This is a genomic window from Streptomyces sp. NPDC059010 (assembly GCF_042740355.1).
Classification (GTDB): Bacteria; Actinomycetota; Actinomycetes; order Streptomycetales; family Streptomycetaceae; genus Streptomyces.
On sequence record NZ_JBHYJA010000018.1, the window covers coordinates 1 to 56,973 of the forward strand.

The 56,973-nt window shown below is 71.6% G+C and carries 51 protein-coding genes and 2 pseudogenes (1 of these 53 only partly in view); 38 read left to right on the forward strand and 15 right to left on the reverse strand.

The features are described 5' to 3' along the window. The coding region (locus ACFWYS_RS20705) for a hypothetical protein (protein WP_384771221.1) at positions 1–1,287 on the forward strand (1,287 nt) is incomplete at its 5' end. Beyond that, positions 1,179–1,928, forward strand: coding sequence for a hypothetical protein (locus ACFWYS_RS20710; RefSeq protein ID WP_384771193.1), 750 nt, complete (start codon positions 1,179–1,181; stop codon positions 1,926–1,928). The genes ACFWYS_RS20705 and ACFWYS_RS20710, both read left to right, overlap by 109 nt. A gap of 83 nt (positions 1,929–2,011) precedes the next feature. Here ACFWYS_RS20710 and ACFWYS_RS20715 read toward each other — a convergent pair whose 3' ends face one another. Then, entirely contained in the window at positions 2,012–3,304 is a 1,293-nt protein-coding gene (locus ACFWYS_RS20715) for a DUF1015 domain-containing protein (protein ID WP_384770728.1), read from the reverse strand. 72 nt (positions 3,305–3,376) lie between these two features. On the opposite strand from ACFWYS_RS20715, the gene ACFWYS_RS20720 reads away from it, so the two are divergent. From ACFWYS_RS20720 to ACFWYS_RS20735, 4 genes are all read left to right on the forward strand, one after another. Next, positions 3,377–4,405, forward strand: coding sequence for an HAD hydrolase-like protein (locus ACFWYS_RS20720; RefSeq protein WP_384770731.1), 1,029 nt, complete (start codon positions 3,377–3,379; stop codon positions 4,403–4,405). Between the two features lie 101 nt (positions 4,406–4,506). Beyond that, a complete protein-coding gene (locus ACFWYS_RS20725) occupies positions 4,507–5,550 on the forward strand; it encodes a FecCD family ABC transporter permease (RefSeq protein ID WP_384770734.1) in 1,044 nt (347 codons plus the stop codon). Positions 5,551–5,582: 32 nt separating this feature from the next. Beyond that, positions 5,583–6,650: a FecCD family ABC transporter permease gene (locus ACFWYS_RS20730; protein ID WP_384771195.1), complete on the forward strand. Its 1,068-nt coding sequence runs from the start codon at positions 5,583–5,585 to the stop codon at positions 6,648–6,650. Beyond that, positions 6,647–7,612, forward strand: coding sequence for an ABC transporter ATP-binding protein (locus ACFWYS_RS20735; RefSeq protein ID WP_384770737.1), 966 nt, complete (start codon positions 6,647–6,649; stop codon positions 7,610–7,612). Before ACFWYS_RS20730 ends, ACFWYS_RS20735 begins: the two co-directional genes overlap by 4 nt. On the opposite strand, the gene ACFWYS_RS20740 is transcribed toward ACFWYS_RS20735, so the two are convergent. Further along, on the reverse strand, positions 7,596–7,943 hold the full coding sequence (locus ACFWYS_RS20740) for an SCP2 sterol-binding domain-containing protein (RefSeq protein WP_384770740.1): 348 nt from the start codon (positions 7,941–7,943) through the stop codon (positions 7,596–7,598). The genes ACFWYS_RS20735 and ACFWYS_RS20740 overlap by 17 nt on opposite strands. Positions 7,944–8,057: 114 nt before the next feature. Here ACFWYS_RS20740 and ACFWYS_RS20745 point away from each other — a divergent pair, with 114 nt between their 5' ends. The 6 genes from ACFWYS_RS20745 (at position 8,058) to ACFWYS_RS20770 (ending at position 14,644) form a co-directional block, all read left to right on the forward strand. Next, entirely contained in the window at positions 8,058–8,387 is a 330-nt protein-coding gene (locus tag ACFWYS_RS20745) for a hypothetical protein (protein ID WP_384771198.1), read from the forward strand. Positions 8,388–8,394: 7 nt separating this feature from the next. After that, positions 8,395–9,210, forward strand: a complete 816-nt coding sequence (locus ACFWYS_RS20750; RefSeq protein WP_384770744.1) for a TlyA family RNA methyltransferase — start codon at positions 8,395–8,397, stop codon at positions 9,208–9,210. After that, a complete protein-coding gene (locus ACFWYS_RS20755) occupies positions 9,207–10,112 on the forward strand; it encodes an NAD kinase (protein ID WP_384770747.1) in 906 nt (301 codons plus the stop codon). The genes ACFWYS_RS20750 and ACFWYS_RS20755 overlap by 4 nt, the downstream gene beginning before the upstream one ends. A 236-nt stretch (positions 10,113–10,348) precedes the next feature. After that, positions 10,349–12,067, forward strand: coding sequence for a DNA repair protein RecN (gene recN / locus ACFWYS_RS20760; protein ID WP_384771201.1), 1,719 nt, complete (start codon positions 10,349–10,351; stop codon positions 12,065–12,067). A 270-nt stretch (positions 12,068–12,337) separates the two neighbouring features. Further along, a complete protein-coding gene (locus ACFWYS_RS20765; RefSeq protein WP_384770749.1) occupies positions 12,338–13,111 on the forward strand; it encodes a hypothetical protein in 774 nt (257 codons plus the stop codon). A 396-nt stretch (positions 13,112–13,507) separates the two neighbouring features. After that, positions 13,508–14,644: a glycosyltransferase family 4 protein gene (locus ACFWYS_RS20770; protein WP_384770752.1), complete on the forward strand. Its 1,137-nt coding sequence runs from the start codon at positions 13,508–13,510 to the stop codon at positions 14,642–14,644. A 15-nt stretch (positions 14,645–14,659) separates the two neighbouring features. Here ACFWYS_RS20770 and ACFWYS_RS20775 read toward each other — a convergent pair whose 3' ends face one another. After that, positions 14,660–16,354 (reverse strand): PucR family transcriptional regulator, encoded by a 1,695-nt coding sequence (locus tag ACFWYS_RS20775; protein WP_384770754.1) that lies wholly within the window; start codon positions 16,352–16,354, stop codon positions 14,660–14,662. A 221-nt stretch (positions 16,355–16,575) separates the two neighbouring features. Between ACFWYS_RS20775 and ACFWYS_RS20780 the strand changes: the two genes are divergently transcribed. Both ACFWYS_RS20780 and ACFWYS_RS20785 read left to right on the forward strand, forming a co-directional pair. After that, entirely contained in the window at positions 16,576–18,081 is a 1,506-nt protein-coding gene (locus tag ACFWYS_RS20780) for an APC family permease (protein WP_384770757.1), read from the forward strand. 10 nt (positions 18,082–18,091) lie between these two features. Next, positions 18,092–19,051, forward strand: a complete 960-nt coding sequence (locus ACFWYS_RS20785; protein ID WP_384770759.1) for an LLM class F420-dependent oxidoreductase — start codon at positions 18,092–18,094, stop codon at positions 19,049–19,051. A 78-nt stretch (positions 19,052–19,129) separates the two neighbouring features. Here the strand turns inward: ACFWYS_RS20785 and ACFWYS_RS20790 are convergent, their stop codons facing one another. Both ACFWYS_RS20790 and ACFWYS_RS20795 read right to left on the reverse strand, forming a co-directional pair. Then, the gene (locus ACFWYS_RS20790) at positions 19,130–20,512 is read right to left on the reverse strand and encodes an FAD-binding protein (RefSeq protein WP_384770762.1); all 1,383 of its coding nucleotides are present in this window, start codon (positions 20,510–20,512) and stop codon (positions 19,130–19,132) included. Positions 20,513–20,579: 67 nt separating this feature from the next. Next, positions 20,580–22,382: a glycoside hydrolase family 15 protein gene (locus ACFWYS_RS20795; RefSeq protein WP_384771204.1), complete on the reverse strand. Its 1,803-nt coding sequence runs from the start codon at positions 22,380–22,382 to the stop codon at positions 20,580–20,582. 496 nt (positions 22,383–22,878) lie between these two features. Here ACFWYS_RS20795 and ACFWYS_RS20800 point away from each other — a divergent pair, with 496 nt between their 5' ends. From ACFWYS_RS20800 to ACFWYS_RS20860, 13 genes are all read left to right on the forward strand, one after another. Then, positions 22,879–24,546 (forward strand): CTP synthase, encoded by a 1,668-nt coding sequence (locus ACFWYS_RS20800; RefSeq protein WP_384771207.1) that lies wholly within the window; start codon positions 22,879–22,881, stop codon positions 24,544–24,546. A 95-nt stretch (positions 24,547–24,641) separates the two neighbouring features. Then, positions 24,642–25,268, forward strand: coding sequence for an NUDIX domain-containing protein (locus ACFWYS_RS20805; RefSeq protein ID WP_384770765.1), 627 nt, complete (start codon positions 24,642–24,644; stop codon positions 25,266–25,268). Between the two features lie 170 nt (positions 25,269–25,438). After that, complete coding sequence (locus ACFWYS_RS20810; protein WP_384770768.1) at positions 25,439–27,526, forward strand: tetratricopeptide repeat protein; 2,088 nt, start codon at positions 25,439–25,441, stop codon at positions 27,524–27,526. Positions 27,527–27,661: 135 nt separating this feature from the next. Next, positions 27,662–28,786: an alanine dehydrogenase gene (ald, locus tag ACFWYS_RS20815; RefSeq protein WP_272116438.1), complete on the forward strand. Its 1,125-nt coding sequence runs from the start codon at positions 27,662–27,664 to the stop codon at positions 28,784–28,786. Between the two features lie 399 nt (positions 28,787–29,185). Continuing rightward, positions 29,186–30,322, forward strand: coding sequence for a ParA family protein (locus tag ACFWYS_RS20820; protein WP_384770772.1), 1,137 nt, complete (start codon positions 29,186–29,188; stop codon positions 30,320–30,322). After that, positions 30,307–30,954: a hypothetical protein gene (locus ACFWYS_RS20825; RefSeq protein WP_384770775.1), complete on the forward strand. Its 648-nt coding sequence runs from the start codon at positions 30,307–30,309 to the stop codon at positions 30,952–30,954. Before ACFWYS_RS20820 ends, ACFWYS_RS20825 begins: the two co-directional genes overlap by 16 nt. Before the next feature lie 18 nt (positions 30,955–30,972). Further along, positions 30,973–32,085 (forward strand): segregation and condensation protein A, encoded by a 1,113-nt coding sequence (locus ACFWYS_RS20830; protein ID WP_384770778.1) that lies wholly within the window; start codon positions 30,973–30,975, stop codon positions 32,083–32,085. Further along, positions 32,082–32,735, forward strand: coding sequence for an SMC-Scp complex subunit ScpB (gene scpB / locus ACFWYS_RS20835; RefSeq protein WP_384770781.1), 654 nt, complete (start codon positions 32,082–32,084; stop codon positions 32,733–32,735). Before ACFWYS_RS20830 ends, scpB begins: the two co-directional genes overlap by 4 nt. Further along, positions 32,735–33,856 carry a pseudouridine synthase gene (locus ACFWYS_RS20840; RefSeq protein ID WP_384770784.1) on the forward strand — a complete coding sequence of 374 codons (1,122 nt, stop codon included), beginning with the start codon at positions 32,735–32,737 and terminating at the stop codon, positions 33,854–33,856. The genes scpB and ACFWYS_RS20840 overlap by 1 nt, the downstream gene beginning before the upstream one ends. A gap of 253 nt (positions 33,857–34,109) precedes the next feature. Next, a complete protein-coding gene (locus ACFWYS_RS20845) occupies positions 34,110–34,658 on the forward strand; it encodes a TIGR03086 family metal-binding protein (RefSeq protein ID WP_384770786.1) in 549 nt (182 codons plus the stop codon). Between the two features lie 118 nt (positions 34,659–34,776). Next, positions 34,777–35,514 carry an NUDIX domain-containing protein gene (locus ACFWYS_RS20850; RefSeq protein WP_384770789.1) on the forward strand — a complete coding sequence of 246 codons (738 nt, stop codon included), beginning with the start codon at positions 34,777–34,779 and terminating at the stop codon, positions 35,512–35,514. Then, entirely contained in the window at positions 35,511–36,533 is a 1,023-nt protein-coding gene (locus ACFWYS_RS20855) for an ADP-ribosylglycohydrolase family protein (RefSeq protein WP_384770793.1), read from the forward strand. Before ACFWYS_RS20850 ends, ACFWYS_RS20855 begins: the two co-directional genes overlap by 4 nt. A 3-nt stretch (positions 36,534–36,536) precedes the next feature. Further along, on the forward strand, positions 36,537–37,286 hold the full coding sequence (locus ACFWYS_RS20860) for a DNA polymerase beta superfamily protein (protein ID WP_384770796.1): 750 nt from the start codon (positions 36,537–36,539) through the stop codon (positions 37,284–37,286). Here ACFWYS_RS20860 and ACFWYS_RS20865 read toward each other — a convergent pair. Genes ACFWYS_RS20865 through ACFWYS_RS20880 form a run of 4 tightly spaced genes read right to left on the reverse strand, consistent with a single transcriptional unit; the run spans position 37,212 to position 39,705 of the window. After that, positions 37,212–37,955, reverse strand: a complete 744-nt coding sequence (locus ACFWYS_RS20865; protein ID WP_384770799.1) for a DNA polymerase beta superfamily protein — start codon at positions 37,953–37,955, stop codon at positions 37,212–37,214. The genes ACFWYS_RS20860 and ACFWYS_RS20865 overlap by 75 nt on opposite strands. A 22-nt stretch (positions 37,956–37,977) precedes the next feature. Next, positions 37,978–38,394, reverse strand: a complete 417-nt coding sequence (locus tag ACFWYS_RS20870; protein ID WP_384770802.1) for a Rieske (2Fe-2S) protein — start codon at positions 38,392–38,394, stop codon at positions 37,978–37,980. Further along, complete coding sequence (locus ACFWYS_RS20875; RefSeq protein ID WP_384770805.1) at positions 38,391–38,975, reverse strand: DUF6529 family protein; 585 nt, start codon at positions 38,973–38,975, stop codon at positions 38,391–38,393. Before ACFWYS_RS20875 ends, ACFWYS_RS20870 begins: the two co-directional genes overlap by 4 nt. Before the next feature lie 55 nt (positions 38,976–39,030). Continuing rightward, complete coding sequence (locus ACFWYS_RS20880; RefSeq protein ID WP_384770807.1) at positions 39,031–39,705, reverse strand: hypothetical protein; 675 nt, start codon at positions 39,703–39,705, stop codon at positions 39,031–39,033. Between the two features lie 241 nt (positions 39,706–39,946). Here ACFWYS_RS20880 and aroH point away from each other — a divergent pair, with 241 nt between their 5' ends. From aroH to der, 5 genes are all read left to right on the forward strand, one after another. Then, entirely contained in the window at positions 39,947–40,315 is a 369-nt protein-coding gene (gene aroH, locus ACFWYS_RS20885) for a chorismate mutase (protein ID WP_272116468.1), read from the forward strand. Beyond that, positions 40,312–41,397: a prephenate dehydrogenase gene (locus ACFWYS_RS20890; protein WP_384770811.1), complete on the forward strand. Its 1,086-nt coding sequence runs from the start codon at positions 40,312–40,314 to the stop codon at positions 41,395–41,397. The genes aroH and ACFWYS_RS20890 overlap by 4 nt, the downstream gene beginning before the upstream one ends. 109 nt (positions 41,398–41,506) lie before the next feature. Continuing rightward, the gene (gene cmk, locus ACFWYS_RS20895) at positions 41,507–42,193 is read left to right on the forward strand and encodes a (d)CMP kinase (RefSeq protein ID WP_384770813.1); all 687 of its coding nucleotides are present in this window, start codon (positions 41,507–41,509) and stop codon (positions 42,191–42,193) included. A 53-nt stretch (positions 42,194–42,246) separates the two neighbouring features. Then, entirely contained in the window at positions 42,247–42,834 is a 588-nt protein-coding gene (locus ACFWYS_RS20900; RefSeq protein WP_384771210.1) for a lysophospholipid acyltransferase family protein, read from the forward strand. Positions 42,835–42,914: 80 nt separating this feature from the next. Continuing rightward, positions 42,915–44,393: a ribosome biogenesis GTPase Der gene (gene der, locus ACFWYS_RS20905; protein WP_384770816.1), complete on the forward strand. Its 1,479-nt coding sequence runs from the start codon at positions 42,915–42,917 to the stop codon at positions 44,391–44,393. 50 nt (positions 44,394–44,443) lie between these two features. Here der and ACFWYS_RS20910 read toward each other — a convergent pair whose 3' ends face one another. Beyond that, positions 44,444–44,794: a hypothetical protein gene (locus ACFWYS_RS20910; protein ID WP_384770819.1), complete on the reverse strand. Its 351-nt coding sequence runs from the start codon at positions 44,792–44,794 to the stop codon at positions 44,444–44,446. 158 nt (positions 44,795–44,952) lie between these two features. After that, entirely contained in the window at positions 44,953–45,735 is a 783-nt protein-coding gene (locus ACFWYS_RS20915) for a hypothetical protein (protein WP_384770821.1), read from the reverse strand. Between the two features lie 538 nt (positions 45,736–46,273). Between ACFWYS_RS20915 and ACFWYS_RS20920 the strand changes: the two genes are divergently transcribed. Both ACFWYS_RS20920 and ACFWYS_RS20925 read left to right on the forward strand, forming a co-directional pair. Then, entirely contained in the window at positions 46,274–46,963 is a 690-nt protein-coding gene (locus tag ACFWYS_RS20920) for a transglycosylase family protein (protein ID WP_384770822.1), read from the forward strand. A 114-nt stretch (positions 46,964–47,077) separates the two neighbouring features. Next, positions 47,078–47,500 (forward strand): annotated as a pseudogene (locus ACFWYS_RS20925) (transglycosylase family protein); the annotation flags it as partial. Between the two features lie 70 nt (positions 47,501–47,570). On the opposite strand, the gene ACFWYS_RS20930 reads toward ACFWYS_RS20925, so the two are convergent. The 3 genes from ACFWYS_RS20930 to ACFWYS_RS20940 are packed head-to-tail and all read right to left on the reverse strand — an operon-like array spanning position 47,571 to position 51,844. Continuing rightward, a complete protein-coding gene (locus tag ACFWYS_RS20930) occupies positions 47,571–48,248 on the reverse strand; it encodes an ATP-binding cassette domain-containing protein (protein WP_384770825.1) in 678 nt (225 codons plus the stop codon). Further along, positions 48,245–51,355 carry an ATP-binding cassette domain-containing protein gene (locus ACFWYS_RS20935; protein ID WP_384770828.1) on the reverse strand — a complete coding sequence of 1,037 codons (3,111 nt, stop codon included), beginning with the start codon at positions 51,353–51,355 and terminating at the stop codon, positions 48,245–48,247. The genes ACFWYS_RS20930 and ACFWYS_RS20935 overlap by 4 nt, the downstream gene beginning before the upstream one ends. 12 nt (positions 51,356–51,367) lie before the next feature. Beyond that, positions 51,368–51,844, reverse strand: coding sequence for a hypothetical protein (locus tag ACFWYS_RS20940; protein WP_384770830.1), 477 nt, complete (start codon positions 51,842–51,844; stop codon positions 51,368–51,370). Positions 51,845–52,000: 156 nt separating this feature from the next. Between ACFWYS_RS20940 and ACFWYS_RS20945 the strand changes: the two genes are divergently transcribed. The 4 genes from ACFWYS_RS20945 (at position 52,001) to ACFWYS_RS20960 (ending at position 55,414) form a co-directional block, all read left to right on the forward strand. Continuing rightward, positions 52,001–52,567: a hypothetical protein gene (locus tag ACFWYS_RS20945; protein WP_384770833.1), complete on the forward strand. Its 567-nt coding sequence runs from the start codon at positions 52,001–52,003 to the stop codon at positions 52,565–52,567. Further along, positions 52,542–53,834 (forward strand): ABC transporter substrate-binding protein, encoded by a 1,293-nt coding sequence (locus ACFWYS_RS20950; protein ID WP_384770835.1) that lies wholly within the window; start codon positions 52,542–52,544, stop codon positions 53,832–53,834. Before ACFWYS_RS20945 ends, ACFWYS_RS20950 begins: the two co-directional genes overlap by 26 nt. Before the next feature lie 69 nt (positions 53,835–53,903). Further along, positions 53,904–54,353 carry a hypothetical protein gene (locus tag ACFWYS_RS20955; protein WP_384770838.1) on the forward strand — a complete coding sequence of 150 codons (450 nt, stop codon included), beginning with the start codon at positions 53,904–53,906 and terminating at the stop codon, positions 54,351–54,353. 20 nt (positions 54,354–54,373) lie between these two features. Further along, entirely contained in the window at positions 54,374–55,414 is a 1,041-nt protein-coding gene (locus ACFWYS_RS20960; protein WP_384770841.1) for a helix-turn-helix transcriptional regulator, read from the forward strand. Positions 55,415–55,457: 43 nt separating this feature from the next. Here ACFWYS_RS20960 and ctaD read toward each other — a convergent pair. After that, positions 55,458–56,973: pseudogene (ctaD, locus tag ACFWYS_RS20965) on the reverse strand (cytochrome c oxidase subunit I) (its annotated part continues 152 nt past the right edge of the window); the annotation flags it as partial.

Sequence of the window (56,973 nt, forward strand, 5' to 3'; positions counted from 1 at the left end):
GCGCCGATGGTACTGCAGGGGGGACCCTGTGGGAGAGTAGGACACCGCCGAACAATCTTTGGAGGACCCCTGGTCCCAGCGTTCAGCTGGGACCAGGGGTCCTTTTGTTTTTACAATGCTTGCGGTACCGAAGACAGGAGTCACCGATGTCCACCAACTCTCCCGACGACCGACCGGAGCGCGACCAGCGGCGACGGGACAGTGGTGACCGCAATGACCGGGGCGATCGAGGCGGATACCGCGGCGGGGACCGTGGTGGAGATCGCGGTGGGGATCGCGGTGGCTTCCGTCGTGACAACGACCGCCGCGACAACGATCGTCGTGACAACGACCGTGGTGACCGCGGTCGTTACCGTCGCGACGACAGCCGTGGTGGCTACGGCGGCCGGCGCGATGACCGTCGCGACGACCGGCGAGACGACCGCCGCGATGACCGCCGCGATGGTGACCGGGGGTCTCGGCCTGGGGTCCGTCGGGACGATCGGTTCGGTGGGCCACGTCGGGACGATCGGGATCGCGAGCGTGGGTTCCGCAGGGACGGCGACCGTCCCGCGTACCGTCGTGACGACCGCGGAGAGCGTCGGGACGACGACCGTGGTGGGTTCCGGCGTGATGACCAGCGCGGTGGCTACGGTCGCCGTGACGACCGGCGCGACGACCGTCGGGGCGATGACCGGGACCGCGGCTTCCGCCGTGACGACCGCCGTGATGACCGCCGTGATGACCGCCGCGACGACCGCCGTGACGACCGCCGTGATGACCGGCGTGACGGCGATCGTGGTGGCTTCCGGCGTGACGATCGGGACCGGGATCGTGGCTTCCGGCGTGATGACCGGGGTGACCGTGGCGATCGGGACCGTGGGTTCCGTCGGGACGACCGGGGTGACCGTGGTGACCGGGACCGTGGGTTCCGTCGGGACGAGCGGCGTGATGACCGTCGCGACGACCGGCGTGATGACCGACGCGACGGCGACCGTGGTGGCTTCCGGCGTGATGACAGCCGGGGTGAGCGCGGTGGGTTCCGGGGGCGGGACGACCGCGGTGGCCGGGCGCCCCGTCGTGACGATCGAGGTGGGCGTCCCGGAGGGTTCCGTGGGCGTGACGACCGTCGGGACGACCGGCGTGGTGGCGGCCGGTTCCGTGATGAGCGGGATCGGGACCGTGAGCCGATCAAGCGGCTGCCGATCCCCGAGGACGTCACGGGCGAGGAGATCGACAAGGACGTACGGCAGGAGCTCCAGAGCCTGCCCAAGGGGCTCGCGGAGGACGTCGCCAAGAACCTGGTGATGGTCGCGCGGCTCATCGACGAGGACCCCGAGGGGGCTTACGGCTACTCCAAGGTGGCGTTGCGGCTGGCTTCGCGTGTCGCTGCCGTACGCGAGGCGGCCGGGTTCGCGGCGTACGCGAATCAGAAGTACGCCGAGGCTCTCGCCGAGTTCCGGGCTGCTCGGCGGATGACCGGGAACACCGATCTGTGGCCCGTCATGGCCGACTGCGAGCGTGGGCTCGGGCGGCCGGAGAAGGCGCTGGACATGGCCGGGGCGCCCGACGTGCACAAGCTGGACAAGGCCGGGCAGGTCGAGATGCGGCTCGTCGCGGCCGGCGCCCGGCGTGACATGGGCCAGCTGGACGCGGCCATCGTGACGCTGCAGAGCCCCGAGCTGGCCTCCAACGCCGTACAGCCGTGGACCGCGCGGCTGCGGTACGCGTATGCCGACGCGCTGCTTGCCGCAGGGCGGCAGGGTGAGGCGCGGGAGTGGTTCGCGAAGGCTGTCGAGGCCGACAAGGACGGCAGCACGGACGCCTCCGACCGGCTTGCCGAGATGGACGGTGTCGAGTTCGTCGATGCCTTCAACGAGGACGAGGACGAGGACGGCGGTAGCGAGGGGCAGGCTCAGGGGCAGCCCGATGAGGGCGACAAGGAGTGAGCTGCTCAACGTGAGTCACGTATGAGGTGAGGGGGCGGGATCCCGGTCGGGGCCCGCCCCTTCGGCGTACCAAAGGACCGTTTCTAGAGGTCCAGTGCGCGCAGGACCAGGCCCGAGGCCGGCTTCGGGCCGAACGACGTCGACTTACGTGGCATCGTGACGCCCTGGCGGGCCAGGTCGCGTACGACGTCCTCGCGGACGGGGTGCATCAGGACGGCCGTACCGCCGTCGCGTTCCGCCTTGGTGACGGTGGCGGCGGTGTCGTGGATGTAGGCGATGCGGGTGGGGTCGTCCTCGGGGATGTGCCAGACGTGGGCGAGGAGCGTGGCGTGCAGGACGGTCGCGTCCAGGGTGCGCCAGGCGGCGGGGCGGTCGGCGGGCACCGTGCGGGCGAGGAGGGCCGCGTCCGGTTGGTCGACGAGGTGGAAGGCGCCGTCTCCGGCGAGGAGGTAGGAGTTGCTCGCGCACGCGGCGTCGGCCAGCGCCTCCAGGGCCTCGGACAGCGGGACTTCGAGGCGGCGGACGCGGAACAGGCCGTCTAGGGCCGCCAGGGCGTCCGGCACGGACAGGCCGTGCAGGAGGCGGTGGATGGCGCGGACGCGCAGGGGGTAGCGGGCGGTGTCGACCAGGAGGACCAGGCCGTAGTCCCAGGGGCTGGGCGAGGAGTGCTCCGCGCGTAGACGGCGGTACGTCGCCCAGCGGTGGTGGCCGTCGGCGATCAGGGCCTGGTGGCGGGTTAGGTCGGACCGGATGCCGGCGAGGTCGGCGGGGTCGGTGATCGACCAGAGGCGGTGGCTGAAGCCGTCCTCCGTGGTGGTCGACAGCAGCGGTGGGCTTTCGACCGTGCGCTCGATGACGGCGGTCGTGTCGGCCGCCGTGCCGTTGCCTCGGTAGGTCAGGAGCAGGGGTTCGAGGTTCGCGGACGTGGCGCGCATCAGGGCCGCCCGGTCGGCGACCACATGCGGCATGACGTCCTCGTGCGGCAGGACCAGGCCCTCCGACGGCTCCGTCACGCGCAGGGCGCCGATGATCCCGCGCTGTAGCATGCCGTCGCCGTCATGCTGTTCGTAGACGTAGAAGCCGGGCTCGGGGTCGGCGGCCAGCACGCCGTCGGACAGCCAGCGGTGCAGGGTCCGCGCCGCCTGTTCGTTGCGGGCGCTGGGGGTGCCGGCCTGGGGGAGGATCAGGCGGACGATGTTGTGCGGGTCGGCCGACTCAAGATGGAGCAGGCCGTCGGGGCGGACCACGACGTCGTACGGCGGTGAAGTCACCGCGGCCAGGCTGCCGACCCGGTCGGGGTCGTAACGAAGGCCTCGGAACGGGGTGAGTTCGAGGCCTCGGCGCTCCATTGCTTCCGGGTGACCTGCTGTGTTCATCCCGGCATCGTACGGGTGTCGGTGGCATGGGGGATGATCGGGGGAAAGCCGTCGAACGAGGAGCGATGCGGAATGAGCCAGAGCGTCAGGACGAGGCCCGAGGGCAGTGGCCAGGCCCTCAGCGAGGCGTACGACACGGCGCTGCTCGACCTCGACGGTGTGGTGTACGCGGGCGGCAATGCGATCGTGCATGCCGTCGAGTCGCTGGCCGAGGCCCGGGCGGGCGGGATGCATCTCGCCTACGTCACGAACAACGCCCTGCGGACTCCGGACGTCGTGGGCGCGCATCTGACCGCGCTCGGGATACCCACGGGCGCGGACGACGTGATCACCTCGGCGCAGGCGGTCGCGCGGCTGATCAGTGAGCAGGTGCCGGAGGGCGCCCGCGTGCTGGTGATCGGCGGGGAGGGGCTGCGGGTGGCGCTGCGGGAGCGCGGCCTTGAGCCGGTCGAGTCGGCGGACGACGACCCCGCGGCGGTCGTGCAGGGGTATGGCGGGCCCGAGCTGCCGTGGGGGCGGTTCGCGGAGGCCTGTTACGCCGTCTCGCGCGGGGTGCCCTGGTTCGCGTCGAACACCGACCTGACGATCCCGGGCGCGCGGGGCATCGGGCCGGGCAACGGGGCGGCGGTGGAGGTCGTACGGATAGCCACCGGCGCCGAGCCGCAGGTGGCGGGCAAGCCGTTGCCTCCCATGCACCGGGAGACGATCCTGCGGACCGGCGCCGAGCGGCCGCTGGTGATCGGGGACCGGCTGGACACGGACATCGAGGGCGCGTTCAACGGCGGCGTCGACTCGCTGCTCGTCCTGACCGGGGTGACCGACGGCGCGCAGCTGCTGGCCGCGCCGCCGCAACACCGGCCGACATATGTCGACGCCGATCTGCGGGGGTTGCTCACCGGGCAGCCGGAAGTGGTCCAGGAGGGGACCGGCTTCCGGTGCGGGGGCTGGACGGCGAGCGCCGGGGCAGAGCGGCTGGAACTCGATGGTGACGGTGCGGGCTTGGACGGGCTGCGGGCGCTCTGCGCGGCGGCCTGGACCGTGGCCGGGGAGGGCTCGTGCGCGCTGGATGCGGGGAAGGCGCTGGCGCGGCTGGGGTTGTGAGGGGGCCGGGGTTGCGAGGGGGCGTACGGCTGCGGAGTGAAGCCGGGCATGGGCATGCAGCGGGATCGTGGCTGAATGGGAGGGTAGGCTAACCTAACTGCGTGTTGGTCGACAGTCCTCCCGAACAGCGCGCGGAGCCCGAGCCCGCGCCCCCAACCCGACGGGCGATACGTGCCGTTGGGCTGCTCGTCTCTGTCCTGATCCTGGTGGTCGTCGCGTTGGCGAGTATCGCGATCGGGGCGAAACAGCTGTCCGTCGGGGAGGTCTGGCACGGCCTGTTCGAGTCCTCCGGGACCTACCGCGACGTCGTGGTCGACGACCGGATCTCGCGCACCGTCCTCGGGCTGCTGGCCGGCGCCGCCCTCGGTCTCTCCGGGGCCGTGCTGCAGGCGCTCACCCGTAATCCGCTCGCCGATCCCGGTCTGCTCGGCATCAACGCGGGTGCGTCCGCCGCCGTCGTCACCGCCATCACCTTCTTCGGCGTCACGAGTCTGAGCGGCTATGTCTGGTTCGCCTTCCTCGGTGCGGCCGCGGTCGGGGCGATGGTCTGGTTCCTCGGCGGCAGCCGGGGTGCCACCCCGGTGCGGCTGGCGCTCGCCGGTACGGCGATCAGCGCCGCGCTCTACGGCTATCTCCAGGCCGTGATGATCACGGACGACGCGGCGCTCAACAAGATGCGCTTCTGGACGGTCGGTTCACTGTCCTCGGCGAACGACGAGACCATCACGCAGGTGCTGCCGTTCCTGCTCGCGGGCACCGTCCTCGCGCTCGCCCTCGCCCGGCCGCTGAACGCCATGGAGATGGGCGACGACACCGCCAGGGCCCTCGGTGCCCATCTGAACCGCACCCGGGTGCTGTCGATGCTCGCCGCGACCGTGCTGTGCGGCGCCGCGACCGCGGCCTGCGGGCCGATCGTGTTCGTGGGCCTGATGGTGCCGCACGTCGTGCGGTCCTTCACCGGGCCCGACCTGCGCTGGATCCTGCCGTACGCGGCCGTTCTGTCGCCCGTGCTGCTGCTCGGCGCCGACGTCCTCGGCCGGATCGTGGCCCGGCCCTCCGAGCTCCAGGTCGGCATCGTCACCGCGATCCTCGGCGGACCGGTCTTCATCTTTCTCGTACGACGGCGGAGGACGGCACAGCTGTGAGCACCGCAGTGAAGAACGCGACGGGGAGCGATGTGAAGACCGCGGCGAAGGACACCCGTGCCACCCGGGCCACCCGTGCCGTGCGGACACCGGGCGGGTTCTCGGTCCGGCTGGACGTCCGGGCGTTGACCGTCGTCGTCCTGCTGCTGGTCGCCGCGCTCGCCGCGAGCGTGCTGCTGATCGGCACCGGCGACTTCCCGATCCCGGCGGGCGACGTACTCAGGACGCTGGTCGGCGACGGCAACGCCGGGCAGGAGTTCATCGTCAACGAGCTGCGGCTGCCGCGGGTCCTGGTCGGGCTCTTGGTCGGGGCCTCGCTCGGCCTCGGCGGTGCGCTGTTCCAGGCGCTGTCCCGCAACCCGCTCGGCAGTCCCGACATCCTGGGCCTCGGGCAGGGAGCCACGGCCGGGGCGCTCGTGGTGATCGTGGTGTTCTCCGGGGGGTCCGGGCAGGTCACCGTGGGTGCGCTCGCGGGCGGACTCGGGACCGGGCTGGCCATCTATCTGCTCGCCTGGAAGCGAGGCGTGCACGGTTATCGACTGGTGCTGGTCGGAATCGGCATGTCCGCGATCATGACGGCGGTCAACGGCTATCTGCTGACGAAGGCCGACCTGGTCGACGCGGCCCGCGCGCTGGTGTGGATGACCGGCTCCCTCAGCGGCCGTGACTGGGCCCAGGTCTGGCCGCTGCTGTGGCTGTGCGCCGTCCTCGTGCCGTTCGTCCTCGTCAGCGCGCGCGACCTGCGGATGATGGAGATGGGCGACGACGTCTCGTACGCCCTCGGGGTGCGGGTCGAGCGGGTCCGGCTGCTGCTGATGCTGTCCGCCGTGCTGCTCACCGCGGCCGCCACCGCCGCCGCCGGTCCGGTCAGCTTCGTGGCGCTCACCGCCCCGCAGCTCGCCCGGCGCCTGACCCGCTCGCCCGGGCCGAACCTGCTGCCGTCCCTGTGCATGGGCGCCGCCCTCCTCGTCACCGCCGACTGGGTCTCCCAGCAGGTCTTCGGCGCCGACCAGATGCCCGTGGGCGTGGTCACGGGTGTGCTCGGCGGCCTGTACCTGCTCTGGCTGCTGGTCACCGAGCGCAGGGCGGGCCGGATATGAGCGCCCGCAGCAGCGAGAGCCGTAGCACGAGCCGCAGCGAGAGCCGCGGCAAGAGCGGCGGCGAGGGCCTCAGCAGCGGGCCGAACAACGGGCTGATCAACGGGCTGAACAACCGAAGGAGCACTGTGAACCGCCTGTCCGCCGACAACGTCACCCTCGCCTACGACCAGCGGGTCATCGCCGAGCAGCTGTCGGTCGAGATACCCGACAACTCCTTCACCGTGATCGTCGGCCCGAACGCGTGCGGCAAGTCCACGCTGCTGCGGGCGCTGTCACGGATGCTCAAGCCCAGCCAGGGCCGGGTGCTCCTTGACGGGCAGGTCATCCAGTCGATGCCGGCCAAGAAGGTCGCCCGCACGCTGGGTCTGCTGCCGCAGTCGTCGATCGCGCCCGACGGGATCACCGTCGCCGACCTGGTGGGCCGTGGCCGGTACCCGCATCAGGGGATCCTGCGCCAGTGGTCGACCGAGGACGAGCGGGTCGTCCAGGAGTCGATGGAGCAGACCGGGGTCGCCGAGCTCGCGGATCGCTATGTCGACGAACTCTCGGGTGGGCAGCGCCAGCGCGTGTGGATCGCCATGGCGCTCGCCCAGCAGACACCGCTGCTGCTGCTCGACGAGCCGACGACCTACCTCGACATCCAGCACCAGATCGACGTCCTCGACCTGTGCGCCGAGCTGCACGAGGAGCAGGGGCGCACGCTGGTCGCCGTGCTGCACGACCTCAACCACGCTGCCCGCTACGCCACGCACCTCATCGCCCTGCGCGGCGGGGAGATCATCGCCGAGGGCGCGCCCAACGACATCGTCACGGCCGAGCTGGTCGAGGAGGTCTTCGGACTGCGGTGCCAGGTGATCGACGACCCGGAGACGGGGACGCCGCTGGTGGTGCCGGCGGCGCGGAAGGCGCGGGTCGGGGACAAGGCCGACGTCAAGAAGGTGGCGGCTACAGAAGCTTCCTGAGCAGCAGCAGGTCGCGGACGCCCGCGTGCAGCTTCACCCGGCCCGAGCCCCAGGCCTTGGCGAAGTGCAGCTCGCCGTCGACCAGGGCGATCAGGTCGTCGCCGGTCATGCCCAGTCTGATCTGGGCCTTCTCGCGGGGCGGGCCCTGGAGTGTCTCGTGGACGTGGATCCGGCCGTCCGCCATACGGCCGACGAACGTGACGTCCAGGTCGGTGATGTGGCAGCTCACCGAGCGGTCCAGGGCCGCGGCCGTGCGGGCGTCCCCTTCGGCGCGCTGCATGTTGTCCGAGAGCTTTTCGAGTGCGGCGCGGCACTCCTCGATCGTGGCCATCGCGATCGACGGTACCCCAGCGGTTCGGGGTAGCGTCTGGGCATGAGCGACACAGTTCCGGAGACGGACATCCCGGATACGGGGATCCCCGAGGCGGAGATCCCCGGGACGGGGATGCCGGAGGACGGCGTCGAGGAGGAGGGCGCCGCGGAGAAGGCCGCCGCGGAGGCCGGGCTCGCGGTCGAACCCGAGTACGACCCCGCCGCCCCCGCCCCGCTGAACGTCCCCCGCACGCCCACCGGCGACGCGGAGGTCGACGCCCGGCTGGAGCGGCTGGGTGATGCCGACCACCTCGCCACGGACGGGCACATCGAGGTGTACGAGGATGTACACCGGGGGCTGCGCGACGCGCTCACCGCGCTCGACGCCCGCCCGGGACCCCCGGCGCCCTCACCGTCGTATGACCAGAGGGCGCCTTCACCCTCGTATGGCACTAGGAGCTGAACCGAACGTGGCAGGAGTCGCACGTCTTCGTCTGGACGCGGAGCTGGTCCGCCGGAAGCTCGCGCGCTCGCGTGAGCACGCCAGCCAGCTGATCGCGGCCGGGCGGGTCACCGTCGGCAAGACCGTCGCGACCAAGCCCGCCACCCAGGTGGAGAAGGCGGCGGCGATCGTCGTCCGGGTCGACGACAGCGATCCTGAGTACGTCTCGCGGGGCGGGCACAAGCTCGCCGGCGCGCTGGCGGCGTTCGTGCCCCTGGGACTCGTGGTGAAAGGGCGGCGGGCGCTGGACGCCGGCGCCTCCACCGGGGGTTTCACCGATGTGCTGCTGCGGTCGGGGGCCGCGCATGTCGTCGCCGTCGACGTCGGATACGGACAACTCGCCTGGACTCTCCAAAGCGATGAACGCGTCACCGTCAAGGACCGTACGAACGTACGCGAGTTGACGCTCGAAGCGATCGATGGGGAGCCAGTGGATCTTGTCGTGGGGGATCTGTCCTTCATCCCGCTCGGCCTGGTGCTGCCCGCCCTGGTGCGGTGCGTGAAACCGGACGCCGACCTGGTGATGATGGTCAAGCCGCAGTTCGAGGTGGGGAAGGAACGGCTGGGCAGTGGGGGAGTCGTACGGAGTCCGCAGCTGCGGGCGGAGGCCGTGCGCGGTGTTGCCGAGAAGGCGGGGGAACTCGGGCTCGGGGTGAACGGGGTCACGGCGAGTCCGTTGCCCGGACCCTCGGGGAATGTCGAGTACTTTCTGTGGCTGCGTGCCGGGGCGCCCGCTCTGGACCCGGCCGACGTTGACCGTGCAGTGGCGGAGGGGCCGCTTTGATGCAGAACCGAGCTCGTACTGTTTTTCTGCTCGCCCACACCGGGCGGCCCGCGGCCATCCGCAGCGCCGAACTCGTGGTGAAGGGGCTGGTGCGGTCAGGGATCGGCGTACGGGTGCTGGAGGCGGAGGCGCAGGATCTGCCGCTGCCGGACGAGGTGGAGCTGATCCGGGAGGCGACTCCGCAGTGCCTCGACGGGTGCGAGCTGCTCATCGTGCTCGGCGGCGACGGGACGCTGCTGCGCGGCGCCGAGTTCGCGCGGGCGTCCGGGGTGCCGATGCTGGGCGTGAACCTCGGCCGGGTCGGGTTCCTCGCGGAGGCCGAGCGGGACGATCTCGACAAGGTTGTCGACCGGGTCGTCACCAAGGCGTACGAGGTCGAGGAGCGGATGACCGTCGACGTCGTCGTGCATCAGAACGGCGATGTCGTGCACACCGACTGGGCGCTGAACGAGGCGGCCGTGCAGAAGGCCGGGGCCGAGAAGCTGCTTGAGGTCGTGCTGGAGATCGACGGGCGGCCGGTCACGGGGTTCGGGTGTGACGGGATCGTCCTTTCGACTCCGACCGGGTCCACGGCTTATGCCTTCTCCGCAGGTGGGCCTGTGGTGTGGCCGGAGGTCGAGGCGTTGTTGATGGTGCCGATCAGTGCGCACGCGTTGTTCGCGAAGCCGTTGGTGACGTCGCCGGATTCTGTGCTTGCCGTGGAGGTTCTGCCGCACATTCCGCCGGGTGTGTTGTGGTGTGACGGGCGGCGGACCGTTGAGCTGCCGCCTGGGGCGCGGGTCGAGGTGCGGCGGGGGGCTGTGCCGGTGCGGCTGGCTCGGCTGCATCATGCATCGTTCACGGATCGGTTGGTCGCGAAGTTCGCGTTGCCGGTTTCCGGTTGGCGAGGGGCGCCTCATTAGCGGTTCGTAGGGGGTGGTGGGGGACTTACGGCGGCTGCGGGTGGTTCGTGGCTGGTCGCGCCCACGCGGCGGAGCCGCACATCGATACAGCCCCGCGCCCCTGAAGGGCGTGACACTCGCCCGGGTGACAATGTGATGTCGATACACATTCGTCACCTGCACCTTCACATCATGGGACCGGGGGCCGTCGCACTCCGCGCCCCCGACCTCGTAAGGTCGTGTCCGTGTTGGAGGAGATGCGGATACGGTCGCTCGGAGTCATCGACGATGCGGTCGTCGAGCTGTCGCCGGGGTTCACCGCCGTCACCGGTGAGACCGGTGCGGGCAAGACCATGGTGGTCACCAGCCTCGGGCTGTTGCTGGGTGGGCGTGCCGACCCGGCGCTCGTGCGGATCGGGGCCGGCAAGGCGGTCGTGGAGGGGCGGATCACCGTGCCCGCGGGCGCCTCGGCCGTCGTGCGCGCCGAGGAGGCCGGGGCCGAGCTCGACGACGGGGCGTTGCTCATCAGCCGTACCGTTTCCGCCGAGGGGCGGTCGCGGGCGCATGTGGGCGGGCGCAGTGTGCCCGTGGGGCTGCTCGCCGACCTCGCCGACGACCTCGTGGCCGTGCACGGGCAGACCGACCAGCAGGGGCTGCTGAAGCTGTCCCGGCAGCGGCAGGCGCTCGACCGGTACGCGGGGGACGCCGTCGCCGGGCCGCTGGACAAGTACGGCGAGGCCTACCGGCGGCTGCGTGCGGTGTCGGTGGAGCTGGAGGAGATCGTCACGCGCGCGCGTGAGCGGGCCCAGGAAGCCGACATGCTGCGGTACGGGCTCGACGAGATCGCCGGGGTCGAGCCGCGCGCCGGTGAGGACGTGGAGCTGGGCGAGGAGGCCGAGCGGCTCGGGCACGCCGAGGCGCTGTCGTCCGCCGCCACGGCCGCTCACGCGGCCCTCGCCGGTAACCCCGAGGACCCCGAGGGCATCGACGCCGCCACGCTCGTCGCGGGCGCTCAGCGGGCCCTGGACGCCGTGCGGTCGCACGATCCGGCGCTGGCCGCGCTGGCCGACCGGATCGGGGAGATCGGGATCCTGCTGGGCGATGTCGCCGGGGAGCTGGCGGGGTACGCCGACGACCTGGACGCCGATCCGCTGCGGCTGTCGGCCGTGGAGGAGCGGCGGGCCGCGCTCGGCGCGCTGACGCGGAAGTACGGCGAGGACGTGGCCTCGGTGCTGGCCTGGGCCGAGCGCAGTGCCACGCGGCTCACCGAACTGGACAGCGACGACGAGCGGATCGACGAGCTGACCGCCGAGCGGGACGCGCTGCGGACCGAGTTGGGCGGGCTGGCGCAGGCGCTCACCGATGCGCGGACGGAGGCCGCCGAGCGGTTCGCCGCCGCCGTGACCGCCGAGTTGGCCTCGCTCGCGATGCCGCACGCGCGCGTGTCCTTCGACATCCGGCAGACCGAGGACCCGGAGGGCGTCGAGGTCGGCGGGCGTACGGTCGCTTACGGGCCGGCCGGTGCCGACGAGGTCGAGCTGCTGCTCGCTCCGCATCCGGGGGCACCGCCGCGGCCCATCGCCAAGGGGGCGTCCGGCGGTGAGCTCTCGCGCGTGATGCTCGCCGTGGAGGTCGTGTTCGCGGGGACGGATCCCGTGCCGACGTATCTCTTCGACGAGGTCGACGCCGGTGTCGGCGGCAAGGCGGCGGTCGAGATCGGGCGGCGGCTGGCACGGCTGGCGAAGACCGCGCAGGTCGTGGTCGTGACCCACCTTCCGCAGGTGGCCGCCTTCGCCGACCGGCAGTTGCTCGTCGAGAAGACGAACGACGGGTCGGTCACCCGGTCCGGGGTGAAGGTCCTGGAGGGCGAGGAACGGGTCCGGGAGCTGTCGCGGATGCTTGCCGGGCAGGAGGACTCGGAGACAGCTCGGGCCCATGCGGAGGAACTGCTGGCGACCGCTAGGGCGGACGTTTAGCGGGCGGCTCCGGGTGGGCGGGCGGTGCTGTGGACCGATCCGCGAGGGTGGCGGTTGTCGGGCCGAGCCCGTGAGGGTGGCGGTTGGGGACTGCTCCGCGAGGTGGTGCTGTCGGGGTGTGACGCGTGGCGGCGCTGTCGGGATGGGGCGTGTGGCGGACCGGGCTGTCGGCGGTGGTCCGGGCCGACTGCGGTGGGCCGTTTTGTCGGTCGCGGCCGGGGGGCGGCAGCTGTGGCGGGGATTGTCAGTGGTGGCTCGTAGGGTGGCCGCATGATCGAACGAGCCCCGAGGACCACCGCCTTCGGCCTCTCCGCCGGCCTCACCCGCGCCACCGTCACCGCGCTGCGCGCCAAGGCCCCGGGCGGGCGGGGCCGTTGGGAGCGGAAGAACTACGCGGGCCGGACCGTGGAGCTGTACGCCGGTGCCGCCGCCGCCCTGGCGACCGCGGTGGGGACGGGACGGGTGCGGCCGGCCGCCGGAGTCGCGGTGGCCGTCGCCGGGGTATGCGGGGCGTACGACGATGTCGCCGGGGCCGGTGATCCTCGGCGGGGGTTCCGGGCGCATCTCTCCGCCCTCCGGGACGGTGAAGTCACCAGCGGTGCGGTGAAGTTGTTCGGCATATCCGCCGCCGGGCTCGTCGCGGGGGCGTTCCTCAAGGAGCGGCCGGTGGACAGGCTGCTCGCGGGCGTGGTGATCGCCGGGGCCGCGCACTTCGTCAACCTCGTGGACGTAAAGCCGGGCAGGGCCGCCGGTGCGGTGCTCGCGCTCGGGGCGCCGGGGCTGCTCCGTGAGGGGCCCGGCGCCGGGATCGCGGCCACCGCCATGGGCGCCGCCGCGGCCGTCCTGCCCGACGACCTCGGCGAGCGGGCGATGATCGGCGACGCCGGTGCTCACGCCCTGGGTGCGGCCCTGGGCGCTGCCGTCGTCGCCGGGAACGGCCGGGCGGGGCTGGCCGTGCACGCTGCCGCGCTGGTGGCCGCGGCGGTGTATGGCGACCAGGTGAGCGGGGTGGCGGCGCGGGGGTTGGGCGGGGGCGGGCGGTGAGGTGATGTGGGGGACGGGCGGTCAGGCGTGAGCCGGCCGCGCGCAATACCAACGCCCACCGCGCACGTGACCCCAGGCCCCCAAAGCGCCACATCGGCCCTGGTCATGTGGCCGCCGTCGGCCCCAGCGCGGCGCATTGGGGCGCGTTGGTCGGCGAGGCGTACGCCCCGCGTGGGTGTTCGGGTGGAACGTGGGCTTCCTCACCCGTGCGGGTGACTCGGCTCGCCGAGTCGACCGGTCGCTGTCCACTCGGCGGTCCCGGAACACCCGTACGTGCTGGCATCCTTGGCGTAAACACGTCGTATGCGTAGGGATCCTCGCGGTACACCCCCTCCGCCCGATCCTTCTGTACTTTCTTCGTGACCGCCCGACCCAGAACCCAGGAGCCCCGGCCACGTGACCCCCGTGAGCAGCCACTCACCGCACGGCCAGTCGTCGCTGCGCACCGTGCAGGTGCTGGGCGGCGGCAACGCCGGCAGTAGCGCGCATGTGCGATCGCTGGCTTCGGGGCTGGTCGCGCGAGGCGTGCGGGTCACCGTGTGCGCCCCCGTCGAGGCCGATCATCTCTATGACTTCACGGGCGCCGGCGCCGAGCATGTGCACGTGCCGCGCAGCAGCGATCCCGGCTCGGTGGCCGCCCTGCGGGCCGCCTGCGCGGACGCCGACCTGGTGCACGCGCACGGGCTGCACGCCTCTTTCCGTGCCGTGCTGGCACTGAGCGGGCGGCGCACTCCGCTCGTCGTCACCTGGCACGACCGGGCCCATGCCGAGGGCGCCCGCGCCCATCTCGTACGGCTGTTGGAGCGGCGGGTCGTCAAGGCCGCCTCCGTCGTGCTCGGGTCCACCTCGGCCCTGGTCGACCGGGCCCGCCGGACCGGTGCGCGCGACGCGCGCCTGGCCGCCGTCGCGCTGCCCGTGCTCCGCCGTGCCGTCCAGCACGACGACCCCGACCGGCTGCGGCCCAAGGTCCGTGCCGAACTCGGCGCCACCGGACGCCCGTTGCTGATCGCCGTCGGCTCGCTGGAGCGGCATCGCGGATACGACGTGCTGCTGGACGCCGCGTGCGCGTGGCGGCGGCTCGATCCCGTGCCGTTGGTCGTGATCGCGGGGGAGGGGGCGCTGCGGGCCGATCTGCAGCGCCGTATCGAGGACGAGGGGCTGCCCGTGCGGCTCATCGGGCGGCGCGACGACGTCACCGAACTGCTCGCCGCCGCCGACATCGCGCTTCTCTCCAGCAGTTGGGAGTCGCGGTCCCTGCTGGCCCAGGAGGCGCTGCACGCACGCGTGCCGCTCGTCGCCACCGACGTCGGCGGCATGGCGGAACTCGTCGGCGACGCCGCCGAACTCGTCCCGTACGGCAATGCGAAGGCGCTCGCCGACGCCGTCGTACGGCTGCTCGGCGATCCGGAGCGGCAGGAGCTTCTCAAGGAGCGGGGCGTGCGCCAGGTGGCCACCTGGCCGACCGAGGACGAGACCGTCGCCCAGGTGCTGAGTGTCTACGACGAGTTGACGCAGCCGCAGCCCATGATCTAGTCGCCCGGAGAGGTCCTAGGGCACATGCCGCCGCGCCCGTAGTGCCAGGCTCAATGCCAGTACCGTCTGCGGGTCGTCGAGGTCCGTGCCGAGCAACTCGCCGATGCGGGCGAGACGGTTGTAGAGCGTCTGGCGGTTGAGGTGGAGCTCGCGGGCCGTCTCCGCCTTGCGGCCCGCGTGCGCCAAGTACGTCTGCAGGGTGGGGAGAAGAGGCGGCCGGGAGCGGTGGTCGTGGTCGCGGAGCGGGCCGATCGCTCGGTCCACGAAGGCCGCGAGGTCCGGATGGTCGCGCAGGCGCCACAGCAGCAGGTCGATGTCCAGGCGCCGGGCGTCGTACCAGGGGCGGTCCGGCAGGCCCTGTGCCGCCGTCGCCGTCTCCGCCGCGTGCCTGAGGCCCGCCGAGGCCGCCGCCCAGCCGCCGGCCACCCCGACGACCACGACCGGCGGCTGCGTCCCCGGCCGCTGGATCCCGGCCCGCTCCACACCCGCCCGCAGCGCCGCCGCGACCCGGTCCGCGACCGCCGACCGCTCCGACTCCGAACGCAGGCCCAGCAGCAGGGGGACGCGCCCCTCGACGGGCCGTACGCCCAGCAGCACCGGAACTCCCACGGACGCCAGCTCCTCGGCGACCGCGCGCGCCAGCACCGCCCAGCCGCCGCCCGGCGACAACACGTCCCCGAGCCGCATCACGACCGGCAGCAGCGGGCTGTCACCCGGCTTGAAGCCCAGCACGCGCGCCTGCGCCGGGGCGTCCTCGGCGGAGACACGGCCCTCCGCGAGGTCGGTGAGGAAGTCCCCGCGCCCGCGTGCCGCCAGCTCCTCCTCCTGCCGAGCCTGCATCAGCACCACGGCCAGGATGCCCGCGGCCCGCTCGGCGGCGATGCGATGCACGGGCGTGAGCGCGCCCCGCACGGGCAGGAGGACGAGCCGTGCCCGCACCGAGCCCGTCCCGGCGCCGCCGCCCGGAACGTCCACCAGCACCGATCCGGCGGGCGGCGGGGTGTCTTTGTGCTGCTCCCGCAGCCCCTCCCACACCTGCAGCGGATCCGCGCCCTCGGGACCGGCCCCGGCGGCGTACAGCAGCCGTCCGTCCGTCGTCTCCAGGAAGACCGGGTTGCCGCTGAAGTCGGCCAGGATGCCCAGGACCTGGGGCACACCACCGCCGCCGAGCAGTGCTTCCGTGCACCGGCGGTGCACCTCCTCCGCCCGTTGCAGCAGCGCGTAGTGGCCGTTGACGATCTCCGTGTGGATCTCCTCGGTGACCGTCACGAAGGGCACCTCGCGATGCAGCTGGACCAGCGGCAGACCGGCCGTACGGGCCGTGTCGACCAGCGCGGCGGGCAGACGCGTGAAACGCGGGCCGAGCTCGACGACGAGGGCCGCGATGCCGCGCTCGGCCAGGGTGCGCACGAACGCGCGCTGGTCGGCCGGGCGGGTGCCGAGGCCGTAGCCGGTGGTCAGCAGCAGCTCCCCGCCCTTGAGCAGCGAGGCGATGTGGGGCACCTCGCCCGCGTGCACCCAGCGCACGGTCCGCCCCAGCCGGTCGGCGCCCGCGAGGATCTCGGGGAGCCCGCTGCGCAGCCCGGGCAGCTCCAGCGCCCGCCGCACGGTGATTCCGGCGCCGTGGGTGCCGAATCCGGCACCGGGACCGCTGTCCCTGCCGCCCGTACTGCCTGTACCGCCGCCCGTACCGCCCGTACCGCTGTCCATGAACCGGACGCTACCCGCGCGCCCGCTTCCCCGACATATCCAGGCGGTCACGGAGACGATCACCGGCCCCCGGCGCCCGACAATGCGTCGCGCCGCACCCGGCATTGCCGGACCCCCTGTCTGTTGTGGCATACGTCACCGCCCCGCCACACTGACGTATCCGAAGCCGCCCGAGCTTTCACCTTCGGATTTCGTTGCGAAGGCACCTTGAGAGGGATGGAATGACAAAAACACCCGCGCGCGAGGTACACCGGCTCAAGGCGAACTCGGTGGGCCTGGTGGGCGTCGTCTTCATGGCCGTCGCCACCGCCGCGCCGATCACCGCGATGACCGGCAACCTGCCCATCGCGGTCGGCTTCGGCAACGGCACGGGCGCGCCCGCCGGCTATCTCTTCGCGACGCTCGTGCTGACGGTGTTCTCCGTCGGCTACGTCGCGATGGCCCGCCGTATCACCGCCGCGGGCGCCTTCTACGGCTATATCTCGCACGGGCTCGGACGGATCACCGGCATGGCGTCCGGGATGCTCGCCGTGCTGGCGTACGTCGTCTTCGAGGCGTCCATCGTCGGCGTCTTCTCGTACTTCGCGCAGACGACGGTCCACGACCAGCTCGGCCTCGACCTGCCCTGGATCCTCTACGCCGCCGCGATGCTGCTGGTCACCGCGGTCCTGGCGTTCTTCGACATCAACCTCACCGCGAAGGCCCTCGGCGTGATGCTCATCGCCGAGATCGCGGTCCTCTTCGCGGTCGCCACGGCCGTACTGCTGCACGGCGGCGGCCCGGACGGCATCCCCGTCGAGCCGATCAACCCCAAGAACGCCTTCACCGGAGCCTCCGCCGGTCTCGGTCTGTTCTTCGCCTTCTGGTCGTGGGTCGGCTTCGAGTCGACGGCGATGTACGGCGAGGAGTCCCGCGACCCCAAGCGGGTCATCCCGCGCGCGACGCTCATCTCGGTGATCGGCGTCGGGATCTTCTACATCTACGTCTCTTGGATGACCATCGCCGGCAACGGCCTCAAGGGCTCCGTGAGGATCTCCTCCGGCACCAGCCCGCTCGACCTGTTCTTCGACCCGGCCCACACCTACATCGGCGCCTGGGCGGTCGACGCCTTCCAGTGGCTGCTGATCACCGGCTCGTTCGCCTGCGGAATGGCCTTCCACCAGTGCGCGGCGCGCTATCTGTACGCCGTCGGCCGCGAGGGCTTCCTGCATCCGGCGCTGGGCCGGACTCATGCCCGGCACGGGTCGCCGCACATCGCGTCGTTCGTGCAGTCGGTGATCGCGGTCGGGCTCGTCGGCGCCTTCTGGCTGACCGGGCAGGACCCGTACGTCCACCTCTACACCCTGCTGGCGATCCTCGGCACGATGGCGATCCTCATCGTGCAGACCCTGTGCTCCTTCGCGGTCATCGGCTACTTCCGCCGCAACCACCCCGAGGACCGCCACTGGTTCCGCACCTTCACCGCCCCGCTGCTCGGCGGCCTCGGGATGCTCGCGGTCGTCGGGCTGCTGGTGACCAACCTGGACACCGCGGCCGGTACGGCGGCCGGATCGCTGTTCTTCAAGGCGATTCCGTGGATCGTGGGGCTGGTCTTCTTCGGCGGACTCGCGCTCGGGCTCTGGTTGAGGGCCCGGCGGCCGGAGCGGTACGAGGTCATCGGGCGGATCGTGCTGGAGGACTCGGCCGAGCGGGAGGAGGACCCGGTTACCGCGCGTGCGGCGGGGTAGCGGCGCCCGCATGGACTTCAGCGTGGTCGCCGTGGCACGGGAGGACGACAGTCCGGTCGAGGAGCCGTTGCGGGTGGCGGTGGTCGCCGATCGGCTCGGGTACCGCGAGGTGTGGGCGGGGGAGGGGCCGACCTGGGACTCCTTCGTCCTTGCCGCCGCCATCGGGCGGGACACCGAGCGGGTGGCGTTGACGGCCGGGCCGGTGGCGGTGTCGGTGCGGGACGCGTTCGGCATCGCGCGGGGTGCGGCGTCCGTCGCGGCCGTCGTCGGGCGGCCGGTCGGGGTGGCGCTCGGGACGTCCAGCAAGCGGGTCGTCGAGGGCGTGCACGGGGTGCCGCGGGTGCGGCCCGCGGCGGCGATGGAGGCCTCGGCGGCGGCCGTACGCCGCTTTCTGCACGGCAGGCCCGGTGAACCGGTCGTCCCCGGCAGCGCCTTCCCGCGCCGCCTCCAGCCGCCCGGCGGCCCGCTCACCGTGGCGGCCTTCGGGGACCGCGCGATCGCCACGGCCGCCGCGCACGCCGACCGGATGCTGCTCGACATCGTCTCGCCGGAACAGGTCCGCGTGCTGCGCGCGAAGCTCGACGCCGCCGCTGAGCGCGCCGGCCGTAGGTCGCCGCCGACGCTGGCCGCCTGGCTGCCGGCCGCGGTCGACCCGGACCCGGCGTCCCTGGCGCAGGTCCTCCGGAGCATCGCCGGGTATCTGACCGTGCCGGGCTACAGCGGCATGTTCGAGGCGGCCGGGTTCGGGGCGGCCGTCGAACTGGCCCGCAGCGGTGCCGACTCCGGCACGCTGGTGCGGGTGCTGCCCGCCGCGGCGGCGGGCACGGTCGGCCTGGTGGGCGACCTGGACGCCGTACGCGCGCGTGCCGAGGAGTACGCCGGGGCCGGGCTCGACGAGATCGCCCTCGTCCCGGCGACGGCGGGCGATCCGGGCGGGGAGCGGACGCTGGCGGCGCTCGCGCGGGCCTGACCGGGCCGCCGTGTCGCGGCCCAAGAGGTCCTGAGCCGTCCTGAGCCGTCCTGAGCCGTCCTGAGCCGTCCTGAGCCGTCAGGCCGGCAGGATGTTGTGGTTGAAGCGGAAGACGTTGTCGGGGTCGTAGCGGCGCTTCAGTTCGGCCAGCCGCCGCGTGTTCTCCTTGCCCACTCCGGCCACGACCCGCTCGGCGCCCTCATCCCCGATGAAGTTGAGGTAGACCGCGCCCGTGCTCCACGGCCGGGCGTCGGCGCGGACATCCCGGACCCACCGGACGCACCGCTCGTCGTCCGCGGGGTCCTCCCAGATCCCGAAGGGATGCACCGCCCAGGGGGCGTCGCGGTAGGGCACCGGGTATTCGCGCGGGCCCGCGGCGATGGCCCCGCCCAGCGGGAACAGCACATGGATGGTGCCGGTCGGCGTGGGCATGGCCTCGCCCCCGGCGCAGAAGGCGTCCACGTATTCGTCGGGCGCGCCGGTCAGATACTCCGCCGACCAGTAGTTCCGCATCCCCGGCGGATCGTCGAGCATGCACTGCACATCGGCGTACGGCATCGCCCCGACGATCTGCGACTCGTGCGGCAGCGCCAGCAGCGGCTCGGCCAGCTTGAGCATGTCCCCCTCGGGCCCGGCGTACGTCAGCAGGGCACCGCACAGGAGCGTGCCGACCAGGTGCGGCGGGACGAACTCCTCGGGCGGGCCGGTGAGATACAGCACGCCGCCGCTCGCCTCGTCGGGGGCCGCGGCGATCAGCTCGCGATAGGTGCGGACGACCTCGGAGCCGAACTCCGGGAGATACAGCACCAGCGCGATGCAGAACTCGGGCAGCTCATGGAGCTTCAGGGTGAGTGAGGTCGCGACGCCGAAGTTGCCGCCACCGCCGTGCAGGCCCCAGAACAGCTCCGGGTTCTCGTCGGCGTTGGCGTGCACCCGCTCGCCGTCGGCGGTGACGAGCTCGACGCCGAGCAGGTTGTCGACGGCCAGTCCGCACCAGCGGTCCAGCCAGCCGGAGCCGCCGCCGAGGACGAAACCGCCGACCCCGGTGGTGGAGGCCCGGCCGCCGGTCGTGGCGAGGGCGTGCGGCTGGCAGGCGCGGTCCAGGTCGCTCATCGTGGCGCCGCCCGCGACCCGCACGGCCTCGGCCGCGGGATCGATGCCGACCGCGCGCATGTGCCGCAGGTCGACGACCAGTCCGCCGTCGTTGACCGCCATGCCTGCCACACTGTGCCCGCCGCCGCGCACCGCGATGTTGAGGTCCAGCTCCCGGCCGAACCGCACCGCCCGCACGACGTCGTCCTCGTCCACGCACTGGGCGATGACCGCGGGCCGGCGGTCGATCATCGTGTTGAAGACGGCCCGGGCTTCGTCGTAGCCCGGATCTCCCGGAGCGAACACGTCGCCGACCAGATCCTCGCGCAGCGCGGTGAGGGCCGCGCCCGCCTTCGATGGGGAGGCCATGGGGCGCCCCCTTTCGTGCAGGGGCTGATGGATCCCAGCGTAGGCAGGCTTCGGCCGACGGTCCTGTTCAGCCGCCGTACGCCCCGGACGCCGTCAGACGCAGCGCCGTGTCGATCAGCGGAACGTGACTGAAGGCCTGCGGGAAGTTGCCGACCTGACGCTGGCGGACCGGGTCCCACTCCTCCGCCAGCAGTCCGAGGTCGTTGCGCAGCGACAGCAGCTTCTCGAACAGCTTGCGGGCCTCGTCGACGCGGCCGATCATCGCCAGGTCGTCCGCCATCCAGAACGAGCAGGCCAGGAAGGCACCCTCATCGCCGGGCAGGCCGTCGACGCCCTCGTGCTCGCCCTCGGTCGGATAGCGCAGGATGAAGCCGTCCGGGGTGGACAGCTCGCGCTGGATCGCCTCGATGGTGCCGATGACGCGCTTGTCGTCCGGCGGCAGGAAGCCCATCTGCGGGATCAGCAGCAGGGACGCGTCCAGCTCCTTCGAGCCGTACGACTGTGTGAAGGTGTTGCGCTCCTTGTCGTAACCCTTCTCACACACGTCCCGGTGGATGTCGTCGCGCAGCTCGCGCCAGCGCTCCAGCGGGCCGTCCGCGTCGCCGGACTCGATGAGCTTGATGGTGCGGTCGACGGCGACCCAGGCCATCACCTTGGAGTGCACGAAGTGGCGGCGCGGGCCGCGCACCTCCCAGATGCCCTCGTCCGGCTCGTCCCAGTGGTCCTCCAGGTAGCGGATCAGCTTGAGCTGGAGCAGCGAGGCGTAGTCGTTGCGGGCCAGGCCCGTCATGTGCGCCAGGTGCAGGGCCTCGGTGACCTCGCCGTACACGTCCAGCTGGAGCTGGTGCGCGGCGCCGTTGCCGACCCGGACCGGCGCGGAGTTCTCGTAGCCGGGCAGCCAGTCCAGCTCGGCCTCGCCCAGCTCGCGCTCGCCGGCGATGCCGTACATGATCTGCAGGTTCTCCGGGTCGCCCGCGACGGCCCTGAGCAGCCACTCGCGCCAGGCGCGGGCCTCCTCACGGTAGCCGGTGCGCAGCAGCGAGGAGAGGGTGATCGCCGCGTCGCGGAGCCAGGTGTAGCGGTAGTCCCAGTTGCGGACGCCGCCGATGTCCTCGGGCAGGGAGGTCGTCGGGGCCGCGACGATGCCGCCCGTCGGGGCGTAGGTCAGCGCCTTCAGCGTGATCAGCGAGCGGATGACCGCCTCGCGATAGGGGCCGTGGTACGTACAGTGCTCGACCCACTCGCGCCAGAAGTCCTCCGTCGCCTCCAGCGACTGCTCGGGTTCGGGCAGGGCCGGCGGCTGCTTGTGCGAGGGCTCCCAGGAGATCGTGAACGCGATCCGCTCACCCGGGGCGACCGTGAAGTCCGAGTACGTCGTCAGCGACTTGCCGTAGGTCTCGGCCTCCGTGTCGAACCACACCGAGTCCGGGCCCGCGACGGCGACCGTACGGCCCTCGTGCTTGTGCACCCAGGGCACCACCCGGCCGTACGAGAAACGCATCCTGAGCGTCGAGCGCATCGGCACCCGGCCCGAGACGCCCTCGACGATGCGGATCAGCTGGGGCGCGCCGTCACGCGGGGGCATGAAGTCGATCACCCGGACCGTGCCGCGCGGCGTGTCCCACTCGGACTCCAGGATCAGGGAGTCGCCGCGGTAGCTGCGCCGGGCAGCGGTGGGCGGCGGGGCGTCGGAGGCGTGCGCGGGGCCGAGCCGCCAGAAGCCGTGTTCCTCTGTGCCGAGCAGACCGGCGAAGATGGCATGCGAGTCGAAGCGGGGCAGGCACAGCCAGTCCACTGTGCCGTCCCGGCAGACCAGTGCAGCGGTCTGCATGTCTCCGATGAGTGCGTAGTCTTCGATGCGCCCGGCCACGTGCAACTCCAGTCGAACGGCCACGTCACCCCCTATGTGGAAAGGGGGCTCTCGCTTAGTGCGGTCAAGGGGTGGTTGTAATGCGTCGTTGAGCCGTGAAGCAAAGCAGTCGTCTCCGCCGTGAGGCAAAACGACAGTCTCTTCTCGACAATCTCTGCTCAACGAACTGACGAGCCATCGTTGTTCCGGTGGTTACGGGCGAGGGGTGGTGCCGTGTTGCCGGCCGGGCTCGGCAGCGAATGTCCGAGCAGGATACGACGCACGTAGATGATCTGCGTGCCGGTCCGGGCAACCCGGGTCGGCCGAACGGGTGAGCAATGGGTGACCGATGCGCGGGAAATCGGTGAAGGGTGCGGATCCGTGCCGGCTCATGTGCGGAGCGTGGCCGGAAGCCATCGGTCCCTGGCGCTGATACCCTGGTAGCCCGTGGACCGGTGGGCGTACAGACCCCCGAACCGCACTTCAAGATCGCGACCACGGGAGCCCCCTCTTGGCCATGCCGCCCGCTGCTTTTCGAACCAACGCAGCCACGACGACCAAGCACATCTTCGTCACCGGGGGTGTCGCCTCCTCGCTCGGCAAGGGCCTGACGGCCTCCAGCCTCGGCATGCTGCTCAAGGCGCGGGGTCTGCGCGTCGTGATGCAGAAGCTCGACCCCTACCTCAATGTCGACCCTGGCACGATGAACCCCTTCCAGCACGGCGAGGTGTTCGTCACCAACGACGGCGCCGAGACCGACCTGGACATCGGCCACTACGAGCGGTTCCTCGACCGTGACCTGGACGGCTCGGCGAACGTCACCACCGGCCAGGTGTACAACACCGTGATCGCCAAGGAGCGGCGCGGCGAGTACCTCGGCGACACCGTGCAGGTCATCCCGCACATCACCAACGAGATCAAGCACCGCATCCGCCGCATGGCGACGGACGAGGTCGACGTCGTGATCACGGAGGTCGGCGGCACGGTCGGCGACATCGAGTCGCTGCCGTTCCTGGAGACCGTCCGCCAGGTCCGTCACGAGGTCGGCCGTGACAACGTCTTCGTCGTCCACATCTCGCTCCTGCCGTACATCGGCCCCTCGGGAGAGCTGAAGACGAAGCCGACCCAGCACTCGGTTGCGGCGCTGCGCAACATCGGTATCCAGCCAGACGCGATCGTGCTGCGCTGCGACCGTGAGGTGCCCACCGCGATCAAGCGCAAGATCTCGCTGATGTGCGACGTCGACGAGGCCGCCGTGGTCGCCTGCCCCGACGCCCGCTCGATCTACGACATCCCCAAGACCGTGCACGGCGAGGGCCTGGACGCCTATGTCGTGCGCAAGCTGGACCTGCCGTTCCGCGATGTCGACTGGACGACCTGGGACGACCTGCTCGACCGCGTCCACAACCCGGACCACGAAATCACCCTCGCGCTGGTCGGCAAGTACATCGACCTGCCCGACGCCTACCTCTCGGTGACCGAGGCGCTGCGCGCGGGCGGCTTCGCCAACAAGGCCCGCGTGAAGATCAAGTGGGTCACCTCCGACGACTGCAAGACCCCGGCCGGCGCCAAGCAGCAGCTCGCCGACGTGGACGGCATCTGTATCCCGGGCGGCTTCGGCGACCGTGGTGTGCTCGGCAAGGTCGGCGCGATCAAGTACGCCCGCGAGAACAAGATCCCGCTGCTCGGCCTGTGCCTGGGCCTGCAGTGCATCGTGATCGAGGCGGCCCGAAACCTCGCCGACATCTCCGACGCCAACTCCACCGAGTTCGACCCGGCCACCTCCCACCCGGTCATCTCCACCATGGCCGAGCAGCTCGACATCGTCGCCGGTGAGGGTGACATGGGCGGCACCATGCGGCTCGGCATGTACCCGGCCAAGCTGGCCGAGGGCTCCATCGTGCGCGAGGTGTACGACGGCAAGGAGTACGTCGAGGAGCGGCACCGCCACCGCTACGAGGTCAACAACGCCTACCGCGCGGAGCTGGAGAAGAAGGCGGGCATCCTGTTCTCCGGCACGTCGCCCGACGGCAAGCTCGTGGAGTACGTCGAGTACCCGCGCGAGGTCCACCCTTACCTGGTGGCCACGCAGGCCCACCCCGAGCTGCGCTCGCGCCCGACCCGCCCGCACGCGCTGTTCGCCGGCCTCGTGAAGGCCTCGGTCGAGCGTAAGAATTCGAAGTAACACGAGAGTTGTACGGTGGCCGGGGTGCAAACCTTCAAAGGTTGGCGCCCCGGTTTCCTTGGCCGGTCTTTTGAGAGCGTGTGGAAGGGCAGGGCATGACGATCGAGGACACCCCGGAGGAGTGGGAGATCCGCGCCACGAACACCCCCTTCGTGGGCAACAAGACCTCCGTCCGCAGGGACGACGTGGTCATGCCCGACGGCTCGGTGGTGGGGCGCGACTACCAGGTCCACCCCGGCTCGGTGGCCGTCCTCGCCCTGGACGACGAGGACCGTGTCCTGCTCATCAGGCAGTACCGCCACCCGGTGCGGCACAAGCTCTGGGAGATCCCGGCCGGGCTGCTCGACATCCCCGGTGAGAACCCGCTGCACGCCGCCCAGCGCGAGCTGTACGAGGAGGCCCACGTCAAGGCCGAGGACTGGCGGGTGCTGACCGACGTCTACACCACCCCCGGCGGCTGCGACGAGGCCGTACGGGTCTTCCTCGCCCGCAACCTGTCCGAGGCCGAGGGGAAGCGCTTCGAGGTGGAGGACGAGGAGGCCGACATGGAGCACGCCCGCGTGCCGGTCGACGAGCTCGTCCGGGGGGTGCTCGCGGGCGAGCTGCACAACAACTGCCTCGTCGTGGGCGTGCTGTCGCTGGTCGCCGCGAGGAACGGCGACGGTCTCGACGCGCTGCGCCCGGCGGAGGCGCCGTGGCCCGCGCGCCCCTTCGAGTCCTGAACGGGCACATCCACCCGTCAGTGTGAAGATCGGCTGATCCGGTCGGGGGATGTCCTCGCCGTGCCCGCCGTGCTCCGCACGGAACGTAGCAGAGCGTGAACTAGGCTCTGAATACGCCCGAACCGGAGTCCCGGCGGGCTTGCGCGTGTGGTGGGACGGGAGCGTGGCCCGTGACGGATCAGGTGGTGGACACAGGCGGCGTGCAGGTGTCGGCTCACGCGTCCGGCGAGAACCAATTCCTGGGCCGCACCCGCGAGTTGAAGGAGCTGCGCGCCGACATCGAGCGCGCGGGCCTGGACACCCTCTCCGGCCGCAAGGCGCCACGCGCGCGCGTACTGCTCATCGCCGGCCGCCCGGGCTCGGGCCGCACCGCGCTCGCCGAGGAACTGGTACGGCAGGTGGCGGACCGTTACGCCGACGGCGTGCTGCGCGCCCGGCTGAGCGAACCCGACGGCACCCCCGTCCCCGTCGAGCGCGCCGCCCGCGAGCTGCTCGGCGCCCTGGACCGGCCGATCCCGCCCGGCGCCGCCGAGGACGACCTCACGGCGGCCCTGCGCAAGGCCCTCGCCGGGCGCCGGGCCCTGCTCCTGCTGCACGACGCGGCGGAGGCCGAGCAGGTCGACGCCCTGCTGCCGGACGCCCCGGAATGCCTGGCCGTCGCCGTCTCCGCCGGACCACTGACCGGGATCTCCGACGTACGGCCGTGCACGCTCGGCGGCCTGGACACCAAGTCGGCCGTGGAGCTGCTGTCCCGGCAGGCCGGCTCGGTCCGCATCACCGTCGATCCGAGGGCCGCCGAGGGCCTGGCCGAGGTGTGCCAGGGGCAGCCCGCCGCGCTGGTGCTGGCCGGGGGCTGGCTCGCCGCCCGCCCCAAGGCGGCCGTCGCCGACCTCGCCAAGCAGCTGCGCGCCGAGGGCGAGGAGGGCACGGCGCTGAGCCGGGTCTTCCGCCTCGTCTACGCGTCCCTGTCCACCCCGGCCGCCCGCATACTGCGCCTGCTCTCCCTCGCGCCGGGCATCCTCGTCGACCCGCACACCGCCTCCGCGCTGGCCGGCTCCTCGGTCGACAGCGCCCGCACCACCCTGGACGACCTCGCCGCCCGCGGCCTGCTGCACGCCGTCGACTCGCCGCTGCCGCAGTACGAGGTGCCGGCCTGTCTGCACCCGTACCTCAAGACCCTCACCGAGACCCAGGACCGCCCCGCCGAGCTGCAGCTCGCCCGCGCCCGCATGCTGGAGCGGAGCGTACGGCTGCTGCAGTCCTGCCGGGCGATCACCGAGACCGACACCCCCGAGACCCGCCAGAAGCTCCTCGGCATGCCCCAGGCGCTGCGCTTCCCCAACCCGCGCGCGGCGGCCGACTGGCTGAACATCCGCCGGCCCGCCCTGCTGGCCTCGGCCCGGGCCGCGGTCGCCGACGGGGAGCTGGACACCGTCGCCCGGCGCCTGATGTCCCAGCTGGTCAAGGCGCTGGTCGCGCACGTCGGCACCCAGGCGGCCGCCGACGACCTGTACGCCGTCCACAGCCTGGTCCTCGACGTGGCCGAGCGCCGGAACCTGCCCCGCGAGAAGGCCGCGGCCCTGCTGAACCTCGGCGACGTCGACGCCAGGACCGGCCGTACGCAGGCGGCGCTGGTGCGCTATCGGGCCGCTCTGGACGCCGGACGACAGGCGAACGACCCGTATGCGACCGGCCGCGCGATGGAATCCGTAGGCGGCGCCCATCTGGAGCTCGGGGACTACGACCGGGCCGCCGACTGGTTCGGCCGGGCGCTGGCCCAGCGGCTGGCCCGCGACGAGCGCGCGGACGCCGCCCGGCTGTACGGCCGCATCGGCGCCGCCCACACCTTCGCGGGCCGGTACGGCGAGGCGCTGCGGCACTGGCGGGCCGCGGTCGCCGGGCACCGCAAGAACGGCGACCTCGCCGCTCACGCCCGGGCGTTGAGCGAGCTGGCGCGGGTCCAGGAGTACGCGGGGCGGCCCGAGGAGTCGCTGCGCACCTGCCAGGAGGCGGTGGAGTGGGCACGGCGCGCCGAGGATCCGCGGCTGCACGCGGCTCTGTACATGCGGCTCGCCGACACCCTGGACCACCTGGGCGATCCCGCGGCCGCGCAGCTGCACCGGGGCGCCGCTCGGCGGATGCTGGGGGAGGAGCCCGAGGAGCCCGATACGCAGGTGCCGGGGCCCGAGCAAGATGCTTTCGAGCCGGAGAGCGGTGCCAATGCCTGCGAAATCCGTAGTGCATCCGCTGAAGATTGATGCAATGAAAGGCTAGACAGCGGGTACGCCTTCATTAGACTGGCTCTGCCGCACCTTCTCCTGCGGTGTCTCCCGGTGTGCCCTGCATGCCTGGGTATGTCTTGCAATGCCCCCACACCCTCTGAGCCAAGGACCGTGATCGACGTGAAGGTCGGCATCCCCCGCGAGGTCAAGAACAACGAGTTCCGGGTGGCCATCACCCCCGCAGGTGTGCACGAGCTGGTGCGCCATGGCCACCAGGTCGTCATCGAGCGCGGCGCCGGTGTCGGCTCGTCGATCCCGGACGAGGAGTACGTCGCCGCAGGCGCCCAGATCCTCGGCACCGCCGACGAGGTGTGGGCCACCGCCGACCTGCTGCTGAAGGTCAAGGAGCCCATCGCCGAGGAGTACCACCGGCTGCGCAAGGACCAGACGCTCTTCACCTACCTGCACCTGGCCGCCTCCAAGGAGTGCACGGACGCCCTCATCGAGTCCGGCACCACGGCGATCGCCTACGAGACCGTCGAGCTCCCGAGCCGCGCCCTGCCGCTGCTCGCCCCGATGTCCGAGGTCGCGGGCCGCCTGGCCCCGCAGGTCGGCGCCTACCACCTGATGCGCGCCAACGGTGGCCGCGGTGTGCTGCCGGGCGGTGTCCCGGGCGTGCTGGCCGGCCGTGCCGTCGTCATCGGCGGTGGCGTCTCCGGCTGGAACGCCGCGCAGATCGCCATCGGCATGGGCTTCCACGTGACCCTGCTCGACAAGGACATCAACAAGCTCAAGGAGGCGGACAAGGTCTTCGGCACGAAGATCCAGACCGTCGTCTCCAACGCCTTCGAGCTGGAGAAGGCCTGCCTGGAGGCCGACCTCGTCATCGGTGCCGTCCTCATCCCGGGCGCCAAGGCCCCGAAGCTGGTCACCAACGAGCTGGTCTCCCGGATGAAGGCGGGAAGTGTCCTTGTCGACATCGCGATCGACCAGGGCGGCTGCTTCGAGGACTCGCGTCCCACCACGCACGCCGAGCCGACCTTCCCGGTCCACAACTCGGTCTTCTACTGCGTCGCCAACATGCCCGGCGCGGTGCCCAACACCTCCACCTACGCGCTCACCAACGCCACGCTGCCCTACATCGTCGAGCTCGCGAACAAGGGCTGGGTCGAGGCGCTGCGCCGTGACCCGGCGCTGGCCAAGGGCCTCAACACGCATGACGGCAAGGTGGTTTACCGCGAGGTCGCCGAGGCACACGGCCTGGAGCACGTGGAGCTCGAAACGCTGCTCGGCTGAGCCGATCGGCTAAGTCACTTTCTGGTAAAGGCGATACGTCAACACAAGTCGTCAACCGCACACACCCGGCCGGACCTTGCCCGAAAAGGTCCGGCCGGATGTGTGTATGGTCACTTTGCGACTCTCGGTCAACTCGCCTCGAACGCAACGCTTCGACCGATTCGCACACCGGTGAAACCTGCTGTGCGACGGCCGTACGCCCTTGACAGCGGGATGTTTCATTGTCGACACATCTGCCCGGTCCGGCGGATTGTGTTGCTGCGGACCGCCGACACGCCATAGAGTCGCCAGCTGTCGGCATGGTGCCACGCTGACCTGTCTAGAAATTTCCTGGTCACCAAGGAGGTAAGACGACTTGTGAATGAGTCGACATTTTCTCCCGGGGGTGGTCAACCAGGAATGCCTGTACGGGGCCAGGGTCCCGCGGGATTCGAGGCTGTCGGCTCCGTCGCTGTCCGAACCTTCGCAGCCCAGCAGAGCCAGACCAGCCCCCGCACGGCTCTGTCAGCAAACCAGAGCATGGATGGCCATCACGTGAACGCCATGGCCGGCGACGGAAGTGGCGCGCCCCACAACCCACTCGCCGACTACGACGAACTGCCCGACGGGCACTTCTACGATCCCGACGCGGAGTACGAGCCCGACCCCGAGTACGCGGCCACGCTCGCGCCCGACGCTGCCCGGCAGCGCCGTGAGCGCATCGGCCCGACCGGGCGTCCGCTGCCGTACTTCCCGATCCCGGGTCCGCTGACCGACCACGGTCCCGCGAAGATCATCGCGATGTGCAACCAGAAGGGCGGCGTCGGCAAGACGACGTCGACCATCAACCTGGGTGCCGCGCTCGCGGAGTACGGGCGCCGGGTCCTGCTCGTCGACTTCGATCCGCAGGGCGCGCTGTCGGTCGGTCTCGGCGTCAATCCGATGGAGCTCGACCTCACCGTCTACAACCTGCTCATGGAGCGGGGCATGTCGGCGGACGAGGTGCTCCTGAAGACGGCGGTCCCCAACATGGACCTGCTGCCGAGCAACATCGACCTGTCGGCCGCAGAGGTCCAGCTCGTCTCCGAGGTCGCGCGCGAGTCGACGCTGCAGCGCGCCCTGAAGCCGCTGCTGCCCGACTACGACTTCATCGTGATCGACTGTCAGCCCTCGCTCGGCCTGCTCACGGTCAACGCGCTGACGGCCGCCCACAAGGTGATCGTGCCGCTGGAGTGCGAGTTCTTCGCGCTGCGTGGTGTGGCGCTGCTGACCGAGACCATCGAGAAGGTCCAGGAGCGGCTCAACCCGGATCTGGAGCTCGACGGGATCCTCGCCACGATGTACGACTCGCGCACCGTGCACAGCCGTGAGGTGCTCGCGCGTGTCGTCGAGGCCTTCGACGATCACGTCTACCACACGGTCATCGGGCGCACGGTCCGCTTCCCGGAGACCACGGTCGCCGGTGAGCCGATCACCACGTACGCCTCCAACTCCGTCGGCGCCGCCGCCTATCGCCAGCTCGCCAGGGAGGTGCTCGCCCGGTGTCACGCCGAGTGAGTCTGCCGGGGGCCGACGAACTGTTCCGTACGACAGGGGGTATGGCGCTCCAGCCGTCCACTCCCCGGCGCCCGGTCAACGGCGAGGCCCGGGTGCCGGCTCCCGCGGGGGAGAGTGACGCGGCCGCCGCCGCCGAGGATGCGCCGCAGTCGGTGCCCGTACAGGGCGGCGACGGCGACGGTGCGGAACATGTGGCCGCCGACACGGAGTCCGTCGACGCCGGGGAGTCGCGCAGCCGGGCCGCCGCCGCGGAGCGCTCCGCCCGGCGTCAGGAGGCGCAGGAAGGTTCTGCCGGTTCCGCCGGTGCGAATGCCTCCGGCGGTTCCGCCGCATCCGGTTCCGGTTCCGCTGCCGCTTCTGCCACTGCCGCTGCTTCCGCCGCGCCGCGCAAGCGCGGGCGGGCGGCGGCGCGGCGGCCCAGCGGGCGTGAGCGGCACGACGAGAAGATCACCGTGTACGTCTCCGCCGAGGAGCTCATGGACCTGGAGCACGCGCGTCTGGTCCTCCGGGGCGAGCACGGGCTGGCCGTGGACCGCGGGCGGATCGTCCGTGAGGCGGTGGCCGTGGTGCTCGCCGATCTGGAGAGCCGCGGCGACGCCAGCATCCTCGTACGACGGCTTCGCGGGCGGTAGCGGTAGCCTGCGGGGGCTATGACCTCGAACGACGTTCCCGCCCGCGGCACCGGTACCTCCGGTGGTCGTCGGCGTGCGCTGGGGCGAGGGCCGGGCACGGCGCCCGTGACCGCGCCGGTCGCGGTTCCCGCGGAGCCGGCGCCCGAGGTTCCCGAGGTCGTGGTCCCGGAGCCAGAGCCGGAGCCAGAGCCGGAGCCGGATCCGCAGGTCGTCGTACCGGAAGCGGAGCCCGAATCCGAGGTGGCCGCTCCCGAGGTGGCCGCCCCCGACGCGGCCGGCCCCGAGCAGGAATCGGCACATGAGGCCGGTGACGGCGATGACGACGGTGTCTTCAAGGTCCGGCTCTCCAACTTCGAGGGCCCCTTCGACCTCCTCCTCCAGCTGATCTCCAAGCACAAGCTCGATGTCACCGAGGTCGCCCTGTCCAAGGTGACCGACGAGTTCATGGCGCACATCAGGGCGATGGGGCCGGACTGGGACCTGGACGAGACGACCGAGTTCCTCGTCGTCGCGGCCACCCTGCTCGACCTCAAGGCGGCCCGCCTCCTGCCCTCGGCCGAGGTGGAGGACGAGGCCGACCTCGCGTTGCTGGAGGCACGGGACCTGTTGTTCGCGCGGCTGCTGCAGTACCGGGCGTACAAGCAGATCGCCGACATCTTCAGCCGGCGGCTCGACGACGAGGCGCGGCGCTATCCGCGGACCGTCGGACTCGAACCACACCATGCCGAGCTGTTGCCCGAGGTGGTCATCAGCATCGGGGCGGAAGGATTCGCCAAACTCGCCATCAAGGCGATGCAGCCCCGGCCCAAGCCGCAGGTGTACGTCGATCACATCCATGCGCCGCTGGTCAGCGTGCAGGAACAGGCCGGGATCGTCGTCGCGCGGCTGAAGGAGCTCGGCGAGGCCAGCTTCCGGGCGCTCATCGAGGACACCGCCGACACCCTCACCGTCGTGGCGCGATTCCTGGCGCTGCTGGAGCTGTACCGCGAGAAGGCCGTGGCCCTCGATCAGGAGACGGCGCTCGGGGAGCTCGTCGTGCGGTGGACCGGTGGGGACGGGCAGGACGCACCCCTGGTGACCGACGAGTTCGACCGGCCGCCCGAGCAGCCGAAGGAGGAGAAGAAGGCGTGAGTGAGGAGACCACCGAACTTCCGGCCGGGCTGCGTACCGTCGCCGACCTCGACCTCAAGCCCGCCCTGGAGGCGATGCTCATGGTCGTGGACGAGCCCGCGACCGAGGAACACCTGGCGAAGCTCCTGGAGCGGCCCAAGCGGCAGATCGCCGGGGCCCTCAGGGAGCTCGCCGACGAGTACGTCATCCAGGGCCGCGGCTTCGAGCTGCGGTTCGTCGCGGGCGGCTGGCGGTTCTACACCCGGCCCGAGTACGCCGCGGCCGTGGAGCGCCTGGTCCTGGACGGGCAGACCGCCCGCCTCACCCAGGCCGCCCTGGAGACGCTGGCCGTCGTCGCCTACCGTCAGCCGGTCAGCCGCAGCAGGGTCTCGGCCGTGCGCGGAGTGAACTGCGACGGTGTGATGCGCACCCTCCTCCAGCGCGGGCTGGTCGAGGAGGCGGGCGCGGAACCCGAAACAGGTGCGATCCTGTACAGGACGACGAACTACTTCCTGGAGCGGATGGGCCTGCGCGGTCTGGACGAGCTCCCGGAGCTCGCGCCCTTCCTCCCGGAGGCGGAGGCGATCGAGGCCGAGACACTGGAAGGAGTCCCGTCGTTCGATCCGGACGCTCCGGATTCCGAGGACGCAGACGACAAGACGGAACTTTGATGCGAAGCAGCAGCGGCAGGAACAGCAGCGGAAACAACGGCGGGAGCCGTGGTGGCAACAGCGGCGGCCGCGGCGGGAGCAGCGGTGGTCGCGGTAATTTCCGTGGCGCCGGTAACAACCGCGACGACAAGCAGGGCGGCCGGCCGAAGAAGCCGCGCCCGGAGGAGCGGCGCTACGACGTAGGCCCCGCCGGCAACCAGGAAGGCCCGAAGTCGGGGCGTGGCGCTTCGGCGCGGGGCGGTGCCAAGGGCGGGCCCAAGCAGGGCCAGGGCACCGGGCGGGGCCGTTCGGCTCCGGCAACCTCCCGCGAGTACGACGCGCGGGCCGAGGAGCGCAACCGCGAGCGCTACGCGGGCAAGAAGGATGTCAAGCTGCCCAAGACCTTCCCGGGCGCCGAGCAGGAGGGCGAGCGGCTGCAGAAGGTGCTCGCGCGGGCCGGCTACGGCTCCCGGCGTGCCTGTGAGGAGCTCGTCGAGCAGGCGCGGGTCGAGGTCAACGGCGAGATCGTGCTGGAGCAGGGCAAGCGGGTCGACCCGGAGAAGGACGAGGTCAAGGTCGACGGGCTGACGGTGGCGACGCAGTCGTACCAGTTCTTTTCGCTGAACAAGCCCGCCGGTGTCGTGTCGACGATGGAGGACAACGAGGGACGTCAGTGCCTCGGCGACTACGTCACCAACCGCGAGACCCGGCTCTTCCACGTCGGTCGGCTCGACACCGAGACCGAGGGCGTCATCCTGCTCACCAACCACGGCGAGCTGGCGCACCGGCTGACCCACCCCAGGTACGGCGTGAAGAAGGTCTACCTCGCGCACATCGTGGGCCCCATCCCGCGTGACCTGGGCAAGAAGCTCAAGGACGGCATCCAGCTGGAGGATGGGTACGCCCGCGCGGACCACTTCCGGGTCGTCGAGCAGACCGGCAAGAACTACCTGGTCGAGGTGACCCTCCACGAGGGCCGCAAGCACATCGTGCGGCGCATGCTGGCCGAGGCCGGCTTCCCGGTCGACAAGCTGGTGCGGGTCGCCTTCGGGCCGATCACCCTCGGCGACCAGAAGTCGGGCTGGCTGCGGCGGCTGTCGAACACCGAGGTCGGCATGCTGATGAAGGAAGTCGATCTGTAAGTCGATCTGTCGTTGTGCCGTAAGCGCACGCGCGTGTGGAGGCCGGTTCCGGGTGATGCCCGGGACCGGCCGATTCGTTTTCGCCTCCCGGCCGGTCTGTATCCATGACGGAGGGAGCGGGGATGAGGACGACGGACACGGGCCGCGAGGAGTTCGCGGGGCCGGAGAACACCCATGAGGTCATCCGGGAGGCCATCCAGGATGCCTCTCAGACGGCCCCTGAGGGGCCCCAGAGGGCCTTGTGGGGCCTGTCATGAACTCCGGGGAGCTCCTGGAGCGTTCGCTCGCCTACGCGCTCGGCAGCGTCGCCGATGCGGACGGGGTGAACCCGGGGCGCGGTACGCCGTGCGCGCAGTGGGACCTGGGGGAGCTGCTCGGGCACCTCGACGACTCGCTGGACGCGTTGTACGAGGGCCTGACCGGCGGGCGGATCGGGCTGGTCGCGCCCGACGCCGACCGGGCCTGCGGCTTCCGTACGCGCGCGTGCGCGGTGCTCGGTGCCTGGGCGGCCGGGCCGCCGGAGTCGGCGCTCGTGGGGGAACGGCCGCTGGACGTGCGGGTGATGGCCGCCGTGGGGGCCGTCGAGATCGCCGTGCACGGGTGGGACGTCGCTCAGTCCTGCGGTCGGCCGCGGCCGATACCCGGTGCGCTCGCGGCCGAGCTGCTGCCCGTCGCACGGTGCGTGGTCGCGGAGGCGGACCGGGGCGTCCGGTTCGGCGCGCCGGTCGCGGTGCCCGTGGGGGCGGGGCCCGGGGAGCGGCTGCTGGCCTTTCTGGGGCGGAGCGGCTCGGCGGCGGGGTGAGACGGGGTTCCTCGGCGGGGCGGCGCGGATTTGCCTTCCGTTGGGTTGTGCAACCCGTCCGCCCTCTTTATAGTCGGAGTGACTAATAGTCGTTCCGACTATAAAAGAGGTGAGCGGTATGCCGGGACCCACCGTGCCCGAGGGCTACGACAAGTACGCCCACGAGCCCTTCGCCGTCACCGCCGACCTCGCGGTCCTCACCATCCGCGACGGCGTCCTGCACGTGCTGCTCGTCGAACGCGGGCAGGAGCCGTACAAGGGCCACTGGGCGCTGCCCGGCGGTTTTGTGCAGCCGGACGAGTCGGCGGAGACGGCGGCCCGGCGTGAACTCGCCGAGGAGACCGGCCTGTCGGACGTCTCGGGGCTGCATCTGGAGCAGCTGCGGACCTACAGCGAGCCCGACCGCGACCCCCGGATGCGGGTGGTGACGGTCGCCTTCACCGCGCTGCTGCCCCACCCGCCCGAACCGCACGGCGGCAGTGACGCGGCACAGGCCCGCTGGGTGCCGTACGGCAAGGCGGGGCCGCTCGCCTTCGACCACGACCGGATCCTGGCCGACGCCCACGACCGCGTCGGCGCCAAGCTGGAGTACTCCAGTCTCGCCGCGGCCTTCTGCCCGCCCGAGTTCACGCTCGGCGAGCTGCAGCACGTGTACGAGGTGGTGTGGGGCACCGTCCTGGACCGGCCCAACTTCCGCCGCAAGGTGCTCGCCACGCCGGGCTTCGTCGAGCCCGTGCCCGGCGCCGCCCGGCTCACCGGCGGCCGCGGCAAACCGGCCGCGCTGTACCGCGCGGGCACCGCCACCGCCCTCCACCCGCCCCTGCTTCGGCCGACCCCGGAAGGACGCCCCGCATGACCATGACCACCGTTCGCAAGCGCGCCGCCACCGGCTCCCTGCTCGGCCTCGCCCTCGGGGACGCGCTCGGCTTCCCGACCGAGTTCAACGACGTGCCGTCGATCCTCGCCAAGTGCGGTCCCTGGCGCGAGATGGAGCTGCCGACGCCGGCGATCGTCACCGACGACACACAGATGACGCTGGCGTTGGGGAAGGGGCTGCGCACGGCGATGGACCGGGGTCTGCTCGCGCCGCAGCGGCTGGAGCGGCCGGTGCGCGAGGAGTTCGTCGACTGGTACCAGTCACCGGAGAACAACCGCGCGCCGGGCCGGACCTGCCTGGTCGCCTGCAATCTGCTGAAGGACGAGCGCAGGCTCTGGCAGGACGCCAGTCAGATAGGCTCCAAGGGCTGCGGCGCCAACATGCGCGTCGCTCCGATCGGGCTCGTCCCGGGCCTCAGCGACGAACAGCGCGCGGGCGCCGCCCAGTTGCAGTCCGCCCTCACCCACGGGCATCCCACGGCGCTCGCCGCGTCCGACCTGACCGCACACGCCGTACGCCTGCTCGCGCAGGGCACCGAGCCGGCCGCACTGGTCGAGCTGCTGCGGTCGTACGCCCGGGAGAACCGCGCCCGCTACCACGAGCGCTGGCTCGGCGACCTGTGGACCCGCAGCCAGGACCCCACGCCCGAGCACTTCATCGCGCGCGGCTGGGACGAGTGCCTGCAGATCCTGGACCGCCTCCAGGACGCCGTGCACACGGCCTCGCCCGAGACCGACCCGTGCCTGGCCACCGGCGCGGGCTGGATCGCCGAAGAGGCCCTGGCCACCGGGCTGTTGTGCTTCCTGTGGTTCCACGACGAGCCGCTGACCGCCCTGCGCCGGGCCGCCTGCACCTCCGGCGACTCGGACTCGATCGCCTGCCTGACGGGCGCCTTCGCGGGCGCCTGGCTGGGGGACGACGCCTGGCCGACGGAGTGGGCGGACCGGATCGAGTACCGGGGCGACCTGCTGACCCTCGGGGCGCTCTGGGACGCTTGACGGATGATCGAGGCCCTGGACATCGACCTCGCGCCCGTCGTCGCCGAGCAGCCCGACCCGGTGCTGTTCGCGACCGTCTCCGGCGCGCACCTGTACGGCTTCCCGTCCCGTGACTCGGACGTCGACCTGCGCGGAGTCCATCTGCTGCCGACCGCCGACCTCGTCGGTCTGCGGGAGCCGGACGAGACGCGGTCGCGGATGTGGGTGCGGGACGGCGTCGAGATGGACCTGGTCACGCATGACCTGCGCAAGTTCGTACGGCTGATGCTGCGCCGCAACGGCTATGTCCTGGAGCAGCTGCTCTCACCGCTCGTCGTGCACACCACCGACGCCCACCGGGAGCTGGCCGACCTCGCGCCCGGCGTGCTCACGAGCCTCCACGCCCATCACTACCGGGGGTTCGCCACCACGCAGTGGCGGCTGTTCGAGAAGACCGGGGAGCTCAAGCCGCTGCTGTACACCTTCCGGGTGCTGCTCACCGGCATCCACCTGATGCGTTGTGGTGAGGTGCAGCCGCATCTGCCCACGCTGATCGGGGAGGTCGACGCCCCCGCCTATGTGCCGGAGCTGATCACCGCCAAGGCGGAGCAGGAGCACGGAGCCGCCGACGTCGACCACGCGCGCGTGGCGGCCGACGTCGAGCGGCTGCACGCCGTGCTGGACGAGGCCCAGGCGGCCTCAGCGCTGCCCGACGCCCCGGGCGTCCACGACGCGCTGCACGCCTTCGTCGTACGGATCCGGCTGGAGGGCTGAGGCGCGGCGGACGCGGATCAGGAAGTCCTCCACGCGGTGGCGGTCCGGTTCCGGCGGGAGAGGGCTGTGCCGGGTGGCTTCCTCCGCCTCGTTCGCCAGGCGGGTCATCCGGGACTCGACCTCCGGCCAGGAGACCTCGCCGCGCTTGACCGCGAGCAACGGCTCGCGCGCGTCACCCACGTCGATCGTCAGACGGCCGGTGCGCAGCAGGTCGCGGGCGCTGGCCAGGAGGCGCAGCAGATGCATCGCGTGCTTCCAGCGCGGGGCGCCGTGCACCCGGACGTCGGCCTCCAGCTTCTTGCGCTGGCCCAGCGCGTAGCGCGTGAACGTCTCATGGGCCCGGCGGGACAGGAACGCCTCGCGCAGCGCGAGGAGCTCACGGCCGGTGTCGTCGACCTGCTCCACGAGCGGGGAGTGCAGGCACTCCAGGATGTTCGGGTTGGCCCGCAGGGCCAGCTCGCAGAAGCGCTCCAGTTCCCAGCTGAACTGCTCCTCCCGAGGGCCTTCGACATGCGTCGGCGGCTTGTCGAAGCGCCAGAACAGGGGAGTGGGGGCGAGGAACACGCCCCGGCGGTCGGTGTCGCTGCCGTCCGTCGCCAGACCGAAGGCGCGCGAGCCCATCACACAGGCGTAGATCGTGTGGTCGCGTACCAGGGTCTCGGGATGCATGGCCCGGAGCGTACGCGGCGGATCACGCGAGGAGGATCGAATTTCCCTGCACGGTGATCTTCTTCTCGGGCAGCGGCTGGGTCGCCGGTGGGTGGGCCACCGAGCCGTCCGTGATGTTGAACTTGCTGCCGTGACAGGGGCAGTTGATCGTGCCGTCCGAGACGCTGGTGAGCGTGCACTGCCGATGCGTGCAGATGGCGGAGAAGGCCTTGAACTCGCCGGCCTTCGGCTGGGTCACCACCACCTCCTGGTCCTTGAAGATCGTGCCGCCGCCCTCCGGGATGTCGGCCGTGGCGGCCAGCTTCGCGCCCTGGCCGGTCGCGGTGGCCGCGGTCGAGTCGCCGTCGCCGCCGGAATCACCGCAGGCCGCGACGAGCGCCACCGCGCCGGTCGCGCCTGTGGCGACGAGGATCGTGCGCCGCGTCGGACGGTTGCTCATGTCGTCACTCCGAAAGTGCGGAAGAACCAGAGGGCGGAGGTCAGCCAGATGACCGTGAGAACGGTGAAGACCAGCCCGCCCACGAGGGGCAGCAGCCAGCTCGGAAGTCGCTCCGAGCGGAGCAACAGCATCTTTGCACTGAAAGCACCGAAGAAGAAGCAACCCAGGACGGAGTGAAGGAAAACGCGTATTTCGTACGTCTGGTAGCCCATGGCGTACAGGCAATGCACGGCCACGGGGACGGCGAGCAGGAACGCGACGCGGCCCGACCAGCGATGCAGCGCGGCCGACCAGGCGGGCCCCCGCACCTTGCCGTACAGCATGAGCGCGGACACCACCTGGACCAGCGCGAAGAAGACCGCCGCCGTGGCCAGCCAGGACTTGACCGCGCCGGTGCTGCTGAACCCGGCGAGGTTGAAGGCGGTGCCCGTCGGGTCATGGACCTTGCCGTACACCCCGAGGCCCACCGCGACCGCGCAGGCGACCAGCGCCGGGACCAGATAGCGGGCCGCGCCCGGGCGGCGGTGGCCGGGCTGCGAGGACGGGAAGTCCTGGGTGACGGCGTTCGGGTCGACGGTCATGATCGACTCCCGTGAAGGGTGGGATCGATGGGATCGATGGGATGGAGAAGAGATGTCAGGGGGCGGCCGGGCGGGCCGTGAGTTCCTGGCCGTCGACCGTCACGACGCCGGTCTCCGGGTCGATCTCCGGGGCCGCCGAGGGCTCGTCGTCGCGGGTGAGGACGCCGACCTGGCGGCCGTCCCGCAGCACGATCCAGCCGCCGTCGACCTTGGCGCCGCGCACCGTGGCGGTGGCCCGGTACAGGCCCGACGGCTTCTTCGTCCGGTCGGCCGTGAAGGCGTAGTGCCCGCCGTCGATGTCGACCGTGCCGCGGATCCGCCTGCCCTCCTTGAGGGCGCCGTTCAGGACGGAACCGTCCTTGCCGGTGAGCCGCATGGTCCCGTCGTCGTTCACGTCGCCCTTGAGCCAGGACTCCTTGTCGCGGCCGTCGCAGAAGTACGCGATCGCCTTGCCGTCGCGCAGGGTGACGGCCACGGCGGAGGAGTCGTCGTCGGTACGGCCGGCGTACCCGGCGTCCGGGACGGGCGTCTTCGACGGTGACGGCGACGGGGCCGTCCGCGTGGGTGTCGGTGACGGGGTCGCCGCGGGCGACTGTTTCGTGGTGTCCGGCGTGCCGTCCGCGGACGAGGAGGACGCGTTCTTCGTCCCCGTCGTCGCGTTGAGCGACAGCATGAACACGCCGACCAACAGTCCCGCGAGAAGGGTGAGCAAGGGTCCGGGACGCTTCATGAGGCCTCCCCCGAGGCGAGCTTGCTGCCCATGAGAGCGGAGCCGTGGCCCCGCGTCCAGAGGCGTACGGAGGTGTTCGCGGTCCGGTAGCGAAATCGGGATGGACGGGTGACATTGACTCAAAGCCGACCCGGCGCGGGCCGGGGTGTCTCAGCGGGCGGGCGACCTGCGTCCGCCGTACGCGGGCTGACTAGGCTGGACGGCCGTAGAGCCGATCCGTACAGCAGCAAGGAGCACAGCCGTGGCGGTACGAGCGGTCCGGGGGGCCGTCCAACTGGAGCGGGACGAGGCCGGCCACATGGACGAGCAGGTAGGAGCCCTGCTCACCGCGATCCTGGAGCGCAACGGCCTGAGCTCGGACGACCTGATCAGCATCTGGTTCACGGCCACGCCCGATCTGCACAGCGACTTCCCGGCGGCCGCCGCCCGCAAGCTCGGCGACGGCTTCGCCGACGTGCCGCTGATCTGCGCCCAGGAACTCGACATCGAGGGCGCCATGCCGCGGGTCGTGCGGGTCCTCGCGCACATCGAGTCCGACCGGCCCCGCGCCGACATCGCCCATGTCTACCTCGGTGCCGCGGCCGCCCTGCGCAAGGACATCGCCCAGTGAGAACCGCACTCGTCATCGGCACCGGCCTCATCGGTACGTCCGCCGCACTCGCCCTGGCCCAGCGCGGCGTCGCCGTCCACCTCGCCGACCACGACCCCGAGCAGGCCCGTACGGCCGCAGCGCTCGGCGCCGGTACCGATGAGGCGCCCGAGGGCCCCGTGGACCTCGCGATCGTCGCCGCCCCGCCCGCGCACGTGGCCGCGGTGCTCGCCGACGCCATGCGCCGGGGTGTGGCCCGCGGCTACATCGACGTGGCCAGCGTCAAGGGCGGGCCACGCCGTGAGCTGGAGGCGCTCGGGCTCGACCTGTCGTCGTACATCGGCACCCACCCCATGTCGGGCCGGGAGAAGTCCGGTCCGCTGGCCGCGAACGGCGACCTCTTCGAGGGCCGGCCCTGGGTGCTGACACCGACCCGCGACACCGACACCGAGGTGCTGAACCTCGCCCTGGAACTGGTCTCGCACTGCCGCGCCGTGCCGGTCGTGATGGACGCCGACGCCCACGACCGCGCGGTCGCGCTGGTGTCCCACATGCCCCACCTGGTGTCCAGCATGGTCGCCGCCCGTCTGGAGAACGCCGAGGAGGCGGCCGTACGGCTGTGCGGCCAGGGCATCCGGGACGTGACCCGGATCGCCGCCTCCGACCCCGGGATGTGGCTGGACATCCTCGCCGCGAACCCGGGACCCGTGGCCGACCTGCTCACGGACGTCGCCGGGGACCTTGAGGAGACGGTGCGGGCGCTGCGGGCGCTGCAGTCCTCCGACGAGGCGAAGCGGCTGGAGGGGACGTCCGGGATCGAGGACGTGCTGCGCCGGGGGAACGCGGGACAGGTCCGGGTACCCGGCAAGCACGGTGCGGCTCCTCGGGCGTACGAGGTCGTGGCCGTGCTCATCGACGACCAGCCGGGACAGCTGGCGCGGATCTTCGCGGACGCGGAGCGCGCCGGGGTCAATATCGAGGACGTGCGCATCGAGCATGCGACGGGGCAGCAGGCCGGTCTGGTGCAGCTGATGGTGGAGCCGAAGGCCGCGCCGGTGCTGTCGGCCGGGCTGCGGGAGCGGGGCTGGGCCATCCGGCAGTAGGGCGCCGAGCAGCGCGCGGCCGGACGAGTGACTCGTACCCAGTAACCTTGTGCGGGGCGCCTTCGCGTCCCCACACTCCCGACACACCGCACCAGGAAGGTGTCCCCCCGTGGAAAACGGTGCCGCCAAGCCCGTGATTGTCGCCATCGACGGCCCCTCCGGCACGGGCAAGTCGAGCACGTCGAAGGCCGTCGCCTCGCAGCTCGGGCTGAGCTACCTCGACACCGGAGCCCAGTACCGGGCGATCACCTGGTGGATGGTGAACAACGGGATCGACATCGCCGACCCGTCCGCGATCGCCGACGTGGCCGGCAAGGCCGAGATCGTCTCCGGCACCGACCCGGCGGCCCCGACGATCACCGTCGACGGCACCGACGTGTCCGGTCCGATCCGCACCCAGGAGGTCACCTCCAAGGTCAGCGCGGTGAGCGCCGTACCGGAGGTCCGCGCGCGGATCACCGAACTGCAGCGCTCGCTGGCCACCTCCGCGGAGGTGGGCATCGTCGTCGAGGGCCGTGACATCGGTACGACCGTGCTGCCCGACGCCGACCTGAAGATCTTCCTCACCGCCTCGCCGGAGGCCCGTGCCGCCCGGCGCAGCGGTGAGCTGAAGGGTGCCGACGTGCACACCACCCGCGAGGCGCTGATGAAGCGGGACGCTGCCGACTCCAGCCGCAAGACCTCGCCGCTCGCCAAGGCGGACGACGCGGTCGAGGTGGACACCACCGAGCTCACGCTGCAGCAGGTCATCGAGTGCGTCGTCACCCTCGTCGAGGAGAAGCGAGCCGCGAAGTGACTGTTCCGTCGGAGCGGGGTGCCGAGGTCGGGCGGCGCATCGGCGTCGGCCTGATGTTCGGGCTGTGGCGGCCGCGCGTCCTGGGTGCCTGGAAGGTGCCCGCGAGCGGGCCGGTGATCTTCGCGGTCAATCACAGCCACAACATCGACGGACCGATGGTGATGGGCGTCTCGCCCCGCCCCGTGCACTTCCTGATCAAGAAGGAAGCGTTCATCGGCCCGCTCGACCCCTTCCTGACCGGCATCGGTCAGCTGAAGGTGGACCGTCACTCCGCCGACCGCACCGCGATCACGCAGGCGCTCGACGTCCTCAAGGACGGCGGGGTCCTCGGGATCTTCCCCGAGGGCACCCGGGGCGAGGGCGACTTCGCCGCACTGCGCGCCGGGCTCGCCTACTTCGCGGTGCGCAGCGGGGCACCGATCGTCCCGGTCGCGGTACTGGGAAGTTCCGAGAAGCGGGGACGGTTGATAAAGGGGCTGCCTCCGCTGCGCCACCGCGTCGACGTCGTCTACGGCGACCCCTTCGATGCCGGCGACGGCAGCGGACGGCGCACCCGCAGGGCGCTGGACGAGGCGACCGAGCGCATCCAGAAGCAGCTCACCGAGCACCTGGAAAACGCCAGGCGACTGACCGGTCGCTAGGCGACACTGAGTAGTGGATCAACCGGGAGACACCCGGGCGTTCCACCGATCACCACGATGAACGACGAGGTACGGACTTCATGAACGACCACATCCACTCCGAGGGCTCGCTCGAAGAGCACGACCACGGAGAGCTTGGCGACGCCGAGTACGCGGAGTTCATGGAGCTCGCCGCGGAAGAGGGCTTCGACCTTGAGGACGTCGAGGGTGCCATCGAGGCGGCCGGCCACGGTCCGCTGCCCGTCCTCGCCGTCGTCGGACGGCCCAATGTCGGCAAGTCGACTCTCGTCAACCGCATCATCGGGCGCCGCGAGGCCGTCGTCGAGGACAAGCCCGGCGTCACCCGCGACCGCGTGACCTACGAGGCCGAGTGGGCCGGCCGCCGCTTCAAGGTCGTCGACACCGGCGGCTGGGAGCAGGACGTCTTCGGCATCGACGCCTCCGTGGCCGCGCAGGCCGAGTTCGCCATCGAGGCCGCCGACGCCGTCGTGTTCGTCGTCGACGCCAAGGTGGGCGCCACCGACACCGACGAGGCCGTCGTACGACTGCTGCGCAAGGCCGGCAAGCCCGTGGTGCTGGCCGCCAACAAGGTGGACGGGCAGAGCGGCGAGGCCGACGCGTCCTATCTGTGGTCGCTGGGTCTCGGCGAGCCCCACCCCGTCTCCGCCCTGCACGGCCGTGGCACCGGCGACATGCTGGACGCCGTCCTGGAGGCGCTGCCGGAGGCGCCGCGCGAGGCGTTCGGCGGGGGCGGCATCGGCGGCCCGCGCCGTATCGCCCTGATCGGCCGCCCGAACGTCGGCAAGTCCTCCCTGCTGAACAAGGTGGCGAACGAGGAGCGCGTCGTCGTCAACGAGCTGGCCGGCACCACCCGTGACCCGGTCGACGAGCTCATCGAGCTGGGCGGCGTCACCTGGAAGTTCGTCGACACGGCGGGCATCCGCAAGCGCGTCCACCTCCAGCAGGGCGCCGACTACTACGCCTCGCTGCGCACCGCGGCCGCCGTCGAGAAGGCCGAGGTCGCGGTCATCCTGATCGACGCCTCCGAGTCCATCTCGGTCCAGGACCAGCGCATCGTGACGATGGCCGTCGACGCGGGCCGCGCCATGGTCATCGCCTACAACAAGTGGGACACCCTCGACGAGGAGCGCCGCTACTACCTGGAGCGGGAGATCGAGACCGAGTTCGGGCAGGTGGCGTGGGCGCCGCGGGTGAACGTCTCCGCACGCACCGGCCGTCACATGGAGAAGCTGGTCCCCGCGATCGAGGCCGCCCTCGCCGGCTGGGAGACCCGGGTCCCGACCGGTCGTCTCAACGCCTTCCTCGGTGAACTGGTCGCGGCCCACCCGCACCCGATCCGCGGCGGCAAGCAGCCCCGCATCCTCTTCGGCACCCAGGCGGGCACCAAGCCCCCGCGGTTCGTGCTCTTCGCGTCCGGCTTCATCGAGGCGGGCTACCGGCGCTTCATCGAGCGCCGGCTGCGCGAGGAGTTCGGCTTCGAGGGGACGCCGATCCATATCTCGGTGCGGGTGCGCGAGAAGCGCGGCAAGAAGAAGTGACCGACATGCGTGAGGGGCGGCCCGCACCGGGCCGCCCCTCACGCATGTGCTCAGCCTCTGCGGGCCGGCGGCAGCGCGGCCGGGACGTGCTGCATCCCCGAGCCCTGCGGGCCGATGTGCCCGACGCGCTGCCACTGCGGCTGCTGCGTGCTGCCGTGGCGGGCGCTGTGGGCCCCCGCGCTGTAGGCGGAGTACGAACTGCTGAACGACCCCGGACGGTGGCCGCCGTACGAGCCCGTACTCCGCGGAATGTTCCCGAACGCGGTGAACCCCAGATCCTCCTCCCCGCTGCGGTCACCCGGCAGCGAGCGGAAGGACTTGACGTACTCGGCGTAGAGCGCGTCGTAGATCGGCGTGGCCGATGAGCCGCCCTGAAGGCGGGGAACGTCGTATGGATGCACGTATGTCCAAACGACCCGGCGCTGGAAGGGATGCGGCTGGGCGAGGCCCCAAAGGGGCGCGGGGCCGCAGCGATATGCGGCTCCGCCGCGTGGGCGCGACGGGCCACAAACGGCCCGCAGCCGCCGAATGACACGCAGTCTCCGTTGAACAGGCGTTCTCACGTCCCCGCAAGAGGCAGCGCCGCCGCGACCAGCTTTCCGTTCGCCGCGGCCTTGTCCAGGGCGTCCCGCAGCAGGTCCTCCCTGGGCTGACGTCCGATGGAACCCACCGGCGCGGCGAACATCAGCACCTGCTGGTGCTTGTTCGCGGCGGCCCGCCATCCGTCCGTCACCAGCAGCGGCTGATGCGCCTGCCACCACGCGACCGGCTGCCCGCCATTCGTGCCGGGCTGCAGTACCGCGTGCAGCTGACCCATGGCCAGCAGCACGGACCAGCCGTGCAGCACCGGCGGCACGTCGGAGAGTTCCGTCGCCGGCATGAATCCCTGTTCGATGAGCAGCGGCAGGAAGTCGTCCCCGGCCGCGATCGCCCCGGGCCGCACGATGGGGCCGGTCGGCTCGACGACCAGCGCCGGATGCAACTCCCCGGCGATCAGCACCAGTCCGCTGGTCACTCCGAGCACCGCCTGCTCGGGCACGATCGTTTCCGGCTCCAGGTCGACCCGGTCGCCGGTGATGGACTTCACGGCACCCTGGAGCTGTGCCTCGGTGACCTGGACGACCTGCGAGGGCAGGCAGGTGGCGTGGGCGAAGGCGAGGACGGCGGTCTCGTCGCCGATGAACAGGACGGTGCTGGTGCGCTCCTGTTCGGAGTCGCCAGGGGTGCGGCAGGACGTGCAGTCGTAACTGCCGGGTGCGTTCTCTCCGGCGAGCAGCCGGTCGGCTTCCTCGTCGCCGATCTCGGCACGTACCTCGTCGCTGACATCGAGCATGCGCGGCACGGGTGGCTCCCTCGGGATGTGATGCGTGGCGGGGCCGGGTGGTCCCGGTCCGTGAACCGGGTCGGTCCCGGGCTCATGAAGGAGACAACGGACGATCTGTGGCGGGAGTCACGCACCACGACGAACGGAATCGAACCATCCAACGCATACGGTCACCTCGGGTGCGGAATCGCCTACTTACCGTCAACTCCTTGGAACCCCAAGGAAGTTGGTTGGGTGGGGTGCGTCACAGATCGCCGGGGTGACTGGTCGATAAATCCGGAAATCAGCGAATGAAGTGGGTGGCCGGAAATCGCCGATACCGGAGGTAACGGCGAACTGGCCTGGAATGACAAGGAGTTGGTTGATACCACCCGCTCGGCATCCCTACATTCCTCGGCCGTGTGCAACGAGCACCGCTCGGGAACGTCCGCCGACCGCACCAGCCAGCATGCAGCACGACCTTCCGGCGGACGGGGCGGGCGCGACTCACACGCCACATGGCGTGCGGAGCCGCGTTCCGCCTTGGGGGACCCCGAGTCCTTCGAGAGGGAACTACATGTCCGAATGTGCCGATACCACTCACGGCAACGCTCGTAAGACGCAGCAGGCTCCGAACCGGAGCCGGACTCGTACGACGGCGGTCCTCGCCGGGGCGGCACTGCTCGCCCCGCTCGGACTGCTGGCCGCAACCGGCAACGCCGCAGCGGCGGACAGCGGAGTGTGGGACCGCATCGCCCAGTGCGAGAGCGGCGGCAACTGGCACATCAACACCGGCAACGGCTACTACGGCGGGCTCCAGTTCGCCTCCTCCACCTGGCGCGCGTACGGCGGAACGGCCTACGCGTCGACGGCGGACCGGGCCGGCAAGGCCCAGCAGATCGCGGTGGCCACCAAGGTCCAGCGCGCCCAGGGGTGGGGCGCGTGGCCCACCTGTTCGGCCCGGGCCGGAGCGTACGGGAGCGCACCCGCGGCTTCCGCCGCCGGCTCGACGGCCTCCTCCTCCACCAAGGCGGCCCCGTCGACCACGAAGGCGGCCCCGTCGGCTCCGTCGAAGACGCCGGAGCGTTCGTCGGGCAACACGACCCGCGGCGCGTCCCGCGGTGACTACACCGTCCGTGCGGGCGACACGCTGAGCGGAATCGCCGCCCGGCACGGGACCACCTGGCAGCGGATCTACGCCGCCAACAAGGCCGTCATCGGCGGTGATCCCCATCTGATCGTGCCCGGGCAGCGCCTCGAACTCTGAGCGTCACTCCCTGCCTGGGTACGGGGCCCCGCCCGGTCCGCCGACCGGGTGGGGCCCCGCGCCCCTCGGACGTGCCTCGGCGGCTGACCGCAACAAGCCGCCTAGCGTGCTCATATGAAATGCACACCGCTCGCGCTCGTCATCGCCGGCACCCTGTTCACTGCCGTTGCCCCGGCAACGGCACACGCGGCGCCCGCCCCGTACACGCCACGCGCGATCCAAGTGGCACCGCCTAAACCGGCCCCCGGACCGCCTCCCAAACAGATGTCGCTCGGCTGTACCAACGATCAGTGGCCCTGGGGATGCGTCGCCCAGTGCGAGAGCGGCGGCAATTGGCACATCAACACCGGCAACGGCCACTACGGGGGGCTGCAGTTCTCGCAGCGGACCTGGGTGGGCTTCGGCGGCGGGAAGTACGCCGCGCGCGCCGACCTCGCCACCCGTCAGCAGCAGATCACGATCGCCAAGAAGGTGGTGGCCGTGCAGGGATGGGGAGCGTGGCCGCACTGCTCCAGGCGGTACGGGCTCTTCGGCCGCACGCTCCTGGGCCGTACGGTCACAAGCAGACGCAGCATCACGGAGCGGCTGATCTCGGACACGTCGCCGCTCATCCGGAAGGGCTCGACCCGGTTCGGTGCGCTGCACGGCGCTCCCATTCACCCGCCTCTCCGCTGAACACGACCGCGCCACGGCGCAGTTCGTGAACGAGTGCCGCCCGGCCGCGCAGTCCGGGCGGCACTCGTTGCTCGGCGACGACCACGCAGGCGTCGAGTTCGCTCAGCAGTTCGTACGTACGGGCCGCGACCGTGGGCGACATGCCCTGTGCGGGCTCGTCGACGAGCAGTACGCGTGCGCGTGCCAGCAGGGCGCGGGAGAGGGCGAGCATGCGCTGCTCGCCGCCGGAGAGCGTGCCGGCACGGCGTGCCAGGAGGGGCCCGAGCGCCGGGTAGACGTCGAGGGCGATGTCATACGTACGGGCCGCGAGTTCGAGGTTCTCGCGGACGGTGAGGGAGCCGAACACGGCCTGGCGCTCGGGGACCAGGCACAGTCCGCGCCGTGCCCGTTCATGGGCGGGCACCCGGGTGATGTCGGTGCCGTCCCACACCACCGAGCCACCGGACAGCGGCACCACTCCCGCCAGGGCGCGCAGGGCGGTCGTACGGCCGGAGCCGTTCCGGCCCAGCAGGACGGTGAGGCCGGGGCCGGGGGCGGCGACCGTGATGCCGTGGAGGGCCTCCAGGGGGCCGTAGCGCACGCGCGCGTGGCGCAGGGAGATCGTCGTCATGCCGGGGGCTCCTGGACGGCTGCCGCGTTCAGTACGCGGTCCGGTGGGCCGGAGGCGACGATGCGGCCCGCCGCCATGACATGCACGGTGTCCGCGAGGTCGGCGACCAGGTCGAGGTCGTGCTCGACCACGAGCAGGGCGGTGCCGTCGGCGGCGAGGGCCTTCAGGATCCGGGTCAGCGCGGTGACCTCGGCGGTGTCGAGGCCGGCGGCGGGTTCGTCGAGCAGCAGTACGCGCGGGCTGCCGGCGAGGGCCCGGGCCAGTTCCACGCGGCGGAGCGTGCCGGTGGGCAGGCCCGCGGCGGGCAGGGAGCGGACGGGGCCGTCCAGGGCGAGGAGTCTGAGGGCGCGTTCCACGGCCGACGGGTCTTGGACTCGGCCTTGCTCGGCGCCGACGCGGACGTTCTCGGCGACGGTCAGTGAGGGGAACACGGCCAGTTGCTGGAAGGTGCGGGCGATGCCGAGGCGGGTGCGGGCGTGGGCGGGGAGACGGGTGATGTCGCGGGGGCCGAGGAGGACTTGGCCGTGGGTGGGGCGGTGGGTGCCGGCGAGGCAGTGGAACAGGGTGCTCTTTCCGGCGCCGTTGGGGCCGATGATCGCGGTGACCTGGCCTGGTGGGACGGTGAGGGTGATGTCTTCGAGGGCGGTGAAGGTGTCGTAGCGGGCCTGGAGGTTGTGGGTGGTGAGGGTGGCTGTGTTGGGTGGGGGTGGGGGTGCGTGGGGGTGTACTCGGCCTTCGGCCTCGTCCGGATTCCCACCCGCACCGCCCGTGCGACTTTCGTTGTCGGGTGCGGGTGGCCCTTGCGGGGGCTCAGCGCCGTCGGCGGGTGTGGCGGGTGTGGCGGGTGTGGCGGCTGCGGCTTCGCCTGCGGCTGCCGGGGCTGTGCCGTCCGCGCCTGCGCCTGCGTCTCCGGCTGCCTTGGCAGCGTCGGAGGTGTCCGCGGTTGTGCTGGCTGCGGCGGTGTCGGCGGCGGCTTCGACGGTGTCGGCGGCTGCGGTGGCCTCGGCAGTCTCGGTGGCGTCGGTGGCTGTGCTGGCTTTGGCGGTATCGGCCGCTGCGGCGGCCTTGGCAGTGCCAGAGGCGTCGGCGGCTGTGCTGGCTTTGGCGGTGTCGGCCGCTGTGGTGGCTGTGCTGGCTGTGGTGGGTCGGTCGGGGTGTTGGCGGGGCGTTCTGAAGGGGGCTGCCTGCTTCGCTCGGTGTGTCGTGGCCGGGTAGCCCGAGGCTGTCAGGCCTGTCAGTGTCGGCTGGGGCGCCGCCGCTCGCTCCGCCGGGCGCAAGGTTCTTCGGATCTGAGTCCCCAGCCCGGTCAGCCTTGCCTTCCGCCTTCCCGTCGCCGCCCGCAGCGCCTCGTACGGTCCTCCGGGGAAGCGGCCCACCAGCACCGCCAGCACGCCGATCAGGGCCGCCGCCACCCCGCCCCGGGCCCCCGCGTCGAGGCCGACCAGGAGGGCCGCGGCGAGCAGGGCGCCCAGGGTGCTGTCGGCGCCCAGGACGACCACCGCGGCGAACCAGAGGAGGCTGCGGACGGGGTCGTAGGCGGCGGGGTCGAAGGCGCGCAGTCCCATGCCGAGCAGGCCGCCGCCCAGGGCCGCCAGGGCGGCGCCCGCGACGAAGGCCAGGAGCTTGAGGGAGGGGACCTGGACGCCCGCCGCCGACGCCCCGGACTCGTGGTCGCGCATGGCCGCGAGGGCCCGGCCCGTGCGGCCCCGGCGCAGCAGCCAGGTCGTCAGCAGCGCGGCTGCCAGGACGCACAGCTCCAGTACGTAGTACGCGCGGTCGCCCTCGAAGCCCGCCGGGCGGCCCAACGACAGGCCCGAGATCGCGTACGGCTGGGCGAAGACGAAGCGGCTCACCGCGACGCCCACCGCGAAGGTGGCCAGGGCGAGGGCCAGGCCCCGGCGGCTGATCGCCGGCCAGCCCGTGAGGAGGCCCAGCGGGGCCACCAGGACGACCGCCAGGGCGAGCGCCGCCAGCTCCGGCAGGCGGGGCAGGCCGGGGAAGCGGCCCGCTGCCAGCAGGGCCGTGAAGAGGGCGCCGAGGCCCGCGCACGCCGCCTGGCCGAGGGAGATCTGGCCGCCGCGGCCGGTGACCACCACCAGGGACAGCAGCACCACGGCCAGCGCCGGCACCTGTACCGACGTATGCAGGTCGGAGCCCGCGAAGCCGAGGGGGAGCAGGAACAGCACCGCCGCCACGATCCAGGCGCCCGGCGGGGTCGGTACGCGCGCGGTGGCCGTGCGGGGGAGGGCGTCGCGGGTGCCGACGCCGGGGAGGGCCAGGGCCGCGATCAGCAGGGCCACCACGAAGAGGTTGGTGCCGACCGCCTGGAGCAGGGGCGCGCCCCAGCCCGAGGGGTGCAGGCGGGTCAGCTGGCTCTGGGCCACGCCGATGGCCAGCGCGGTCACGACGGCGAGCGGAAGGCTGCGCATCCTCGCGGCCACCGCCACCGCGACCACCTCCATGACCAGCAGCGGCATGCCGTACGGGTCGAGGCGGACGTACGGCGCCAGCAGTACGCCCGTCAGGCCCGCCGTGAACGAGCCGAACGCCCAGCCCGCCGCCGCGACGCGGTCCGCGTCGATGCCGCCGAGGACGGCCAGTTGCCGGTCGTCCACCACCGCGCGCAGCTCCCGGCCGAAACGGGTGAAGCGGATCACCGCGCCCACCCCCGCCGCCAGCAGCAGAGCCACCGCCAGCTGGCCCCATGGGTCCGCCGACACCAGTTCCGGCGCGTCGTCCCGCGCCCCCTGGCCCCACAGCAGCGCCGCACCGCCCACCAGCAGCACGAACACCCCGATGGACGCCACCAGGGTCTGCGCCGGGTCGCTGCCCAGGACCGACAGGGGCCGGAAGACGAACCGTTCCAGCACCACGCCGATGCCGGGCGCCAGGACCAGCAGCGTCACCGTCGCGCCCGCCCACAGCGGCCAGCCCCACTCCACCACGCACTGGCGCAGCACATACGCGCACACCATCGCGATCGCCCCGTGCGCGAAGTTCAGCACCCCGGTCGCGCGGTACGTCACGATCAGGCCGATCCCGGTGAGCGCGGCGGCGCTGCCGACCGACAGTCCGGCCAGGGTGAGGTCGTACGTCAGGGAGGACATCGGCCGTCCGCCTCAGTCGTCCGCTTCGGCGGGCTCACAGATCGGGCACGGGCCCAGTTCGCCGCTCCTCACCAGCTTCGCATCGACGGGGACGGCCTCCACCTTGCCCGCCACCAGAGGGCAGTCCGCGCGGTGCCAGAGGGTGCCGCCGGGCACCATCCGCAGGTCCCCGCTGATCGCGAGCGGCGCGGCCGCGCCCTGCCCGGACTCCTCGGCGTCGGCCGGCTCGGCGGCCACCAAAAGGCCGTACAGCTCCTCCACGCGCGCGGCGGCGAGCGCGCCCCGGCCATGGGTCAGCAGCACCGATGCGGCGATGATCAGCGCGGCGCCGGGCACCGTGCAGGAGGCGAGATACGGCAGCTGCCGCTCGGCGAACCGCTCGCCGGAGATGCCGTACCAGCCGATGACGCACAGCACCGCCCCGGCCGCGAGCGCGGCCCAGCCGGCCCACAGCACGGGGTGCACGGTCCGCAGTCGGGCTGTCCGCATCGCCGGCTCCCACACGTCGGGTTTCGGTGCATGCACAAGGGGTTTCTGCGCATGTGCCTGTCCATGTCAGCCAATGGCTTGCACTATGCCTCCTGCAAGCTGACCCTGAAAGCACCGGGCGCACACGGCCCGGATCGACACCCGGTGGTGAGCCAGATGGTTCTCGGGAGCGACGTCAGGCGGAGCAACGCGCACAGGGGGCGTGGCCCACGGGCGGCCGGACGGGGGACCGCACTGGCGGCCACCCTGCTCCTCTTCCTCGCCCCGGCCCTCGCGGCCTGCAGCGACGACGAGGGAGGCGGCGGCAACGAGACCCCGCCCACCCCGACCGTCGAGCGGACCTCTCCGGCCGCCTCGGCGCCCGCCGACGCGGGGGCCGCCGAGACGGAGATCGAGCAGAACTGGCAGAAGTTCTTCGACCCGGCCACCTCCACGAAGGACAAGCAGACAGTCCTGGAGAACGGCGAGCGGATGGCGCCGGTCCTGCAGGCCTTCAGCGGCGACGAGCGCGGCGGGCAGGTCCAGGCGAAGGTCTCCAAGGTCGAGTTCACCTCGCCGACCGAGGCGAACGTGACGTACGACCTGACCCTGAAGGGCGCGACCGCCCTGCCGAACGCCTCCGGGACCGCGGTCGAGCAGGACGGCACCTGGAAGGTGTCCGCCAAGACCCTGTGCGCGCTGGTCCAGATGAGCGGCAATGGGTCGCCGATCCCGGGGTGCTGAGGCGGCGATCGCCGTGGTGGTGCTGGCTCTGAGTACGGCGTGCGGCAGCCGGCTGCCGGAGAGCGACTTCGAGCACCGCGACCGGGGCGCTCCCTCGGCGCCGGCGGACCGCACCCCGATCCGCGTCGGCATCATCACCAGCGCCACCAGCCCCGTCGGCGGCAATGCCTTCACCGGCCCGCGCGACGGCGCCAAGGCCTTCTTCGAGCGCCTCAACGCGCGCGGGGGCGTCGACGGCCGCCCGGTCGAGGTGCGCGAGTGCGACGACGGCGGCAGCGGCGTCGGCAACAGCGAGTGCGTGCACGAGCTGACCGACGAGGAGCGGGTCGTCGCCCTGGTCGCCACCACCGCCCTGGACTACGCGGGCGCGGCACGCGTCTCCCACGCACGCGTGCCCGACATCGGCGGCCAGCCCATCGGGGCCGCCTACGACACCTACCCGCACCTGTACGGCATCTACGGCAGCCTCGCGCCCCGCGACGGCACCACCGGGTGGGACGGCAAGCAGTACGGCGGCACCGAGGTCTACCGGTACTTCAAGCGCGAGCACGGCGCCCGTACGGCCGCCGTCGTCTCGTACAACCAGCCCGCCTCCGCCGCCTACGCCCGGCTGGTCGAGCGGGGGCTGAAGGCCGAGGGCTACAAGGTGGTCACCGAGCAGGTCGACTTCGCACTGCCCAACTTCCGCGCGGTGGCGGCCGATCTGAAGGAGCAGGGCGCCGACCTCGTCTTCGACGCCATCGACACCCACGGCAACGCCCGGCTGTGCGAGGCGATGGACGACGTCGGCGCCGAGGTCACCGCCAAGGTCACGAACGTACAGAACTGGACGTCCACCGTCGCCGAGGACTACAAGGACTCCCCGCGCTGCCGCAACGCCCTGTGGGCGACCGGGTCGTCCCGCAACTACGAGGACACGGACCAGGACGCCGTACGCGAGTTCCGGGACGCCACCAAGGGGCTCACGACGCACTCCCAGTGGCAGCTGGAGGGCTGGGCGGCGGCGAAGTGGTTCACGGACGCGGCGAAGGCGTGCGCCGGACAGGGCGTCACGCGCGCGTGCGTCGACGACCACATGAACCGCAGTCAGGGCTACACCGCCGACGGCCTGCTGATCCCGGTCAGGTTCGAGCGGCTGCCCGAGCCGCCCGAGAGCCGCCGTACCTGTCTGTCGGTGGCCCGCTGGGAGGACGGCCGGGGCTGGATCTCGCAGGGAGACATGAACACCACGTGCTTCGACGTCCCGCAGCTGTCGTATCAGCCGTGAGGGGCAACCAAAAGGTCGTATCGCCGGTCCAACTGACGGAGCAGAGCGCCGAAGGAGGAACCGCACCGCATGACGACGCACGTGTCGCACGCCGCACCACTGCGCGCCGACTGCATCGCGGATTCGGCCGGCGGACTGACCTTCGACGTCAGCGCGTCCGGCGCCGCCGACGAAGCCCACCTGGTGCTGCGCCACCGCGAGGGCCACGAGGAGCTCAGCCTCCCGCTGACCCCCGCCGCACGCGGCCGCCTGCGCGCCGCCCTCCCCAGCAGCGTCGCCCTGCCGGAGGGCCACTGGGACGCGTACGCCAGCGTGACGGAGGAGGAGTCGGACCACCGTCTGGTTCCGGGTGCCATGGACGTACACCCCCTGGCGGATCGAGTCCCCTACGAGACACGACAGGGAAACCTCAGCGTCGAATGCCGGGTCCCGGCAACGCCGTTAGGGGCGCGGGGAACTGCGCGACGAGCCACCCCCGGACCCGCACCCGCCCGCGAACGCATACCCCCGAACCATTAGGCGACTGGCAGACTCGGATCATGCTGGACACATCCGCGCGACTGCTGCGGCTGCTCTCCCTCCTCCAGGCCCACCGAGAATGGTCCGGAGCCGCACTCGCCGAACGCCTCGACGTCACCCCACGCACCGTCCGCCGTGACGTCGACCGCCTGCGCGAACTCGGCTACCCGGTCAACGCCAGCCCCGGCACCGGCGGCGGCTACCAGCTCGGCGCCGGAGCGGAGCTCCCCCCGCTGCTGCTGGACGACGACGAGGCGGTCGCCGTCGCCGTCGGCCTGCGCACCGCCGCCGGACAGGGCATCGAGGGCATCGGCGAGACCTCGGTGCGGGCCCTCGCCAAGCTGGAGCAGGTCCTGCCGAACCGGCTGCGCCGCCGTGTCGGCGCCCTCAACGCCTTCACCGTGCCGATGCTGCGCGGCCCCCAGCCCTCCGCCGTCGACCCGGCCGTCCTGACCGAACTCGCCAACCTCTGCCGGGACGCCGAACGCCTGCGCTTCGAGTACCGCGACCACGAGGGCGCCCCCACCCGCCGCAGTGTCGAACCGCACCGCCTGGTGTGCAGCGAACGCCGCTGGTACCTGGTCGCCTGGGACCTCGACCGCGACGACTGGCGTACGTTCCGCGTCGACCGCATCACCCCCAGGCCGCCGCACGGCCCGCGCTTCGCCCCGCGCACCCCGCCCGCCGAGGACCTCGCCGCCTACGTCTCCCGGGGCGTCTCCACGCGCGCGTACGCCTCGCACGCCGTCATCCGGCTGCTGGTGCCCCTGGAGGAGGCGGCCGAGAGGGTCTCGCCCACGGCAGGGCAGCTGGAGGCGGAGGGGCCGGACAGCTGCCTGCTGCGCACCGGCGCCGGGAGCCTCGACGTGATGGTCATCCATGTGATGCTGATGGGCTTCGAGTTCGAGGTCGTGGAGCCGGTCGAACTGGTCGAGGCGATCAGGACGGCTCAGGGCCGGCTTGCTCGCTCCTTGGCTCGGGCTGCGGAGCCTCCAGCGCGTGCTGAGGGTGATGCAGATCGAACGCCGGGGACTCCGAGCGGATCCGCGGCAGTGTCGTGAAGTTGTGCCGCGGGGGCGGGCAGGAGGTGGCCCACTCCAGGGAGCGGCCGTAGCCCCAGGGGTCGTCGCCCTCGACCCTCTTGCCGTACTTGGTGGTCTTCCAGACGTTGTAGAGGAACGGCAGCGTCGACAGGCCGAGCAGGAAGGCGCCGATGGTGGAGACGGTGTTCAGGGCGGTGAAGCCGTCGGCCGCCAGATAGTCGGCGTAGCGGCGCGGCATGCCCTCCGCGCCCAGCCAGTGCTGCACCAGGAACGTGGTGTGGAAGCCGACGAACAGCGTCCAGAAGTGGATCTTGCCGAGCCGTTCGTCCAGCATCTTCCCGGTGAACTTGGGCCACCAGAAGTGGAACCCGGCGAAGATCGCGAAGACGACCGTGCCGAAGACGACGTAGTGGAAATGGGCGACGACGAAGTACGAGTCGGAGACATGGAAGTCCATCGGCGGTGACGCCAGGATCACCCCCGTCAGACCGCCGAACAGGAACGTCACCAGGAAGCCCGTCGCCCACAGCATCGGGGTCTCGAAGGACAGCGAGCCCTTGATCATGGTCCCGGTCCAGTTGAAGAACTTCACTCCCGTGGGGACGGCGATCAGGAAACTCATGAAGGAGAAGAAGGGCAGCAGCACCGCGCCGGTGACGAACATGTGGTGCGCCCACACCACGATCGACAGACCGGTGATCGCCATCGTCGCCCCGACCAGCGTCAGATAGCCGAACATCGGCTTGCGGGAGAAGACCGGGATGATCTCGCTGATGATGCCGAAGAACGGCAGGGCGATGATGTAGACCTCGGGATGGCCGAAGAACCAGAACAGGTGCTGCCACAGCAGCGCCCCGCCGTTGTCCGCGTCGAACACCACCGAGCCGAACCGGCGGTCCGCCTCAAGGACCAGCAGCGCCGCCGCCAGCACCGGGAACGCCATCAGGATCAGGATCGACGTGAACAGCGTGTTCCACACGAAGATCGGCATCCGGAACATGGTCATGCCGGGCGCGCGCATCCCGATGATCGTGGTGATGAAGTTGACCGCGCCCAGGATCGTGCCGAAGCCGGCCAGCGCCAGGCCCATGATCCACAGGTCGGGGCCGATGCCGGGGGAGTGCTCCGGGCTGTTGAGCGGGGCGTAGGCGAACCAGCCGAAGGCGGCGGGCCCGTCGGGCACGATCAGCGAGCCCATCACGATCAGGCCGCCGAACAGGAACAGCCAGTACGAGAGCATGTTCAGCCGGGGGAAGGCCACGTCCGGGGAGCCGATCTGCAGCGGCATCAGCTCGTTGGCGAAGCCCGCGAAGCTCGGGGTCGCGAACAGCAGCAGCATGATCGTGCCGTGCAGGGTGAACGCCTGGTTGAACTCCTGGTTGGTGAGCAGCTGCAGCCCCGGCCGGGCCAGCTCGGCCCGCATCAGCAGGGCCATGACACCGCCGGCCAGGAAGAACACGAACGACGTGATCAGGTAGAGATGGCCGATCTTCTTGTGGTCGGTGGTGGTCAGCCAGTCGACGATCACACGGCCGCCGGGCTGCTTGGGCCGCGCGGGCCCCTCCGTCGCCGGTGCG

Excerpts from the sequence above, each read along its gene's own strand:
- ACFWYS_RS20930 (WP_384770825.1), bottom strand. The coding sequence starts at position 48,248 with ATGACGACGATCTCCCTGCGCCACGCGCGCGTGCGCTACGGCCCCCTG.
- ACFWYS_RS20875 (WP_384770805.1), bottom strand. The coding sequence starts at position 38,975 with ATGACCGTCGACCCGAACGCCGTCACCCAGGACTTCCCGTCCTCGCAG.
- ACFWYS_RS20745 (WP_384771198.1), top strand. The coding sequence starts at position 8,058 with ATGCCGGAGGACGGCGTCGAGGAGGAGGGCGCCGCGGAGAAGGCCGCC.
- ACFWYS_RS20870 (WP_384770802.1), bottom strand. The coding sequence starts at position 38,394 with ATGAGCAACCGTCCGACGCGGCGCACGATCCTCGTCGCCACAGGCGCG.
- ACFWYS_RS20945 (WP_384770833.1), top strand. The coding sequence starts at position 52,001 with ATGGTTCTCGGGAGCGACGTCAGGCGGAGCAACGCGCACAGGGGGCGT.
- ACFWYS_RS20740 (WP_384770740.1), bottom strand. The coding sequence starts at position 7,943 with ATGGCCACGATCGAGGAGTGCCGCGCCGCACTCGAAAAGCTCTCGGAC.
- ACFWYS_RS20955 (WP_384770838.1), top strand. The coding sequence starts at position 53,904 with ATGACGACGCACGTGTCGCACGCCGCACCACTGCGCGCCGACTGCATC.
- ACFWYS_RS20720 (WP_384770731.1), top strand. The coding sequence starts at position 3,377 with ATGAGCCAGAGCGTCAGGACGAGGCCCGAGGGCAGTGGCCAGGCCCTC.
- ACFWYS_RS20805 (WP_384770765.1), top strand. The coding sequence starts at position 24,642 with ATGACGATCGAGGACACCCCGGAGGAGTGGGAGATCCGCGCCACGAAC.
- recN (WP_384771201.1), top strand. The coding sequence starts at position 10,349 with ATGCGGATACGGTCGCTCGGAGTCATCGACGATGCGGTCGTCGAGCTG.
- ACFWYS_RS20735 (WP_384770737.1), top strand. The coding sequence starts at position 6,647 with ATGAGCGCCCGCAGCAGCGAGAGCCGTAGCACGAGCCGCAGCGAGAGC.
- ACFWYS_RS20900 (WP_384771210.1), top strand. The coding sequence starts at position 42,247 with ATGTTCGGGCTGTGGCGGCCGCGCGTCCTGGGTGCCTGGAAGGTGCCC.
- ACFWYS_RS20775 (WP_384770754.1), bottom strand. The coding sequence starts at position 16,354 with ATGGACAGCGGTACGGGCGGTACGGGCGGCGGTACAGGCAGTACGGGC.
- ACFWYS_RS20960 (WP_384770841.1), top strand. The coding sequence starts at position 54,374 with ATGCTGGACACATCCGCGCGACTGCTGCGGCTGCTCTCCCTCCTCCAG.
- ACFWYS_RS20830 (WP_384770778.1), top strand. The coding sequence starts at position 30,973 with ATGACCTCGAACGACGTTCCCGCCCGCGGCACCGGTACCTCCGGTGGT.
- ACFWYS_RS20940 (WP_384770830.1), bottom strand. The coding sequence starts at position 51,844 with ATGCGGACAGCCCGACTGCGGACCGTGCACCCCGTGCTGTGGGCCGGC.
- ACFWYS_RS20820 (WP_384770772.1), top strand. The coding sequence starts at position 29,186 with ATGCCTGTACGGGGCCAGGGTCCCGCGGGATTCGAGGCTGTCGGCTCC.
- ACFWYS_RS20865 (WP_384770799.1), bottom strand. The coding sequence starts at position 37,955 with ATGCATCCCGAGACCCTGGTACGCGACCACACGATCTACGCCTGTGTG.
- ACFWYS_RS20765 (WP_384770749.1), top strand. The coding sequence starts at position 12,338 with ATGATCGAACGAGCCCCGAGGACCACCGCCTTCGGCCTCTCCGCCGGC.
- ACFWYS_RS20840 (WP_384770784.1), top strand. The coding sequence starts at position 32,735 with ATGCGAAGCAGCAGCGGCAGGAACAGCAGCGGAAACAACGGCGGGAGC.
- ACFWYS_RS20950 (WP_384770835.1), top strand. The coding sequence starts at position 52,542 with ATGGGTCGCCGATCCCGGGGTGCTGAGGCGGCGATCGCCGTGGTGGTG.
- ACFWYS_RS20935 (WP_384770828.1), bottom strand. The coding sequence starts at position 51,355 with ATGTCCTCCCTGACGTACGACCTCACCCTGGCCGGACTGTCGGTCGGC.
- ACFWYS_RS20790 (WP_384770762.1), bottom strand. The coding sequence starts at position 20,512 with ATGGCCTCCCCATCGAAGGCGGGCGCGGCCCTCACCGCGCTGCGCGAG.
- ACFWYS_RS20855 (WP_384770793.1), top strand. The coding sequence starts at position 35,511 with ATGACCATGACCACCGTTCGCAAGCGCGCCGCCACCGGCTCCCTGCTC.
- ACFWYS_RS20920 (WP_384770822.1), top strand. The coding sequence starts at position 46,274 with ATGTCCGAATGTGCCGATACCACTCACGGCAACGCTCGTAAGACGCAG.
- ACFWYS_RS20780 (WP_384770757.1), top strand. The coding sequence starts at position 16,576 with ATGACAAAAACACCCGCGCGCGAGGTACACCGGCTCAAGGCGAACTCG.
- ACFWYS_RS20715 (WP_384770728.1), bottom strand. The coding sequence starts at position 3,304 with ATGAACACAGCAGGTCACCCGGAAGCAATGGAGCGCCGAGGCCTCGAA.
- der (WP_384770816.1), top strand. The coding sequence starts at position 42,915 with ATGAACGACCACATCCACTCCGAGGGCTCGCTCGAAGAGCACGACCAC.
- ACFWYS_RS20800 (WP_384771207.1), top strand. The coding sequence starts at position 22,879 with ATGCCGCCCGCTGCTTTTCGAACCAACGCAGCCACGACGACCAAGCAC.
- ACFWYS_RS20860 (WP_384770796.1), top strand. The coding sequence starts at position 36,537 with ATGATCGAGGCCCTGGACATCGACCTCGCGCCCGTCGTCGCCGAGCAG.
- ACFWYS_RS20845 (WP_384770786.1), top strand. The coding sequence starts at position 34,110 with ATGAACTCCGGGGAGCTCCTGGAGCGTTCGCTCGCCTACGCGCTCGGC.
- ACFWYS_RS20785 (WP_384770759.1), top strand. The coding sequence starts at position 18,092 with ATGGACTTCAGCGTGGTCGCCGTGGCACGGGAGGACGACAGTCCGGTC.
- ACFWYS_RS20850 (WP_384770789.1), top strand. The coding sequence starts at position 34,777 with ATGCCGGGACCCACCGTGCCCGAGGGCTACGACAAGTACGCCCACGAG.
- ACFWYS_RS20880 (WP_384770807.1), bottom strand. The coding sequence starts at position 39,705 with ATGAAGCGTCCCGGACCCTTGCTCACCCTTCTCGCGGGACTGTTGGTC.